The following is a 57,671-nucleotide window of genomic DNA, read 5'->3' as shown; positions in this document are numbered from 1 at the left end:
ATTCAATATGATGGTTGAAATCGTTGACAATCCATTAATGTTAGTATTCTACATCTTAGGTATCGTTTCAGCAGCATTCCACTTAGCGAACGGTTTATGGTCGTTCTTAGTAAGCTGGGGTATTACGCAATCTAACAAATCTCAACGAATCGCAACTTATGTTACATTGTTAATTTTCGTTGTATTAGCAATCGTTGGTGTTGCTGCTATCTTAGCATTCGTCTAATCCCTTAACTTGATCACTACTACATAGTTAAGATCCTAGATGGAATGGAATATGAGTAAAAGTTTTTAGCAATTAATGAGGAGTGAGAAATAATCATGGCAAAAAGTAAAGTTATCGTCGTTGGTGGCGGTCTTGCTGGCTTAATGGCTACGATTAAAGCAGCTGAAGTTGGTACTGAAGTTGAATTATTCTCGTTAGTTCCAGTTAAACGTTCACACTCTGTATGTGCACAAGGCGGAATTAACGGAGCAGTTAATACAAAAGGTGAAGGGGATTCTCCATGGATCCACTTTGACGATACAGTTTATGGTGGCGACTTCTTAGCGAACCAACCTCCAGTTAAAGGTATGTGTGATGCAGCACCTGGTATTATCCACTTAATGGACCGTATGGGTGTAATGTTCAACCGTACTCCAGAAGGTTTACTTGACTTCCGTCGTTTCGGTGGTACGTTAATGCACCGTACAGCATTCTCTGGTGCGACAACTGGTCAACAATTATTATATGCACTAGACGAGCAAGTTCGTGCACACGAAGTAGCTGGTTTAGTTACGAAGTATGAGCACTGGGAATTCCTTGGTGCGGTGCTTGATGACGAAGGCGTTTGCCGCGGTATCGTAGCACAAGATTTACGTTCTGAAGAAATTCGCTCATTCCGTTCTGATGCTGTAATTATGGCAACAGGTGGTCCTGGTATTATCTTCGGTAAAACAACAAACTCAGTAATCAATACTGGTTCTGCAGCATCGATTGTTTACCAACAAGGTGCAACATATTCAAACGGTGAAATGATTCAAATTCACCCAACAGCGATTCCTGGAGACGACAAAAACCGTCTAATGTCTGAATCTGCTCGTGGTGAAGGTGGACGTGTATGGACGTATAAAGACGGTAAGCCTTGGTACTTCCTAGAAGAGAAATATCCTGCTTACGGTAACTTAGTACCACGTGATATCGCAACACGTGAGATTTTTGACGTGTGCGTAAATCAAAAATTGGGTATTAATGGGGAAAACATGGTATACTTAGACTTATCCCATAAAGATCCTCATGAATTAGATATTAAATTAGGTGGTATTATCGAAATCTACGAGAAATTCGTAGGTGATGATCCACGTAAATTACCGATGAAAATCTTCCCGGCGGTACACTATTCAATGGGCGGATTATGGGTTGACTACGACCAAATGACTGAAATCCCTGGTTTATTCGCTGCAGGTGAATGTGACTACTCACAACACGGTGCAAACCGTTTAGGTGCGAACTCATTATTATCAGCGATTTACGGTGGTATGGTTGCAGGTCCAAATGCTGTTAAGTACATTAAAGGACTTAAAAAGCATGCGGAAGATTTACCTGAAGAAATCTACACGCGTCGCGTACAGGAAGAAACAGAGAAATGGGAAGCTATCCTAAAAATGGACGGTACAGAAAACGCTTACTTACTACACAAAGAGCTTGGTGAGTGGATGACTGACAACATGACTGTTGTACGTGTAAACGCAAAATTAGAAGAAACTTATGCGAAATTAACTGAGCTTCTAGAGCGTTGGGAAAACATCAACATTAACGACACGCAAAAATGGTCGAATCAAGGTGCTCACTTCACTCGTCAGTTAAAGAACATGCTATATTTAGCTAAAGTTATGACTAAGGGTGCATTATTACGTAACGAATCTCGTGGGGCTCACTTCAAACCTGAATTCCCTGAACGTGATGATGAAAACTTCTTAAAAACAACTATGGCGAAGTTCGATCCGGCAACGGGCGAACCAATTATTACTTATGCCGATGTAGACGTTTCGTTAATTCCACCACGTAAACGCGACTACTCAGCGTAGAAGGGGGAACTAAACAGTGGAAACAGTAAATACTGGTAGAACAGTTAAGTTAGAAATCGTTCGTCAAGACAATGAGAATGGTGCTACACGCGTTGAAAAGTTTGAAGTTCCTTACCGTCCTGGTATGAACGTTATCTCTGCTCTAATGCATATTCAAAAATATCCTGTTACTGCTGATGGTCAAAAAACGACTCCAGTATCATGGGATATGAACTGTCTGGAAGAAGTTTGTGGTGCATGTTCAATGGTAATCAATGGACGTCCGCAACAATCTTGTTCAGCATTAGTAGACAAGTTAACTCAGCCAATTCGTTTAGAGCCAATGAAAACTTTCCCGGTTATCCGTGACTTACAAGTAGACCGTGAGCGCATGTTTAACGCACTTAAGAAAGTTAAAGCATGGGTACCAATCGATGGTACTTATGATTTAGGCGAAGGTCCACGTATGCCAGAGCGCAAACGTCAATGGGCTTATGAATTATCAAAATGTATGACTTGTGGTGTTTGTATGGAAGCATGTCCAAACGTTTCTGAATCAGCATCATTCATCGGTCCATTTGCATTATCACAAGTACGTTTATTCAATACACACCCAACAGGTGCAATGAATAAAGACGAGCGTTTAAATGCAATCATGGGCGACGGTGGTCTTGCAAACTGTGGTAACTCTCAAAACTGTGTAGCTGCTTGTCCAAAAGGTATTCCTTTAACAACATCTATCGCAGCACTTAACCGTGAAACTACAGTTCAAATGTTCAAAAACTTCTTCGGTTCTGACCACATGGTTGACTAATCGAATGAATATAATTGACCCTCACCTTGGTGAGGGTCTTTTTGTTTTGGATCACTTTCAGATTTCTTACAAATTATGCTATAATGAATGAGTATTCATTATCAGGGGATGATGATGGAATTAAACAAAGGGGGTTTTTTCATGCGAGCTACATATATTCAGGATGCAACAGAATGGATGGCAGGGTTTTCATTTTCTACAAAGGTAAAGGTGCGGTTTTCGGAAACAGATATGTACGGGCATGTGAATAATACAAAAGTATTTGCCTATTTTGAATATGCACGCATCGAATATTTTAAAGCATTAGGATTTGATTTTGCTGCAGGATCGGAAACGGGAAATATGCTCGTTGTGGCAGATATTCAGTGTGACTATTTGAAAGAAGTTTTCTTCGATGAAGAATTGACAATTTTTGTTAAAACCGCATCAATCGGCACATCTTCCATGGATTTGCATTATTTGGTGAAAAATGAAAAAGATGAAGTATGCTATACAGGGCGCGGAACGCTTGTACAATTAAGCAGTAATACGGGGAAAGGTGTCCCTTTACTCGAAGAGCAAAAAAAATTATTGCTTGGGAAATAGTTAAATGCCCTCACCTGCTTTGTATTTTCGACATAATGTACAAAGAAGAGGATAGGAGGGTGTTGCAAAATGAATCGTCCGCAGCATCGTTCGCTGTTAACAAAAAGAGAACGCGAGATTTTTGAGCTATTAATAAAGGACTATTCAACGCGGGAAATATCAACTAAGCTAGGCATTAGTGAAAAAACCGTTCGTAATCATATTTCCAATACGATTCAAAAGCTGGGTGTATCAAGTCGTACGCAAGCGATTCTTGAGTTATTGAGACTACAGGAATTGTCGATTTACTGATTCGATGCTTGCTATTTTATAAAAAAAACTTCAAAATAGAACTATGAAACGCATCGAGGAGTGAATGGAGTAGATGAAAGATCAAAGCACACATAGCTCTGAATCTGTAGCAATCCTGGAAAAAGAACTGAGATATATTTCACACTTAATTAAACAAAAAGGTCGGGAAATTTTAAGCAATTATACGATTACACCTCCGCAATTTATTGCATTGCAATGGTTGCATGAATCAGGTGATATGACGATCGGTGACTTGTCGACGAAGATGTATTTAGCATTTTCGACAACGACAGATTTAGTGGACCGGATGGAGAAAAATGAATTGGTACAGCGTGTCCGTGACGAAAATGATCGACGTGTTGTACGGATTCATCTTTTACCTGAAGGCGAAAGAATTATCCAGGAAGTTATTTTAAAGCGTCAAAATTATTTGCGGGATATTACCCAGGAATTTAACGCAGAAGAGTTTGAACAATTATCAAGAACATTACAAAAACTACATTTATTAATGAAATAGGATAGAGGCGGTACAAGTGAATGCCCCAATTGGTGTTATCGATTCCGGAGTTGGCGGATTAACAGTAGCAAAGGCAATTATGGAGCTTTTGCCGAATGAAACAATTTATTATATAGGTGATACGGCGCGATGTCCTTACGGGCCACGCACAAAGCAAGAAGTCCGCAATTTTACATGGGAGATGGCAAAAGCACTCGAAAAGATGAATGTGAAGATGCTTGTCATTGCATGTAATACTGCGACTGCCGTTGCATTGGAAAGTCTGCAAAAACATATGCCATTTCCGGTTTTAGGAGTTATTAATGCAGGGGCACGAGCGGCCATAAAAAAGACAAAGCGCAATGAAGTTGTCGTATTAGCGACAGAAGGCACGATCAAAAGCGGCGCATATGAAGAAGCGGTGAAATCATTATCGACAAAAGCGAAAATAATTCCACTTGCCTGTCCGACATTTGTGCCACTTGTTGAAAGTGGCGAATACGAAGGCCAATTTTCGTATGACCTCGTTGCGAAAGGGTTAAAGCCGCTTGAAGATGAGCGATTTGATACAGTCATTTTAGGCTGTACACATTATCCTATATTACAAAAGCAAATTGAGGCAGCAGTAGGCTCACAAGTTCACGTCCTGTCATCTGCCGAAGAAACGGCTAAAGATGTCGAAGCGATTTTAAGTTATACAGGACAATTACGTACAGACGAAAAACCGCCGCAGCATATCCTGCATGCATCTGGATCCGTGCCGATTTTCCGTTCCATAGCAGAACGTTGGCTGGAAAAAGGTGAATTGGATATCCGTAAAATTACATTCCAAAAATAGTTGATAGCTCAAATTAGGCATTTTGTCTAATTTGAGCTTTTTCCTTCTATGTCTTGCTTTTCTGCTTTAGACCCTCCTTAAATTGTGATAAGATAAGTGCGCGAACAAATTGAGGAGGTCACGAATGACTAGACATGACTTACGAGCTGTGAATGAATTACGTCCAGTTCAAATTGATAATAATTATTTAATGCATCCGGAAGGCTCGGTATTAATAACAGTTGGTAATACAAAGGTGATTTGTAATGCAACGATTGAAGAGAAAGTACCTGGTTTTTTACGTGGACAAGGTAAAGGTTGGATTACGGCTGAATATTCCATGCTGCCACGCGCTACAGAGCAACGCACACGTCGTGAAAGCTCTGCAGGGAAGGTAAGTGGCCGCACGATGGAAATTCAACGCTTAATCGGCCGAGCATTACGTGCTGTCGTTGATTTAGAAGCGCTGGGTGAAAAAACAGTATGGATCGACTGTGATGTGATCCAGGCAGATGGCGGAACGCGTACTGCATCGATTACAGGAGCTTTTGTAGCGATGACACAGGCAATTGCGAAACTTGGTATTGACAAGCCGTTCGTAAAATTCCCAGTAACCGATTATTTAGCTGCAACGAGTGTCGGAAAACTAGAAAACATTGGCGCAGTCTTGGATTTAAACTATGTGGAAGATTCAGCAGCACAAGTCGATATGAACGTTATTATGACAGGTGCCGGCGAATTTGTGGAGTTGCAAGGTACAGGCGAAGAAGCGACATTCAGCCGTTCAGAACTGAATGAATTACTTGATTTGGGAGAAGCGGGAATTGCACAGCTAATCGAAATACAAAAAACAGCACTAGGCGACATCGCAAACTTGATCGGAAAGGCGGAAGCATAATGAAACAAGTAGTAATCGCAACAAAGAATAAAGGAAAAGCGAAAGACTTTGAAGCATTATTCGGACCATTCGGCTATGAAGTTGTCACAATGTTTGACGTTGCTCCTGATGTGGAAATTGAAGAGACAGGTACAACTTTTGAAGAAAATGCAATTTTAAAAGCGGAAACATTAGCGAACATGCTTGGCAAAATCGTGATTGCAGATGACAGCGGTTTAGCGATCGATGCATTAAACGGTGAACCTGGTGTGTATTCAGCACGTTATGCCGGCGATCATGACGATGAAGCGAATATGGTGAAAGTGCTGGAAAACATGAAGGACGTACCTGAAGACGAACGTACAGCGCGTTTTTGCTGTGCATTGGCAATTGCAGGTCCGAATATGGAAACAAAAACAGTATTCGGTACATGTGAAGGTGTAATTGCACATGAAAAGAAGGGGACAAACGGATTCGGCTATGACCCGATTTTCTATGTGCCTGCTTTGGAAAAACATATGGCGGAGCTGTCTGCCGAAGAAAAAGGTGCCATTTCACACCGAGGTAATGCCATTCGCAAACTGGCATTACAATTAGCGGAATTTCTGAAATAGCAATCTCGGGAATTGCTGGGAACTGTAAAAAAATGTTTAACTACGATTGAATTTTCGTTTCAATGCTGTCAAACTAAGTATAGAAATGTAAAGGATGTGGATACGAATGAAGCTATTGATTATGAGTGATACACATGGTGACGAGGAAATCATTGAACGTGTAAAGGGCTACCATCCAGATGCGCATAAAGTGATCCATTGTGGTGATAGTGAACTGCCGTATTCACATCCTGCTCTGCAGGGAGTGGAGCGTGTGAAAGGGAACTGTGATCATGACCATAACTATTTGGAGGAGATGCTGTTTCAGGTAAATGGAGATCGTGTGTATGTGACACACGGGCATTTATACGATGTGAAAAACTCTCCGATGAAACTGATTTACCGCGCAAAGGAAGTTGGCGCACAAATTGTATGTTTTGGCCATTCACATATCCTTGGTGCAGAATATATTGACGACATATTATTTATCAATCCGGGCAGCTTACTGAAGCCACGCCGGAACGAAGAAAAGTCATTTGTGACTCTGACAATAACTTCCACACATTTTACATTACAATGTTATGACGATAATAATAATTTGATCGATGAATTGTTTTATGAGCGTTAATTAATAATGTGAAGCCTTGAAGTAATGAGGGCTTCACTTTTTTAATACAAAATTTAGCGAATGGAAAATTATTTTAGTTAAATAATAATTTTGTTTAATTTGTTTGTTGACTTTAAATATAATATAACATATAATAAAAAATGTCTTTATTACCAATTGGTTTAAAGAAATTGTCTCAGTAGCTCAGCAGGATAGAGCAACGGCCTTTAAGTAAATAGGAGCCTTTATACGGAAAATGAACGTATAAAGTGGACGACACCGTATCGGTAAACCCTTAACAGATTATGCTGATGGCAATACCGAGGAAACGAGAACATTTGAATGGCTTTATGCAGGTAAAATGTTTGCTGCAAGAAATTGCGGGAGGTTCCGTAGAGACTAAACGTGTCGCACCTGAAATGGTGAAGTTATAGTCCAGACCAACAAATTATACGTCTGTATAAGTAGTGAAAACTATAGTGGTAAGCTAAGCCGTCGGTCGGGGGTTCGAATCCCTCCTGGGACGTATAAATACTGTCAAACTTGAATTAACAGGTTTGATGGTTTTTTTTTTTTGCAAAAAATCAATTAGTAATTTAAAATAAGAACAAATGTTCCTATTGGAGGTGGTTGCATGTACTTTCATCATACAAAGACAAAAGGAGATTTAGCGGTATTAAAAAGCCAATTAGATTTGTTTGAAAAAGGATATTTGGTGTTGCTGCCACAAACAGAGCATGCGCCTTTTGATATCGTTGCATATAAAGATCAACAATTTTGGCGAATACAAGTTAAGTACCGTAATATGAATGAAAACGGAACGATGTATGTAAAGTTTCAACAATGTTACTCGACTAAAAATGGTGTTCAAATCCAGGATGTCGATAAATCACAAATTGATCTTTACTGTATTTATTGTCCGGAGACAGACCTCTGCTATTATTTTAATCCAAAGCAATTCAATAGATCTGTCACAATTAGATTAAAGGAAACAAAAAATAAACAAAAAAAAGGTGTTTATTTTGCTGAGAGCTTTTTAGAAATACCTGAGATTTTGGAGTGAATACTCCCATGAAACAGGTCGACCAGTAATTCTGGCTGACCTTTTCATTTGAACGGATTATGATTAATATTACCGGCGATAGAATCCAACTTCGCATAAAGTCATTTCAATGCGATATTTTCAATATACAGGTCAACATCTTTCATCAATTGTTTAAATAAGATTCTATTTTTCTTTTTTATATTTATTCTTTTTCGTGCAGACTTTAAAGAGAATTCTTCATGAACAATACAGCTTCTGAGGTTCGCCAATAACTTAGTATTATTCTTGAAGGTTAAGTGATCTCCCAGTTTTCTTTCTAAATCAAGAATAATATTCATGTCGGACTTATTTTTATATTTATGCTTAAAATAAACTTTAAAAATGTCTTTTAGCAGTTGTTCAGTTAATGAATACAATTCGACTGTGAGCGTTGCATATTTTCGGTCCCTGCGGCGCCCGTAAAATTCTTCCAGTTCATAATCGCTCAAGAGGTCCACCCATTTAAAAGCACCTGATTTATTCGAAGTATTTTTTACAATTTGCTGAAATTCTTTTTCGATTAAACAAAGATCAGCGAATGCATGATCTTTTAATTTTTTAATTTCTTTCTTCTTACTCATCTCAAACACTTCCTTCCAATGATTTAATTTAACAAAAAGGGGGATGTCCATTCACTTATTGCCCCAGTACAGACAAGTCACCTCTTTTTTCTTACCCGAATTTTTCTATGAATCAACTTTTTTTTGACTTCTTCAGATACCGCAAAGGATTTCAGCGGTTGCACAATCTATCATGTAAAGACATTACAATGTTTTATTTAATGGAGAACATGGGAAAACACAATGCATAGGAGGGATAAAGATGAATTATAATTTATTTGGCAATTCAGATTTGAAAGTTTCTAAATATGCATTGGGTGCGGTAATGTTCAGTACAAATGGTCTTGAAGAAGCGGGTGCAGTGGACCAGACAACCGCGAATTATATGGTGGATTATGCACTGGATCAGGGCATAAACCATTTTGATACACCGAACATGTATGCAAAAGGTGATGCGGAAGTTATTTTTGGCAAAGCGATAAAAGATAAACGCCAGGATATGATCATCAGCAGTAAAACAGGATTCCAGCTAATTGATAAACCAACCGATACGGGTGCTTTAATCAACGTTGATTCATCGATAGATACCTTATTAAAAAGGCTTGGTACAGACTATATTGACTTATATTATGTACATTGCTGGGATGGCCAAGTAGACGTAAGTGAAACTGTTCAGGAGATGAATGAATTAATTAAAAAAGGGAAAATCCGGCATTGGGGAGTAGCCGACTACAATGGCTGGGCGCTTGCTAAGACACATACATGGGCAGTAGAAAATAATATGATACCGCCAATTGCGCAGCAAATCTATTACACACCAGAATCTCGTGAAGCAGAGTACGAAATTTTGCCGGCAGGTAAAGAATTGGGCATTGCCAATAGTATTAGATCTCCGCTTGGTGAAGGGCTGCTTACAGGTAAATTTACAAGAAACAAAATGTTCGAACCAGGTACAAGACAAGAGAACGGCTGGCCGGAAACATATATTAAAAATCCGGATTTGTTTTATAATCTAATTGATTTATTGCAAGACGTTGCGTCTAAACATAAAGCGACAGTACCGCAAGTTGTTCTCGCATGGCTGCGCGATCGACCAAATGTAGATTCAATTATCCTGTCTCCAAGAACGAAAGAACAATTACATCAAAATATTGCATCATATAATTTAAAATTAACAAACGACGATATTTCACAAATCAATAACCTGACAGCACTGGAACCTGTTTATCCATTATGGCACCGCGCTATGAATACATTGGATCGAGCTTCGAATGCGGAAAAGGTCTATTTGGATGAATACATTAAGTTGATGGATAGAAAAAACCAGACTGGCTTATAATTAACGGACTCCAAGTATAGTCCTGAAAAGTAATCTGATAATTCCAATAAAACTAGTTGACATTTAAACCAGTTTTATTTATGATTAATTCAAATATATGATTCAGCAAGCTCACTAGAGATACTAGAGGCTCCCTTATCTAATTGATAAGGGAGCCTTTTGTTTTAGCCGGGAGGAGGATTGACGAATTGAGAGTGAGTGGAAGATCATAAAAATTTTTATCAAATAAACATACTATTTTAATTGGAATAATATGAATGGAGGTTGAACAATGGAAAAAATCAAGTTTGAACAAGTCTCCAAAAACTTCTTAGTTCGTGATGAAAACAAAAAAGGGGCACAACGAGAGTTTACCGCTATTCAAGGCATTGACTTCTCGGTAAAAGAGGGTGAATTCCTTACTTTAGTTGGACCTAGTGGCTGTGGGAAATCTACATTACTCGATTTGCTGACAGGTTTAACGAATCCGACAAAAGGCAGAATTCTTATTGATGGTCGTGAAATTAGCGGACCAGGACTGGACCGTGGGATTGTCTTTCAACAGTATGCATTATTTCCATGGAAAACAGCACGCGGCAACATTGAATTTGGGTTAGAAGCGAAAGGTATTCCGAAAAAGGAGTGGCAAGAGAGAACCGATTATTATTTGGAGTTAGTAGGCTTGAAAAATTACTCTGATCGCTATCCGCATGAATTATCAGGGGGGATGAAGCAGCGTGTAGCTATTGCGCGGAGTTTAGCATTCAATCCGAATGTATTATTAATGGATGAACCGTTTGCCGCATTAGATGCACAAACTCGTGAAACATTACAAACGGAATTATTGCGCATTTGGAAGAAGACGGGTAAGACAATTATTTTTATTACACATGGAATTGATGAGGCAGTTTACTTAGGAGAACGGGTTGTTGTTCTTTCAGCCAATCCGGGAACTGTCAAAAAAATTATAGATATTCCACTGTACAATCGTTTAGCAGACGCAGATATTAAATCAAATCCTGCATTCGTAAAAGCAAGGCATGAGGTATGGAGCTTACTGCATGAGCCGGAATATCAAGGTGCACATATTTAAGAAGGGGAGGGTTTTAGATGGTAACAATAAATAAACCGACGCAACTCGAAGAACCGAGTAAACGACATAGGGCTTCCGGAAAATCATTTTCGTTCTTAGCAAAAGCCTTTAAGAAATCAATCGTACTTATTTTGTTTGTAATGGTATGGGAGCTGGCTCCACAATTAGGTTTAGTGGATAAGACGTTTTTACCGCCATTTACCGAGGTCATTCGAGCATGGTACGACTTACTTATAACAGGGGAAATATGGAGACATTTCGAAGCGAGTATTTTACGCTCACTTTTTGGCTTTGCTTTGGCATTAATTATAGCGATACCACTAGGTCTGCTAATAGGATGGTATCCGCTGGCGAGAGAATTATTCACACCAATCCTGGAATTATTCCGTAATACAGCGGCATTAGCGTTGTTACCGGTATTTATTTTATTGTTAGGAATCGGTGAAGTTTCCAAAATATCAATCGTGCTATATGCATGTACTTGGCCAGTGTTATTAAATACTATTTCTGCTGTAAAAAGTGTGGATCCGTTATTAATTAAATCAGCACGTTCAATGAATATTTCCTCATTTAAACTGTTTTATAAAGTTATTTTACCTGCATCGGTTCCGACAATTTTTACTGGTATTCGTATGGCGGGGACAGGTGCGATTTTAGTATTGATTGCTGCCGAGATGATTGGTGCAAAAGCGGGGCTTGGTTATTTTATTACGTATTCGCAATATAATTTCCTGATTGCGGAAATGTATGCGGGCATTATTACGATCGCATTATTAGGCTTATTGATTAACTATGGTCTTTCCGGTGCAGAGCGCTACTTCTCGCGTTGGAAACAGTGAGTATTTTATTTTTCATTAAAACCTACTAATTTTATTCGTTTTCTAATGTATATGCTCTTTAAAAAGGAAAAGGGGAATCGTAGCATGAAGAAGATTTGGTTGTTATTAGTCGTATTGAGTGCAAGTCTGGGCGCTTTAACAGCATGCTCAAGTAAAGATTCAAATAGCACGGCAAGCGCAAATGGTCAAGATCGGGTTATTCAATATCAAAGCACCCCGGGAAATGTAATATTTCCGGAATTAGCGGAGTCCCTCGGTTATCTGGGGAATTTAGAGCTGGAAAAAGTAAGTGATATGGTCGGCGGTCCAGAAAGTATTCAACTAACAGCAACAGGCGAAACCGATTTCGGTTCAGCATTTAACGGCGCCATTATTAAATCTTATGCACAAGGGGTGAAGATTAAATCGGTTGTAGGTTCTTACGGTAGTGATGAAAATACATTTATCGGCTATTACACATTGGACGAAAGTGGCATTAAAACAGCGAAGGATTTAATCGGCAAGAAAATTGGAATGAATACATTAGGAGCACACTCTGAATTTGCAGTGAAACAATTTTTGCGTGATGGCGGTTTAACAGAAGCCGAAATTCAGGGAGTTCAATTAGTTGTTGTACCAGGCGCAAGTGCAGAGCAGATATTACGGGCTGGTCAAATCGATGTTGTAGCACTTAGTGGTATCGGGAAAGAACGCGCTTTGGAAACGGGCGGCATTTATCCGGTATTTAAAGATACCGATTTATTTGGCCAATTTACAGCAGGCGAATTCTTTTTTACTGAAAAGTATATTGAAGAAAATCCGGCCACAATCAAAACATTTGTAGAAGGTGTATCAAAAGCAATCGAATGGGCTAGAACGACGCCCCGTGAAGAAGTCATTGCGAAATTTGAGGAAATTGTTTCTGCACGAGAAGGTAATGAAACAACGGAAAATTTAAAATACTGGAAAAGTACAGGGATTGCTGAAACAGGCGGTCACATTGCAGAAAAGGAATTTCAAATCTGGATCGACTGGTTATTGGAGAATGGTGATTTACAAAAAGGACAAGTGAAGTTAGAGAATCTGTTCACAAATGAATACAATCCATATGCCAAATAAAGCTTTTAACTAAATTCAACGAAAAAGGAGAATATTATAATGACAAAAAGACAATTAAGTTTAGGTGCGTTTATCAATCTTCCGGGTCACCATGTTGCAAGCTGGAGACATCCTGAAACCGAAGTGCGTAAAGTAACAGATTTAGCCTATTTAACAGAAATTGCGCAAATTGCGGAGCGCGGGAAGTTTGATAATTTATTTTTTGCTGATGTATTTGGACAGCCAATATTAGAAAATGCACACTCGGGATTGAAGCTTGATCCGGTCGTGATTATTTCTGCATTAGCGGCTGTCACGAAAAATATCGGTTTAACAGCAACGTTAACAACATCATACAATGAACCATTTCATGTAGCGCGTAAGTTTGCGGCAATTGATCATTTATCAAAAGGCCGTGCAGCCTGGAATGTTGTAACATCAGCCAATGAACGAGAAGCATTGCTGTTTGGACGTGATGCACACTATCAACACGCGGAACGTTATGAGCGTGCCGATGAATTTGTAGATGTAGTGAAGAAGCTATGGTTTTCGATAGACGAAGAGGCACTTGTTATTGATAAGGAAAGTAGTCGTTATTACAATTTAAACAAAGTGACTGAAATAAATCATGAGGGGAAATTTTTTAAACTGAAAGGAACACTCGATGCACCTTCCACACCACAAGGCCATCCGGTAATCATACAGGCGGGCTCTTCGGAGGCAGGAAAAGAGCTGGCAGCGAAAACAGCTGAAGTTATTTTCACTGCATGGCAAACACTGGAGGATGCTCAGGCGTTTTATAAAGATGTTAAGGGGCGTTTAGCAAAATATGGCCGTAATCCTGAAGATCTTAAAATATTGCCAGGAGCTTTCATTGTTGTAGCTGAAACAGAAGAGGAAGCCATTGCGAAACACCAGCAATTAAATAACTATATTACGCCAGAAGTAGGGTTGGCTTATTTATCCGGCTTTACGGGTGTAGATTTATCAAAGCACGACTTTGAAGGGCCAATTCCAGATTTTAATGGTCAGCAAATTGACGGCACGAACCCGAATATTCGAGCGAATATTGTAAAAGGTATTGTAGAAGCAAAAGATTTAAAGACTTTGAGGGAATTATACAACAATATTGCAGGGGCTCGCGGGCACCGCGAAATTGTGGGGACGCCAAGCCAAGTGGCCGATCAGTTACAGGAATGGTTTGAGAATGATGCAGCTGATGGCTTTAATATAATGGCACCAACTTTCCCGCAAGGATTCAATGACATTGTTGAACTCGTAATTCCAGAACTGCAGCGACGGGGACTATTTAAAACGGAGTATGCAGGTACGACATTACGTGAAAACCTTGGCTTAAAACGACCGGTTAATCCTAATATACAGCCTAAAATTCCCCAAGAAGTTCCGCTTTAATCTGCTTTTTCTGATTTACCAGGACAAAATAATTAAAAAGCACTTCAGATTTTGTATTACTAACAATCTGAAGTGCTTTATTTGTGAGTAACAGAAAATCCGAATGCACGATTGATATAATAATATTTACTATTAATTCACCAGTTCCATACGCTCTTTTGCACCATTAATAAGTCTCCTTGATTTGGATAAAAGGATTGCGCCATTCCATTAGCACACCATAATGATGCGATTCTTCATCCTCTAAATAATGGGGTACAACTTGTATCGGCATGCGACCACAGCGTAATAGAAACGAAATGACCTGATCGTGTATTTCACCAAGCACCACGGATTCAATATATGCTTCTGGTGTAAGCTGTTCGGCATAGTGATGATAATTCGGCATTCGGCTGCCACCAAGCAGACGCATGCGCTTTTGCTCAATGACAATTTCGTACATCGAAAGCATGAGCCATTTGCCAAGCCCTAAACTGCGATAAGCAGGACTTACACAAAGGTCGACAATATAAAGCGTATCGCCATTCGGATCATGAGTACGAATATAGCCATTATCCGTTATGTCCTCCCATGTATGTATGGGATTGTCTGGGTCAAAATCAACGAGCAAGGATGTCATGGAACCGACGAGCCGCCCATCCACCTCAATACAAAGTGTACCTTCAGGGAAATGTTTTACATGACTGATAAGCTGTTCTTCGCTCCACCATAGCTCTGAAGGGAATGGGGGAGGAAAGCACTCTTGTTGAATAAGGATAAGGGCATTAAAATCTGCAGGCGTGTAATTCCGGATTGTCGCAAGGATCGGCTTGTTGTCTCGAAACACATAAAACTGTTTATGATACATAGATAAAACTGCTTTCCCGATGATTGTAAAAATCCGTACGAAGTTCACGCCATGTAGTTACTGAGCCCTTATTGTGCACATCATAAAAATTTGCCGCATCTATATCCCCTGTAACCATCCTATCGTTATCTATTGAAAACAGCCGCGTTGAAAAAAACTGGGCAATAAAAGAAAAGTCCTCTTGAATTTAAGCGAAGCCCGCACGCAATGGTTTTCTTGCCGGGCAAAATCCTCAAATAATCGTATCGTATGAAGGTGAAATTGAACGGATAATACACGGAATTTCATATGGTCCTCCTTACTATTTTTAAGTAATATTCCCAATATATTACTAGCAATAATAGTACGTTTATTAGTTTATTTCAATGTGTATTTGGCCATGCATTGATAACACACGTATATAGTAAGTATTTTCACTTATACTAACGGGACAAAATCTCTATGTAGAAGAGATTTTAATAAAAGAAAATGATATAGGTAGTAATAAAATGACGAATCAAGGGTACTAAGTGATATATGTACATGCATTAAGGAAAGATGTATGGCATTTCAGAAAAGTTTTACCTCAGCTATCGTTGGAAAGGATGATATCAATGAATAAAAAGTGGAATAAGCAGTTTATTGGTGGCGAATGGAGAGAAGGAAACAGCGAAAGAGTATATGTAGACCAGAATCCTTACAATGAGGAGACGATTGCGGAAATTCGGTTGGCAAATGAAAAAGATATAGATGAGGCGTATCAAGCGGCCAAAGAAGCACAAAAAGAATGGGAACAGATCAATGCCTATCAAAGACAAGCAATCATTGAAAAAGCTGCCCAGATTGTAGAGCGGAAAAGAGAAGAAATCGTGCAGATTTTAGTGGAGGAAAATGGGGCTTCCCATACAAAAGCCAATATCGAAATTAGTGGTGCAATTGGCATTATGAAAGAGGCTGCTACGTTTCCTCTCCGGATGCACGGGAAAATCATGCCATCCATTATTCCCGGGAAAGAGAACCGAGTGTATCACAATCCGGCTGGGGTAGTGGGGATTATTAGTCCATTTAACTTCCCGTTCCATTTAACGATGCGTTCCCTTGCACCTGCTTTAGCAACGGGGAATGGAGTTGTACTTAAACCGGATCTGCAGACGATGATTTCAGGTGGACTTATTTTAGCTGAAATTTTTGAGGAGGCCGGCATTCCTAAAGGGTTGTTAAATGTTACAGTTTGTAGCTCATCTGAAATTAAAGATGCATTTATTGAGCATCCTATTCCTCAAATCATTTCTTTTACCGGTTCTACAGAGGTAGGGCGCCATATTGGAGAGGTATGCGGAAGAAACTTAAAACGTGTAGCTTTAGAACTTGGCGGAAACAATGTCATGCTCGTCTTGAAAGATGCTGATGTTCAAAGAGCAGCTGCTTCTGCCGCTTTCGGTAAATTTTTAAACAGCGGACAAATTTGTATGTCTCTGAATCGGATTGTTGTTGAACGCCCGGTATACGAGACGTTTATAAAAGCATTTGTGGATAGAGCATCCAAAATTAAATACGGGGATCCAAAAAATGATGATGTGGTTGTCGGTCCGCTTATTAATAATAAACAAATCGTCCGAATTCAACGATTAATTGACCAGAGTATTGAAAAAGGAGCAGAATACGCCCTTCAAGGGGAAGTGAAAGGTAATGTACTAGCTCCTACTATTTTAACGAATGTTACGAATGATATGCCGATAGCCCAGGAAGAAATATTCGGACCTGCTGTAGGTGTAATCGTTGTAGATAGTGAGGAAGAGGCAATTCGCGTTGCCAATGACAGTGACTATGGACTGAGCGGCGCCGTTCATGCCGGTACAACAGAACATGGTGTTGAAGTGGCTAAACAGATTATTACAGGAATGATTCATGTCAATGATCAGGGAGTCAATGATGAACCGATCGTTGCCTTCGGAGGAGAGAAAGCTTCAGGTTTAGGCCGATATGGCGGCGAATGGGCAATCCATGAATTTACAACGACAAAATGGATTTCTGTTCAGACAGACCCAAGGGAATACCCGTTTTAATATTTAAATCAATAAGATTAGACCTAATCGACATTTAAGATTAGGTCTTTTTATTTTAAGGGGATACATTCCGTTTTATTGAAGTGAGACTTTTGGTTTAGTTATTATTAGAGTTTTTAAATGAACCCAAGTTAATAGAAATGATTGAAATTAGGAATTGTGTTGCAGGGTATATAGGAATATTGTTAAGATAGCCTTATTGAAAAAACAGTAAATAAATTTCCGTTTTTATAGATAATAGGTACAAAGTGAATATATTTTGGTTAAAAGAGTAAAAAAACAAAAAAATGAGAAATTTAAATCATGGATATATAGAACTAATTACCAATCTCGTGTTATAATGATATGTGGAACATAAGGTCTATTGATTGGTAATTTAATTGTGAGGTAAAAAATGAAGAAAACTACATTTATACAAGAAGAAAAGAATTCAACAGTACTATTTTTATGGTTATTTTTTGTCGTATTTTTTGTATATGATATATTATACTACGATCTTTTTCCTAAGTTTGCTTGGTTGGATTTTGATACAGGTAGTTCCGGATGGTATGACTTTATGTTTATTAAGTATGGAATAATAATTGGACTTATCCCTATTTCCATTTACTTAATTAAAAAAGATAAAACAGAATTTGTTAAATATATTATATTTTTTGGTTATTTTTCTACTAATTTATTTTCAGATATAATGTATTATAAAGATAGTTCTCTTGCGTATACTAGCGGTAACTTAGTAGAAATTATATTTATCCTTTTCTCACCTATATTTGTAACTAAAAAATTTACATATTATGTATCGTTTGGTTTGATTATTAAATATACTTTGGTAGGACTTTTTATACAGGATCCCGTAGTTATGTTTCCGATAATTATTATGATTGTGTGTTCTACTATTGCTTTTATTCTATTACATCGAATTTTAAATTATATTAAAGCATTAAAGTATTCATATGACGAACAGTTGGAAGGTATTGTAAAAGGTGTTATTGCAACGTTAGAGTTGAAGGACCCGTATACACGGGGACATAGTGAAAGAGTTGCTGCTTATGCAATGAACATGGCTGAGGCTACAGGAAAATTTAAACCATCTGAATTAAATAATTATTATTATGCCTGTCTATTACATGATATTGGAAAAGTGAATATTCCGGATGCTATTTTAACCAAACCCGGGAAGTTAACGGATGAAGAATTTGATATTATTAAGACACACCCTGTTGTGGGCGCAGAAGCTATCCGGGATGTTGAAGGTATTGCAGATAATATAGATGTAATTACTCATCACCATGAAAGATGGGACGGTAAAGGGTATCCGGACGGGCTTGCTGGAGAAAATATTCCTTTTTTAGCTAGAGTTACTGCGGTAGCTGATGCTTTTGATGCAATGACTTCATCCAGATCGTATCGTCCTGCACTTGAATTTGAAGTAGCATATCAACGAATTCTCGAGGGACAAGGTAGCCAATTCGATCCTCAAATGGTAAAATTATTTAAACAGATTTACCCTGATTGGGTGAAAATTTCTAAAACATACAGTAAAGGTATGGGCTTGAAAGGGAGGGGAGAAAAATGAAAATTCGTAAACTAAATAAAATTAAGGTTACTTGCTTCTGGTGTTTCTTAATTCCGAAACCTTAAGTAAGTACATAGTAGGATGCTATAATTATAGCATCCTATTTTAATTTAAAGAGGAGGCTATATATTGAAGGTATCCTTACAATCCGTAATAACGTTATATCCGTTATCCATTCGGAAAGATAAAAAACATTATATCGTAGAAGAGCCGATTTCCGGTGAATTCTTTGAATTGCCTGAGATTGGTGTTGATGCTATCAAACGTTTGGAACAAGGTGAGGAGCTCGTTTCCATTGAACATGCATTAAAAAATTCATATCCAGATGAAGAAGTGGATATTGTTGATTTTGTTGAACAGCTGTTGGAGTTAGGACTTGTTCAAGAAGTGGATGGTGTGCTCGTTAAAAAAGAGCAGTCTAAATCCACATCACGTTCGGGCGGTTTCTTATGGATTCCGCAATCGGTGGGGCGTCTATTTTTTAATGGAGCAATGAACAAGATTTACTTGCTGCTGCTCATTGCAAACATCATCATTCTCATATTGAACCCGGAACTTTTTCCTCATTACAAAGATATATTCCTATTCGATTCTATGGTGCTGAATATCCTGATGTATTTATCAATTTCTTTAGTGCTGATTTTAATTCATGAGTTCGGACATATTCTTGCGATCCGAGCACATGATTTACCGGCTAAATTAAGTATTGGCAACCGACTCATATTTATAGTCTTTGAAACAGACCTCACTCAAGCCTGGAAGCTCGATCCCAAAAAAAGAAATATCCTGTACCTTGCCGGAATATCTTTTGAGCAGGTAATTCTATCCCTTTCATTCGGTATAATGCTACTTTTCCCAGGTGCGGGTATTACAGGAGTTCTTGGAATCATCGTGTTGGATATTTTCATTAAATTTATTTATCAATGCTGCTTCTATATGAAAACTGATGTTTATTATGTTGTGGAAAATATAACAGGCTGTTATAACTTGATGGAAAACGGCAGAATCTATTTGAATTCCTTATTTAAAAAACATCGGAAAGATGGAGAAAATCATAAAGAAATATTCCAAAATGAATGGAATTTGATTCGCCTGTATAGTGTGTTCTACATAGTTGGAGTTGTTTTAACGTTAATTTTGGCAGTAATGTATTTTGTGCCACAGCTTTATTATACGTATATGACGATCTATATGAATCTTCTCGGAGCAGGTGACCGTGCCGCGTTTTGGGATGCCATTGTATTTTTGGTAATGACTATGTTCATGCTTTTCCTGCTTGTTTTTGTAGCAAGAAAACAGAAGGATGAAAACTGAGAGAAAGCGCTGAATTTGTATAAACCAAGTTCAGTGCTTTTTCATTAGTTTTCCGAAAATTTTAAATTATTTTAAAAACCTACTTGACGAATAAGAATTAAATCGGTACGATACTGTTAATACTTTTAAAGTTAAGTAGTTTACTAGGGATTGAAGGAGTGAACTACCACTTTAAAATTTAATTTAATAAAGTGCTGATTAGACAACTAAAGGCGCTAAAAATACGTTTCTCTCACCAAACACATTGGAGGAGGCTGTATTTTTAGTGCCTTTTCTTTTTAACCTTTGTTAAAAGGTTGTCTTGGAAGGAGGAATGGAATTTAAACAAAGCAAGCAATTGATAACTATTGAATGGTAATTTATTAAAACATAAAATACACGGTTAACTTGAAAAAATAATGAAAAGGGAGCGGTATATATGGGAAATCCAACAATTCATCCGACAGGGGCAACAGTTTACAATCCTGAAAAGGCGGCAAGCGGTTATACAATTTTTCAGGCAGCAAATGAAGGGGCATTACTGATTGATATGAACGGGAAAGAAGTTCATTTATGGAAAGGGCTACGCGGCTTCCCGAACAAAGTATTTCCAGGTGGTTTTGTACTTGGGCACACGTTTAATCGTGATCCACAGTATGGTTTCCAAGATGAGGGCGATTTAGTGCAAATTGATTTTGAAGGTAATGTTGTATGGAAATTTGATAAGCATCAGTTTATTGAAGATCCGGGTCATGAGGCAAGATGGGTTGCACGTGCACACCACGACTATCAGCGTACTGGCAGCCCTGTAGGTTATCCGGCACCAGGTCAGGAGCCGCAAACAACAGGTGGAAATACATTGATTTTAGTTCACCGTGATGTAGCGAACGAAAAAATCTCCAAACACCCATTATTGGATGATGCATTTATTGAGGTCGATTGGGAAGGCAATATCGTATGGGAATGGAACGCACATGAGCATTTCGATGAGCTTAACTTTAGTGAGGAAGCAAAAAAGGCGATTTATGAAGAACCGAATCGACGTTTCTTCGGTAATCATTCAGGCGACTGGCTTCACATTAATTCCATTTCATTAGTTGGTCCGAATCGCCATTATGATAATGGTGATGAGCGTTTCCATCCGGACAATATTATATGGGATGCGCGTGAGGCAAATATTATCGCGATTACAAGCAAAGAAACAGGGAAAATCGTATGGCAGATTGGACCGGATTATGACACACCGGAGACAAAACATTTAGGATGGATTATCGGACAGCATCATGCACATATCATCCCAAAAGGTTTGCCGGGTGAGGGCAATGTTTTAGTATTTGACAACGGAGGCTGGGGAGGATACGGCGCACCGAATCCAAACTCGGTTGACGGTAATAAAGTAGCCATCCGCGATCATTCCCGCATTTTGGAAATCGATCCGGTTACACTTGAAATTGTATGGCAATATACTGGGCTTGAAGCGAAGTTTTCGGTACCAACGGATTCCTATAAATTCTACAGTCCTTATATAAGTTCGGCACAGCGTTTGGAAAATGGCAATACGCTAATTACAGAAGGCTCGAATGGACGTATTTTTGAAGTAACGGCAGACCATGAAATTGTATGGGAATATATTTCTGCCTACAAAAATGAACGAGGATCGAATATGGTTTACCGTGCATATCGTGTTCCGTACAATTGGGTACCTCAATTGGAAACGCCGGTTGAAGTGGAGATTAAGCCGATTGATGTAAAAGATTTCCGCGTGCCGAATGCGGCAGAAGGCGGTGCACATTCGGTTGCTGAAATTAAAGAAGCTTTTTCTTATGGAGAAGGAGCGCTCTGCGTTGCACGTTATGATGAGACAGTGGCAAAGAAAATTACAACTTAATTCCGAGTAAAAAAATAAAAATAGTTTGTTAATGGAAAGAGTGAAAATATGAAATTAAAAGGACCGATACATTTACTGCTCTTATTTGTAATGGCGCTTATGTTGGCGGCGTGCGGTAATGATGCCAATTCAGCCAATGCTGGAGGCAAGACAATTCGGGCAGCGATTGATACAGCAGCAGGGGGCTCATTCCAAATTCGTGCCGCTGCTACGAACAGTTATTTTGCAGATAAAGACTTGAACGTACAGCTTTCCAATTTTGCCTATGGAATCGATACTGTGAACGCGGTTTTGACAAAGCAGGCAGATACAGGGTTGGCGGCGGATTATGCATTACTGAACTCACTTGGTAAAGGTGATTTCGTCGTCGTTTCTTCATTGACAGGGAGCGATGAGAACTTTAACTCTGTCAGTCTGTCGGAAATTTTGGCAGTAAAGGGCATAGAAGTACCGGCGGATATTAAAGGTAAAAAAATCGGTGTTGCAAAAGGAACGGTATCTGAATACCAATGGGCTAAATATTTAGAGCACTACAGTATTAGCGAGGACGACATTAAATATGTACCATACAGTACACCTGATGAAGCTATCGTCGGAATGAAAAAAGGGGATATCGATGTCGTTATTGGAACGGGTGCTTTAATAGAGAAATTCAAGAATATTGATGGTGTGCATGAAATCGACCGATTGAGTACTGTACCTGATTTAAGTGTATCGAGCTATTTAATTGTGGACCGTAAATTTGCAGAAGCAAATTCAGAAGAAATCGGGGAGTTCCTTGAAGGCATTGAACAAGGAGTTGAATATGTAAAGGGGAATCCGGAAGGTACTGCTGACATCGGCTATAAAGAGTTGAAAATCGCAAAAGAAGATATAATGCTTGATTTAAAACGAGTGAACTATACGCTCGGTTTTACGAAGGAAGATTATACACATTTATCCAACATGAAAGAGTATTTGCTGGAGCGCGGTATTTTGGATGAAGATTTTGATTTGGATGAAAAGCTGTATCTAGATCCGGCGAAGCAAGTATTGAAAGACAAGGTAACTTACTAACTAAGGGGGAAAAGGCAATGCTGAATACGATAACAGAAGAAGCAATTGTAATTAAAAATGGTGCCAAAACGTTTCAAACAGATATTGAAAATCCGACATATGTATTAAAAAATGTAGATTTATCGATTAAGAAGGGCGAGTTTTATGTTCTTCTCGGACCAAGTGGCTGCGGTAAATCGACATTGCTGAATATTATTGCAGGATTTTTGGATATGTCAGTTGGCGAATTGCTAATTGTGACTTCTCGTGAAGAAAACCGAGATGGACGTGGTTTCGTTTTTCAGTCAGCGGATTCAGTATTGTTCCCTTGGTTAACAGTTGAGGAGAATATTTCATTTGGCTTAAAAATGAAGAAGGTGCCTGCAGAAGAACGAAAAAAGGTAGCCAATACTTTCATAAAGCTAACGGGTTTACTTGGCCATGCGAAAAAGTTTCCTGATAATCTGTCGGGCGGGATGAAGCAGCGTGTACAGCTTGCCCGTGTTTTGGCAAATGAGCCGGAAATCTTATTAATGGATGAGCCGTTTGGGGCACTTGATGCGATGACACGACGAACAATGCAAAATGAGCTCATTCGAATTTGGAAAGAAACAAATAAAACCGTTATCTTTGTGACACATGACATTCAGGAAGCGATTCTTTTAGGTCAGAAGATTGGTATTATGTCTGTCGGTCCGAATTCACGAATCGAAACGACTTATGATGTAAATCTGCCTTATCCTCGAGATATAACAAGTGTCGATTTCAACAACCATTATAAGCAAGTTCAGACACATTTTGAGGACTTCACGATTTAATAAAACTTTTGTTTAGAATTAAGGGAGGCAGCTTATGACGACGATTGAACTAAAAAAAGGACAGCAAGTGGCACCTGTCGTAAAGGTAAAAAAGAAAAGCCGAATCGGTAAATTGATTTTACAGTCCGGTATTATCGGCTGGTTATTTATTCTGCTCGTATGGCAAATTGCTTCAATGTTTTCTGAACCGATGTTTTTGCCAAGCCCATATTTAACTTTAATCGGGGCAATTGAAATTGCCAGTGATGGGACGTTGTTTCTCTATATGGGATACAGTTTTTTACGGGTGCTGGCAGGATGGACACTCGGACTCTTAATTGCTGTACCATTTGGCTTGCTTATAGGAACGAACAAGTTTGTGCGGGCACTATTTGAACCGGTTATTAACTTTGTACGTTTCATCCCGCCGCTTGCATTCATTACACTATTTATGCTGTGGTTTGGGATTGGCGAACCGTCAAAAGTATTTTTAATTGTTTATGCAACATTTTTTGTAATTACGATTAATACATTAACAGGGGTCCTATCTATTTCGAATGATAAATTATTATCTGCTAAAAGTATGGGGGCTTCGAAATTCCAAACGCTTATTTATGTCGTTATTCCGGCAACAATCCCGTACATCTTCACAGGTGCAAAGCTTGCAATGGGTTCATCGTTCATGGCGATTGTCGGTGCGGAAATGGTCGCTGCAAATGAAGGGATCGGTTTTATGATCTGGAATGCACGACTGTACTTTAAAACAGACTGGATTTTTGTAGGGCTTGTCGTTCTTGGGTTAATGGGCTTTATTATGGATCGGATTTTCGCATATGCAGGACGCAAGCTGCTTGGTCGCTATAAAGTTGTGTAACATAAAAATGGGCTAAACGAATTTGTTTAGCTTATTTTTATGAAAGACTTTAAGAGTAATTTTCAAATAATTGTTTTGTACTATTAATCTAATTATTCATATTTTTTTACTTGGTTTTATTGATTTGTAGAAAATTTCCATGTATTATATGTTTTACTGTAAGAATATTTGGACTTTTGTTTTTATAAAGGAGAGTAAGTTAATGGGTAAAGTATATATTGTAGGGGCAGGGCCTGGTGATGTCGATTTAATCACCGTAAAAGGCTTGCGTTGTATACAAGAAGCAGACGTAATTTTATATGATCGATTAATTAACAATGAATTGCTTTCTTATGCAAAGCGCGGGGCACAGTTAATATTTTGCGGGAAATTGCCGAACCGCCATGCAATGATTCAGGAAAATATCAACCTTTCATTGGTTCATCATGCACTGCAAGGTAAAACGGTGACCCGATTAAAAGGCGGCGATCCATTCGTTTTTGGCCGTGGTGCTGAAGAAGCGGAAGTGTTAGCGGAAAATGGCATACCGTTTGAAATCGTGCCGGGAATTACATCAGGCATTGCGGCTCCGGCCTATGCAGGTATACCAGTAACGCATCGGGAATTAGGCTCCAGTTTTGCGATTGTCACAGGACATATGCGTGAAGGGAAAAACGATTCCATCCAATGGGAGAGTTTGGCAAAGGGTATTGATACACTTGCCATCTATATGGGGGTAGGCAATTTGCCATATATTTGCCGACAACTTTTAACGTATGGCCGTGATGCATCGACACCAGTTGCATTAGTACATATGGGAACTTTTGAACAACAGCAGACGATTACAGGCACACTTGGGACGATCGTTGATATTGCCAGAGCAAACGATGTCAAAAATCCAAGCATCATTATCGTGGGTGAAGTCGTAGCATTACGTGAAAAGATAGCATGGTATGAGCAAACGGTACAACAGGATACAAGATTGAAGGAAAAAATCGTGTAAAGCAGGTGACTGTGATGAAGGCAATTTTGTATGTTGGGCACGGCACACGTTTGAAAAAAGGGGTGGAAGAAGCGGTTCGTTTTCTTGAAAAAACAAAGTCTTATGTAGAAGTCGAAATTCAGGAAACCGCCTTCTTGGAGCTGGTCGAGCCGAATATTGTTGAAGGCATTGCAAATTGTGTCAATCAGGGTGCAACACATATATCGGTTGTTCCGATTTTATTATTAACGGCCCAGCATGCCAATGAAGATATACCTGCCGAAATAAAGATCGCACAAGAACGCTTTCCTCATGTGAATTTTACAATCGGGCGCACTTTTGGAATTCACCCGGCTTTAATTGAGACAGTCTATGAAAGAATCGTCGAACAGCAGGTGCCGATTAATGCAGATGCAGAAGTTTTACTGATTGGCAGAGGAAGCAGCGACAATGCCGTTGTAAGAGATATGGCGATTATCAGTGAACAGCTGAAGGCAACTTACGGCTTCAGGGAAGTGAAATCTTGTTTTTTATATGGTGCAGGTCCTTCTTTTGATCAGACATTAGTTGAGCTGAAATCCAAGCAGATAAAGCAAGTTTTTATTGTACCTTATTTATTGTTTTCAGGACTTTTAAGTGTAGGAATCGAAAAGAAAATACGGGCGCTTGACCTTGATCCATCTTCCGTAATTTTATGTAAACATTTAGGTTATAACGAAAAAGTGCGGAATGTTTTGCTGGAAAGAGTACAAGAGGTCATCTGAAACTAGGAGGCATTTAATTATGACGAAATCAAATGATATTACCCAAACGCTTGAAAAAATTAAAGATACAGTTGCATCAGTTAAATATGGAACAGTGACTTTAGTTATTCAGGACGGTCATGTTGTACAAATTGAAAAAAACGAAAAAATAAGATTGAAATAAATCAAGATTCGCGAGGTGAAAGTTTTGACGTTAAATCTGCATAATAGCCCATTTTCCGAGGCACAGACAAAATTAATCAATGAGCTTTATCCAACATTAACGGACTATCAAAGAGTTTGGTTAAACGGTTATTTAAGCGCAATTCAAACAATTGGCGATTCCGGTCAGCCGCTTGAAGTAACGGTTACAGAACAAGGGCAAACCGTTGCAGTACTGGAGGCAGTCAATCAGGAGGCAACCATTTTATACGGCTCACAAACAGGCAACGCACAACGAGTTGCAAGTAAATTGAAAACGGCTTTAGAGTCACAGGGGGTAGAGATCGCTCTTTCTGCAATGTCCGATTTCAAGGTGAATAGTCTGAAAAAACAGAAAAATATTTTCATTATTACTAGTACACATGGTGAAGGCGATCCGCCGGATAATGCCATCTCCTTCCATAGCTTCCTATATGGCAAACGTGCGCCGAAACTGGAGGATGTTTCTTTCTCAGTTTTATCGCTAGGCGACAGCTCGTATGAATTTTTCTGTAAAACAGGAATTGATTTTGATGAACAATTAGAAAAATTGGGAGGAAAGCGGCTAGTACCCCGCTTTGATTGTGATTTGGATTATGACGATCTTGCATCAGTGTGGATCGGAAGTGTCGTAGAAGCGCTGGCACAAAATACGCCGAACAAACTGCCGGAATTACAAAAGTCTTCGGTTGCAGCAAGTACATCTGAAGAATCCATATACGACAAAAATAATCCCTTTTATGCGGAAGTACTGGAAAGCATCAATTTAAATGGCCGCGGATCAAATAAGCAAACGCAGCATTTGGAGCTTTCATTGGAGGGGTCCGGTTTGACTTATGAACCGGGTGACAGCGTCGGCATTCTTCCGGAAAACGACGCAAACTTGGTAACCGCATTACTATTATCGCTTGGCTTTGAAGGATCGGAAATAGTGTCTGTGAAAGACCAGTCTAAAACTTTAAGTGAAGCACTCACTTCCCATTTTGAAATTACGGTACTGACAAAACCATTACTGCAAAAGCTCGCTGCCTTTTCAACAAATGAAGGGCTTAAAAAGTTGCTGGAAGATGATGTGAAGCTGAAACAATATATTTATGGTCGCGACTTGCTGGATGTTGTGCAAACATTTGGTCCTTTCAACTGGACTGCCCAGCAATTTGTTGATCAGCTCCGTAAAAATCCAGTACGTCTCTATTCGATTGCGAGCAGCCAAAAGGCGAATGAAGAGGAAGTGCATTTAACAATCGGTAAAGTTTTCTATGAAGTAGATGAACGTGAGCGTATAGGAGTTGTATCAGGGCAAGTGGCAGAGCGAATTGAAATTGGGGATAAGGTTCCGGTTTATATTCATAAAAACCCGAATTTCCGTCTGCCTGAAGACACAGCAACCCCTATTATTATGATTGGTGCCGGTACAGGCATTGCGCCGTATCGTTCTTTTTTGGAAGAACGTGCTGAGGAAGGAATCGAAAGCAATGCATGGCTGTTTTTCGGTGACCAGCATTTTGTTACAGATTTCCTGTATCAGACTGAATTGCAGCGCTGGCTTAGAGATGGGACATTGACGAATTTATCTGTAGCCTTTTCGCGCGATATGGAGCAGAAAGTTTATGTACAGCATCGACTGCTTGAAAATGCTGCAGAAGTCTATAGATGGATCAACGATGGTGCGGTTATCTATGTATGTGGTGATGAGAAATATATGGCACATGATGTGGATCAAACATTGCGCCGAATTGTTGCGGAACAAGGCGGTAAAACGGATGAAGAAGTTTCACTGTACTTTAATGAGCTTAAAAGCAAAAAACGTTATCAGCGAGACGTTTATTAAATCAGATAATGACCGTTAATTTTAACAGAGATAGGAGATAGGCATATGAGTCAGAAAATTGTACTTCCCCCACAGCCGGGGAAACCGAATGATGTCGAACGTATTAAAGACGAAAGTAATTATTTACGGGGAACTTTAGAAAAAACAATGCAGTATCCAATTAGTTCAGGAATTCCGGATGATGATAATCGTCTCATGAAATTTCATGGCAGCTATTTGCAGGATGACCGGGATCTGCGTACAGAACGTGAACGGCAAAAACTGGAACCAGCCTACCAATTTATGGTCCGCGTCCGAACTCCGGGAGGTGCGGCAACACCGGAACAGTGGCTTGTAATGGATGAGATGGCCGAAAAGTACGGGAATGGGTCCCTGAAATTAACGACTCGTCAGGCATTCCAGGTGCATGGCATTTTAAAATGGAATGTCAAAAAATATATGCAGGAAATTCATGAAGTACTGCTTGACTGTATCGCTGCATGCGGTGACGTAAACCGGAATGTGATGTGTAATGTTAACCCGAATCAATCCGCATTTCATGAAGAAGTATATAATTGGTCGGCGAAGTTAAGTGAACATTTACTGCCACGTACTCGTGCATACCATGAACTATGGCTCGATGGGGAAAAAGTTTACGACGGGACACAGGATACAGAAATAGAACCGGTTTACGGTGCCCTGTATTTACCGCGTAAATTTAAAATTGGTATTGCCGTTCCACCGAGCAATGATATAGATGTATTTTCTCAGGATATTGGTTTTATTGCCATTGTCGAAAATGATGAGCTATTGGGCTTTAATGTCGCGGTAGGCGGCGGGATGGGTATGACACATGGTGATAAAGAAACATACCCGCAATTAGGACGATTAATCGGTTATATTCCGAAAGAACGTCTGCTTGAAACAGCGGAGAAAATTTTAACGATCCAACGCGACTACGGAAATCGGGCGGAACGTAAAAAAGCCCGCTTTAAATATACGGTCGATGCAAAAGGTTTGGATTTTATTAAAGAAGAGCTGCATCAGCGATTAGGGTGGAAGCTCGATGAAGCAAGACCATACACATTCAATCGTACAGGAGATGAGTACGGCTGGATAAAAGGCAAAAATGGAAAGTGGCATTATACATTATTCATTCAAAACGGGCGAATTAAAGATTTTGAGGATTATCAGTTAAAAACAGGTTTGCGTGAAATTGCGAAAGTGCATACAGGGGTTTTCCGTTTAACACCAAACCAGAATCTATTAATCGCGGATGTCACACCACAGAAAAAATCGGTCATTGATAAGCTGTTAAAAGCCTACAACATTACGGATGGTGCACATTACTCGGCACTGCGCCGGAATTCCATTGCCTGTGTATCATTACCGACATGCGGCTTGGCAATGGCAGAGGCGGAGCGTTACTTGCCTTCATTGATTACAAAAATTGATGAAATACTGGCGGAAAACGGACTGCGTGAAACCGAGATCGGAATCCGCATGTCAGGATGCCCGAACGGCTGTTCACGTGCAGCAATGGGGGAAATCGGCTTTATCGGAAAAGGACCCGGAAAATATAATTTATACTTGGGCGGCGATTTTAAAGGACAGCGCCTAAACAAAATCTACAAAGAAAATATTGGTGAAGAAGAAATTTTGAATATCCTTGCTCCCATATTTTCCGAGTATGCAAAAGAACGTATCGAAGGTGAACATTTCGGTGATTTTACGATTCGTAAAGGTTATGTAGAAGCCGTAACGGATGGTCGACAATTTCATGAGTTAAGCGAAGTGCGAAGCTGACGATGTTTCCGATGATGGTCAACATACGAGACAAAAAAGTGGTTGTAATAGGGGGCGGAAAAATAGCTGCTAAGCGGATCGAGACGTTATTACGCTTCCAACCGAATATTACAGTCATAAGTCCAATGCTTGAAGAACGTTTGCATGCTCTTGTTGAAAATGGTGTGATCGAGCATAAAGCAAAATCGTTTCAAACTTGTGATGTGCAGGGCGCACTTCTCGTCATTGCCGCAACAAATAATACAGCGGTAAATCAACTGGTTAAAGAAAGCTGCCACACGAATCAACTCCTTAATATTATCGATGATCCTGCAAATAGTTCGTTTCACTTTCCGGCAATGTATGAGAAAAATGAAATTACGATCGCGGTGACGACAAGCGGTATCAGCCCGATGCTCGCCAAAAATCTGCGGGACGATTTTGCAGCTATTATTGAAGGAATTGACCCTGAATATCTATTGTTTTTAAAGGAAGTCCGTCAACTGGTAAAAGCGGGTCAATTTACAAAGGAACAAAAGCGATTTCTGCTTGCGGAGTGTTTGGAAGATTATTATCAGATCGACGCACATATGCGAACAATGTTTTTAGAAAAACTGGATGCGGCAAAGAACGGCATTTGAACTGGATATCGCATAAGATAGGAAAATGAGTTAAAGGAAAGGTGGAAGGTCTTGCATCACCCACAAATGATGTTTCAACCAGTCCCTAGCACACGGGAAATGACTGTTACAGGGAATGGTGAAATCGTTGCTCAGCCTGATTATGCGCAAGTACAAATCGAAGTTCGGACACAAGGGGAAAACGTCAGCATGATTCAGCGGGAGAATGCGGTTATTATGAATCGTGTAATAGATTCACTGATCGCTTTAAAGATTCCAAAAGAATCGATTCAAACGTCTCTTTACAATATCTTTCCAAACTATGATTTCACAGATGGAAGGCAGGTACTAAGGGGCTATGAGGTACAGAATGCTATAACAGTGAAAATAGCCGATATCGGTCAAGTAGGTACGGTAATTGATACGGCAATTCAAAATGGAGCAAACCATGTATCCGCTATCGAGTTTAAAATAATGGATACAGATGTTTACTACCGGCAGGCACTGCAGTTTGCTCTGATCGATGCCGTGGGGAAAGCAACAGCTATGGCTAAAACGATGGGTGTCACATTACACACATTGCCGGTGGAAATAATCGAGGAACAAACGATTGCTCCGATTCCGTACAAGACGATGCAGTTAAGCAGCCAGCGGGCAGTGACTCCGATAGAACCTGGAACAATGTCAGTAAGTGCATCTGTTCGCGTAAAGTTTAGTTATTGAAAATAATATTACATTCTATAATACTTTAACCGCCTAGAAAAATAGCGGTTAAGGTATTTTTTATTGCGTCGTTTTTCAGACTGAATTCTCTTCTTTTTATATTCAAGCATGTTTTCTACCTGCCTGTACATAAAGTATCTATGATAAATAGAAATATAAAGAAGGTGCGAATTGAAAAAGAGTATTCAAATTGCAGGGGCATTTGTCAGTTTAGTTGTCGGTGCAGGTTTTGCTTCGGGACAGGAGATTATGCAGTACTTTACAAGCTTTGGGTTAATGAGTGTGTTTGGATGTATTGCAGCAACGATTATTTTTACGATGTTGGGGATGACGCTTGCGCAGATTGGTTCGGATTTGCAGACGACTTCCCATAAGGAAGGGATTCATTTTATCGGGGGCCGCTTTTTTGGTCCGGTACTGGACCAGATGATTTCCTTTGTGCTGTTCGGCATTGCGGTTGTTATGCTGGCTGGAGCGGGCTCTACATTCAATCAGATGTACAGTATGGATGCATCGGTCGGCAGCTTATTAATGGCGCTGCTCGTCGTAGTAACACTGATGCTTAATGCGGAGAGCATCATTAAAATGCTGGCGGCGCTCATGCCTTATTTACTTGGTATCATTTTTATCCTATTAATTTATTCATTGTTTACGATGAATTATCCGGTAAGTGAACTTAATGCAATCGCAAAAAGTCAGCCTTCCGCAACGCCTCACTGGTTTTCTGGTGCTGTCATATACGTTTCGTACAATATTGCGGGAGGTGCGGCAATGCTTATTGTAATGGGGGGGACAGCTCCAAATAGAAGGGTTGCAAGAAGAGGCGGTGCTTTAGGGGGCATTATTCTTGGTTTGCTAATATTGCTCATTAATATTGCCTTATTTGTCAAAATGGATATTGTGGCAGGCGTGGAAATGCCGACACTGGAACTGGCAAAACAAATTCATCCTGCTGTAGGAATCATCATGTCCTTCGTGCTGCTGGCAATGATTTACAGTACTGCTGTAGGAACCCTGTATATACTGGCTGTCCGAATTGTAAAACCAGATCGTTTTGCATTTAAGGTCACTGTCAATCTGCTATGCATCGTTGGCTTTGCGATTAGTTTAGTCGGCTTTACAACGTTGATCAGTAAGTTGTATGTCGTAATGGGGTATTTAGGAATTGGGCTAATATTGTGTATTTTAATTTCAGCATTATTTAAGTCGAGTAATCAGAAGGTAAGTTGAAACTTCCCTAAGAGCCGCAAGATTGCCAGATAGACCTTAAGTTAATTTTTGAGGCTCTAATATCAAGATGTCGAAGTGAGTTCTGAATTTGCCATTAAATAATTCCTGGTTAAGAACTTACTTTGATTTCCTTGGAAAAATAAAGGACATAGGTTATAAATTTTTTCAAAATGATGATACATAAATGAGATTGTTTACTTATGTAAAATTTAATACTTAGTATAAACTCCCTCTTTTGTCGAATCCGTATTGACCTGAATAATTAAGGTTATATAGTATGGAGATGAAATGGAGGTTTTCACGCATGCTAAAAAAACTATCCGAAAAAGATTTCTCAGTATTACGGGGACCTCTGGAGTCTGGTAGACAAAGTCCGAATTCAATAGCATCGGTGCTTGTTTTAGGCATTTTCCTGCAAGCACTGTGTTTCTATCTGACTTATAATATTGCAGGTAAATACACAGTCTATCCAAATTTCGAAAGCATTAAAACAATCCATATGTGGTTTACAGGGATCCTTATTTTATTGTCTCTTCTATTCGCTATTCCTGTCGTTTTTAGAAAGATGGAGAAGCTTCAGTACTTCCTGTCGATTATCATGACACAAAATTTTTCCGTATTTTTCTTCCTGTCCCCGTTATTTCTTTTAGGGGAACAGGACAGTGCAACAGTTGCATCTCTTTTAAACTTAACTTGGATTACACTTTCAATCGCAGGTGTATTGTTTTTCGCTACGTGGATCCGCTTTTATTTACTTCTAAAAAAAGGTCATTACCGTGCAGGGTCAAGAAACGAGGAAATGCGTGGGAAATTTGAAACGAAATCGTATATTCCAATTGCTATCATCGGCAGTGCGGCATTTGTTTTTCTTATCCAATTTGTTGTGAAAATCGGTTCGTCCGATTTGTATGAAACCATCACGCTTGTCTTTTTGCCTTTTGGCATATTTTATACACTCATTTTCGTATTGCCGGAGCAGCTTGTCATACTATATTGCAAAATAAGATTTAAAAGCTTCAATTTTGATATAAACGGTTATCTGAACACGGAAAGAGCAGTCAAAAATATTAGAAAAGTAAAACAAAGTTAGGGGGACTGAATAATATGGAGATTCGCGGTTTGCATTTCAATAATTTAATTACACTTCACTATCATCCAGTTTTGGCAAGTTCACGAGAGGTGAAAAAGATTGGAAAATCAAATTGATATATTAAGTAAAGAATATGTTATGGAACATGGGACTAACTTTGACGAAGAGTTATGGTTTACATCTTACAGTGATGAAGTTTTAGATAATCCTGAGGATGAGAATGGGAAACCTTTTACCGGTTTAGCTTATGAATTATATGATAATGGTAACTTGATATACTATACAAATTATGTAAAAGGTTTTATAGAGGGGGAGTTAATAGAGTTTTATAAAAATGGCAATTTAAAAGCAGTGAAAAATTTAATTCATGGACAAAGTAATGGTACCGAAAGAATCTGGTATGAAAGTGGAGAATTAAAATTTGAAGGAGAATATAAATTTGGTATAGCTCTTCATTATATAGAATGGGATACTGAAGGTCGTACCATAAAACAAAAACTTTCTCCTACAGAAACAGATTTAAAATTGATTGAATCTTTTTTTAAAAGTGATACTCAATGAAAAAGGTAGAGTAGTACTGGATTTTGAAACAAACAGTGAGTTTCTTCTATCCGGTTAATAATCACCCGCCGCATTCATATACTTTCCTATTGAAGATTTTATTGAGGGAGGGGCTTTGTGGAGATTTTCGTAAGACCGGGTGATTCCTTTTGGTATTACAGCCAGGTTTTTAATGTTCCTTTTCAGCTGATACTTGACTCAAACCGGAATTTGAATGCCCAGGCACTGATGCCAAACCAACCCGTTCAGATTCCCGGTTATGTGACAAGTCCATATACGGTTCAACGTGGAGATACGATTTGGTCGATAGCACAAAGAATCAATATGCCGATGGATGCGCTTTTTCTGCTTAATCCGGTACTCAGTCCATACGTGCTTCAAGTCGGTCTAAGGCTGCTGCTGCCTGTCCGGGTAACATGGAGAGTTGTGAACGGTGAACAGGATTACGATTATAGGACGATGGTGCAGGATATTCGGTCATTGCAGGCAATCTATCCGTTTATTTTTAATGACCCGATTGGCAATTCCGTATTAGAGAAAGAAATTCCGGGGCTCACGATTGGGAACGGGCAGAAACGTGTACATTTTAATGCTTCTTTTCATGCCAATGAGTGGATTACGACACCGGTAGTGATGACATTTTTTAATGACTACCTCCTGTCGCTTACGAACAATGGTGCAATACGAGGGATTTATACATTGCCATTATATAATCAGACGAATTTAAATATTGTACCTATGGTAAATCCGGACGGAGTGGATTTAGTGCTGAACGGACCTCCGGAGGATGAAAGTATCCGCAATAAGCTTATCGATTGGAATAGCGGCAGTACAGATTTCTCTGGGTGGAAGGCGAATATTAATGGGGTTGATCTGAATGACCAGTTCCCTGCTGAATGGGAACGGGAAAGAGAGAGAAACCCGAAAACACCTGGCCCGCGGGACTATGGTGGGGAAAGTCCTCTATCCGAACCGGAATCCATCGCAATGGCGGAACTGACTATTGAACGGGATTTCGCGCGCGTGCTGGCCTTCCATACACAAGGGAAAGTTATCTATTGGGGATTCATGGGATTGGAACCACCGGAAACAGAAACGCTTGTCAATGAATTTGCGAGGGTAAGCGGATATGAGCCGGTGCAGACAATTGAAAGCTATGCGGGGTATAAAGACTGGTTTATTCAGGATTGGCGCCGTCCCGGTTTTACAGTCGAACTGGGACTAGGAACAAATCCATTGCCAATCAGCCAATTTGGGGAAATTTATGAAGAAGCTTTAGGAATTTTTTTAAGTGCACTCTATATGTAAAGAAAGCCCCCCGTTACGTCCATAGATGTAACGGGGGGACTTTTATGAATCCTTCAAACTTTCATCAATTTCCAGGATGCTTTGCTTTAGTTCATCTAGTTTGGATATATTTTGCTCGACAATATCCAAATGCTCCTGTCTTTGCAATGCATTGGCAAGCGCATTTTCGGTACGCTCCATTGAATTGAATGCATGTTCAACGGCAAACTCTTCCGGGTGGGACATTGCCTGTTTTACTGCACGTTCTGTTCGTTCAACGGAGTTGGATAATAAAGTAATCGGGTGATTTTGTTTCCAGCTAGGTGTACCTGAACGTTTCTTAGCCATTGTTCCTCATCCTTTCCAAAGAAAATTGACTGATTCACACTTTTAGTATTGGTGGATGCAGTGAATCCATACGCGGAAGAAATTCGAAATTGTCAGGATTGGCATCATCAATTATTATCTTTGTAGGGAATAACTGTAGCGAAAACAGCCATACTAATATTGATTCACTTTTAAACATAGGGAGGCGGAACGAATGGATAAGAAGGGTTTCACAGATCCAAAATCTAAGAAGATCCACCATAACTGGACGAGCGATAAGCATCAAAAATCTCAAATCAAAGGGGAAACAGAGGTAACTTTGAACAACCAGATTTTGAGAATTAATGCGAAAGCGAGACAGTTCTAACCTTTGTCTTGAAGTAAATCAGGCCTTCATTACAGTACATACTGTGATGAAGGCCATTTTCATATCAATATTTTTTTCGTTTTCCTTTTTGAGCTTGCTGATGAAGCTCCGTTAGCTCGTTTGCAATTTCTTCCTTTACATTGTTGGGTGCAATTTTCATGTTTTTCGGTGTTTGCGGTAATGATTGTTTATTTGTTCCTTTACTCTTACTATCATCTCTGCCCATTAGTATGCTCCTTTCAATTTGAATTCCTACTTAATATGGCTTTCCGACAATTTTTCATTACAAAAATCGAGTCAGCTTCAAAAAAGCATAAAACATCCTAAGCTGAGCACATTAAGGCAGTAGGAGGTGATGAAATATGAGCAAAAACAGCAAAGAGACGATGAATACGCGAACACATAATCCTTTTTCAACGTATAAAGAATTACACCGGAATACAACAAGTCACAATCGGAATCCGGAAGATAATACAGCGGAATTTTCGGAAGAATTCGATTCGAAATTAAAAAATAAAAACAATAAAACAAATCATGATAAAAACCAGCAGTCAAATAAAAATAAATAGTTGTTAAAGTAAGAAAAACCTTGTCACATAATTTGTGCAAGGCTTTTCTTATATATGTGGGCAGTAAATACAGTTAGCCCTGATAAACACTGTCACATGTACCACCTATCGGTTCATAGAAGCAATGCTGTTTAAATTGCCCTGTAAATGGCTGATTGTACCAAGTCGGAGGACAAGGACCATATGGGTTGAAATACCATAGTGCATACTTTGCTGGATGTTGTCTCCAATAGTCCAGCACCTGTTTTGCTAATTTCCGTTCTGTTTCTCTGGCCCTTTGATAAAACATGTTCCCTTTTTGTACCGCCTCAAAAGAATAGTTATTGCCCTGTACTTGGAAAATAACCTGCTCAATCGTTCTCACATCATTAAAATCCAGGCATGTGGCAATAGCTCGGTTCACAATTACATTTCCTACGTACAACATCCCTTGTTTTCCTTCGCCTTCCGCCTCGGCCCGCATCATTCGAGCGATTAAGTCGATATCGGCATCCCGGTATTTTACTCTTGGCATTTTTTCACCTCACAACTATAGTATGAAACAGTTAACGCGGTTGCGCATATGAATAAATGAAATCGTTTAAAAATTGTTTTTTTGTCATTACTTCTGTATTTCCAACCTATCTTTCCGCATTAACACGGGATATAGTTCATAAATTAGTACATAGAAAAAGGAGGACGGACAATTCAAATTCATGTTGTACAACCGGGAGAATCATTGTGGGCAATCGCACAGGCTTATGGAACAACAGTTCAAAGTATAGTGGAAGCCAACCAAATTCCGGAGCCCGCTCGGTTAGTGATCGGGCAAGCATTGGTCGTTCCACTGAAAGGGCAATATTATATTGTCCAGCCAGGGGATAGCTTATGGTCTATTGGTCAACGTTTTCAGGTGAATTATTTAACGCTCGCACAAGCAAACGGGCTGAGTCCGGATGCACTGCTCATGATCGGCACCTCATTGTATATACCGGAACCATCCAAAAGGTCTGCAGAAATTTTGGCATATGTAGAACCAAGAGGTAATGAAATAAATGAAGTGCTGCTGGATCAAGTTCGTGAGGCAAACCCTTACTTAACGTACTTAGCTGTATTCAGTTATGAGGTGAGTCGGGATGGTTCAATAAAAGGACCGACTATTAATCCTTTGCCCGAGATTGCTGAACAAGAGAAAACAAGTATAGCAATGGCGATTACTAATCTCGAAGATTATCAGTTTAGCGCTGAGCTTGCACGGGATATTTTCCAGAGTGTCGCGGTCCAAAATTTGCTGCTGGACAATATCATAGCAGAAGCAAAGCGTATCGGAAATATTTCGGATATCCATTTTGATTTTGAGCGTATTTCAGGGGATCAGCGGGAGGCGTATAACAATTTTCTTCGAAGAGCTGTCGAACGCATGCATGCGGAAGGATATACGGTTTCTACCGCATTGGCGCCCAAAACGAGAGCGGATCAGCCAGGGGAATGGTTTATGGGGCATGATTATAAGGCACATGGCGAAATAGTGGATTTTGTTATGCTGATGACATATGAATGGGGATATTCTGCTGGTCCACCAATGGCCGTTTCTCCGCTGCCGCAAGTCGAGCAAGTAGTACAGTATGCATTAACAGAAATTCCGGCGAATAAAATTTTACTGGGACAAAATTTGTATGGCTACGATTGGACCTTACCTTTTGTTCAAGGTGGAGACTACGCAGAAGCAATAAGCCCTCAACGTGCAATTGAAGTGGCAAAACGCTACAATGCGGCTATCCAATTTGACTATACAGCACAGGCCCCATACTTTAATTACTATGATGAGCAAGGCCGTTCACATATTGTCTGGTTTGAGGACGCGCGTTCCATTCAGGCGAAATTCGATTTAGTAAAGCGCTTGAATTTACGTGGTGTCGGCTATTGGAAATTAGGATTGCCATTCCCGCAAAACTGGCAGCTTATCGGGGCTAATTTTAATGTTGTGAAGAAATAGCAAAATAGACGGTCAGATGAAATGAAAAACAATTCATCTGACTTTTTTGATTGTCATCCATTTAAGAAGGAGATTTGGCTGATACTGAGTAGCAGTTATAATTTCATAATTTTTTGAATTCACTTGCCCGATTTGAATTAATTTGTTACACTCGGGATAATTAAATGCATTTGCGGGGGGACACAGAAGTGTTGAGAAGGTTAAAACCTGACCCTTAGAACCTGGCCGTTAATACGGACGTAGGGAGCAAAGTACACTCTATACATATGTACTTACTTTGGCTCCGCGTATCTTTTACGTGGAGTCTTTCTTTTGCAAATATACACGCATTTGATTTGCGGGGGGACACAATAGTGTTGAGAAGGTTAAAACCTGACCCTTGGAACCTGGCCGTTAATACGGACGTAGGGAGCAATGAAAAGTGGTACTTACACTTTTTGGGGACGTCTCTCTATATTGAGGCGTCTTTTTTGTGCTTCCGCCAACAATAAGGAGGAGTAACAATGGGATTTTGTGAAAAGGTAAGGAAAGAAACGGATTTTTATTGGGAGGCCAGCTTCTATCACCCTTTTGTACAAGGGATTGCTGATGGGAGTTTACCGTTGGAAAAGTTTAAGTTTTATATGCTGCAGGATGCTTATTATTTGAAGCATTATACGAAAGTTCTTGCACTTGCAGCTGCAAAAGCGACAACGGATGACGATGTTCAATATTTTCTGCAAACTGCAAAATTTATTCATGATGCAGAGCTGGAGTTACACCGTACAACGTTTAAAGAATTAGGTGTGACATCGGATGATTTGGAACTATTCGAACCGGCCCCAGCAGCCTATAACTATGTAAGCCATATGTATAATGCTGTGCATAATGGAGATGTAGCGGAAGCTTTTGCGGCGATTTTACCTTGCCCATGGCTGTATCAGGAAATTGGGCAAAGGCTAAAAGATGCAAGCCCCAATATCCCCCTTTATGAACAGTGGATTGCGTTGTACGCATCCGAGGAAATGGTTCAAAATATTGAAATACAAAAAAAGATGCTGGATCGATATGCGAAAGAACAACCGGCAAAGCTGAAGGTGTTGCAGGAACATTTTAAGAAAAGCTGCTATTACGAATGGATGTTCTGGGAGATGCCTTGGACAAAGCAAAGCTGGGAACAAGGAGTGTATGTCAATGAGCCTGCAAGCAATTCATAAAAATCAACCGTTAGTTCATTGCATTACAAACTATGTCGTCGCAAATTTTACAGCAAATGGTCTGCTGGCGGTGGGGGCTTCACCAGTAATGGCGGACGCGATAGAAGAAGCGGGAGAAATGGCTGCCCAGTCAAATGCATTACTAATAAATATGGGAACTTTGAACGAACGGACGGTAGCATCGATGAAGCAAGCCGGACTGAGTGCAAATAAACATCAAACTCCGGTCGTTCTGGATCCGGTAGGGGTAGGGGCGACGAAATTCCGAGCTGAAACAGCCCAGCAACTGCTCGACCTTCTAAAAATTGATGTGATCCGCTGCAATATTGGAGAACTGGCGGCTCTTGCGGGAGCAGATTGGGCATCAAAAGGGGTTGATAGCGGCAATGGGGATATCGATGTTGCAGCGACTGCCAAACAGTTGGCTAATAAATATCAATCTATTGTAATTGTTACAGGAGAACAAGATGTTATTACGGATGGGGAAAGAATCGGATTTGTAACGGGCGGTCATGAAAAAGTGACTAGAATGACAGGGAGCGGCTGCTTGCTGAGTGCCTTTTGCGCTGGGGTGCTTGCAAACAGTAAAGAACCGTTTAATGACTTACAAACCCTGCTGAATGAATATAAACAGGCAAGTGCCAATTCTGTAGCAGCTATGGGAACTTTCCACACAAATTTCTTGAATGAACTAGAAAATTTAGCGGAAGGAGGACGACGATGATTACATGTACAATTGCAGGCTCGGATAGCGGTGGCGGTGCAGGCATCCAGGCAGATTTAAAAACGTTTCAGGAACTGCGTGTATTTGGCACATCGGTCATTACTGCACTGACAGCACAAAATACCGAAGGAGTGCATGGGATTTTTCCGACAACGGCCGATTTCGTCCAAGCTCAATTAAAAGCAGTACTTCATGATTTTGACATAAAAGCAATTAAAACTGGGATGCTGTTTAGTGCCGAAATTATCGAAGCAATTGTCGCGCTTCTAATAGATACAGAAATTCCGCTAATTGTTGATCCGGTAATGATTGCAAAAGGAGGTGCCAGTTTACTGGAACAGGAGGCAACAACGGCCCTTAAGGAAAAATTATTGCCGCTTGCAACTGTTTGTACACCGAACATTCCGGAAGCGGAAATCCTGACTGGATATCCAATTAAAACGGAAGATGATATAACGTTAGCGGCGCATCATCTATTAAGTCTGGGACTGGAATGTGTTGTTATAAAGGGTGGTCACTTAAATGGTAAGCATGCGACAGATACGGTTTTCATTCGTGGGGAGCAACCATTTAAAATGAAAACCGAGCGAGTGGATACGAAACATACTCATGGAACAGGATGTACATTTTCTGCAGCAATCACGGCGGAAATGGCAAAAGGAAGGTCGATAGAAGGAGCCATTATAGAAGCAAAAAAATATGTGCAGCTGGCTATTCGTCATCCGCTCAATATTGGTCACGGATTTGGCCCGACAAATCATTTTGCCTATCATGAACAGCGAGGGTTGTGCAATGTCCATGTCTTTTGATTTAAATAAATATTTTATTATGGGAACAATCAATTGTAAACGCGACCCGCTGCTTGTTTTGGAAGACGCGCTACAGGCAGGAATTACGATATTTCAGCTGAGGGAAAAAGGCAAAAATGCTTTAAAGGGTGATGAATATATTCAATTTGCCAGTCAATGCCAAAAGCTGTGCAAAATATACAACGTACCATTCATTATCAATGATGATGTCGAACTTGCATTAACATTGGATGCAGATGGGATACATGTAGGACAGGAAGATATCGAAGTGGAGAAGTTCAGATCTATTGCGAAAAATAAAATCGTCGGGGTATCGGTTCATACAATGGAACAACTGGAACTGGCCATGGCAAATGGCGCAGATTATGCGGGGATTGGTCCAATTTATCAAACTACATCAAAAGATGATGCAAGAGCACCGGTAGGGCTGAAGTTATTGGAAGAAGCAAAATCTCAGTATCCAAAATTTCCGATTGTAGCAATCGGCGGAATCTCCACTGAAAACAGCTTCACTGTAAGACAGACCGGAGTAAATGGAGTAGCTGTTATTTCGGCAATCAGTCAGAGTAATAATGTGAATGAAACTGTAAATAGGCTTTAAGTTAAAATTTGTAATAAAAGTACTATTTTAATAGAAATAGCTTGTATCAAAATACTCTTTTCCACTATTCTGTCAATTTAGTATGATAGTTCTGTTATACACTACAGAATATGGGAGTGAAAGAAATGTTGAAAAAACTATCTGCTTCAGCCTTAACGCTAACACTTTTAGCAAGTGGCATGTCAGCAGTTTCAGCGGCACCAGCATCTACGAATGAAGATATGACGCGTGGAGAGTTTGTGAAGGCCGTAATTGATGCATTGGGAGTGGAGGTCGGCACTGGACAGACTGTCAAATTCCAGGATGTACCTGATTCACTCAAACCGTATATTGAAAAAGCGGTGGAATTAAAGTTGATTAAAGGGAAAACTCCAACGAAATTTGCACCGAATGAAAAACTGACACGCACACATGCTTTCCTTATTGCAGCAAGAGGATTACAGGATGGGAAAACATATTCTGAAAAGGTATTGGATCAGTTTAAAGATGCAAATAAAATTGGACAAGGCAATCGCCAGGAAATGGCCAAAGCAGTAGCAACAGGATTACTGACAGGCTATGAAGACGGCACGATTCGCCCGAACGATTTTGTAACAAAAGCACAGATGCAAAAAATTCTTCAGCGCTTTTTGGAAGAATACAGCCCTGTAAAAGCAAATACGACGGTTTCTTTGAGGATTTTAGGTACGACAGATATTCACACAAATATTTTAAACTATGATTATTACAAAGATACGCCAACGAACAGTTTAGGTTTGGCAAAAACTGCTCTGCTAATCGAAAAAGCACGTGAGGAAAACCCAAATACAGTACTGTTTGACAATGGAGATGCAATTCAAGGAACGCCACTTGGCTCATATATCCAGTCCGTAGCGAAATTAAAAGACGGCGAAGTTCACCCGTCGATTGCTGCTATGATCGCGCTTGATTATGATGCAGCGACATTCGGTAACCACGAGTTTAACTACGGTTTGGAATTTCTCGATGAAGTAACAGATGATGCCCCATTCCCGTATGTTAATGCCAATGTGCGCAATGCAGCGACAAAGGAATTAATGTATGAGCCATATGTCATGATTGAAAAAGATGTTGTTGATTCAAACGGTGAAAAAACGAAGATTAATATTGGGGTGACAGGTATTGTACCACCTCAAATTTTGAAATGGGACAAAGCAAATTTAGAAGGAAAAGTAACCGTCGATGATTCGGTAGAAGCTGTTAAAACAGTCGTTCCGAAAATGAAAGAAGCAGGAGCGGATGTTGTCGTAGTACTTTCACACTCAGGTATGGGAGATGCTACACATGAAAAAGGCGAAGAGGATGTATCGTATTTGCTGTCGACAATTGAGGATGTCGATGCAATCATTACAGGTCATGCTCATGGCGTATTCCCTGGTAAAGTGGATAGCTCTATAACTAATGTAGATATTGAAAAAGGTACAATGAACGGCAAGCCGATTGTTATGGCAGGTAAATTCGGTAGTCATTTAGGGGTCATTGATTTGGAGCTCGAGAAAAAAGATGATGCCTGGGATGTCACAACAGGTACTGGCGCGGTACGTGAAATCGCAAAAGATAATGACACTGTCAGCACTGAGATTGTCGAAAGTGTAAAAGAAGCGCATGATGGAACAATTAAGTACGTACGTCAGGCAGTAGGGACAACGACTGCTAACATTCACAGTTATTTCTCGCAAGTACAGGATAATCCTTCTATTCAAATTGTCACGGACGCACAATCAATTTATGTGAAAGAAAAGCTGAAAGGTACAGCGTATGAAAATCTTCCAGTACTATCTGCGGGTGCACCATTCAAAGCAGGAACAAGAAGTGATCCTGAATACTATACATTTGTACCAAAAGGCGAACTTGCAATTAAAAATGTAGCAGATTTATATTTATATGATAATACACTTGCTATCGTGAAAGTAACAGGTGCGGATGTGAAAGAATGGCTTGAGATGTCTGCCGGTCAATTCAATCAAATTGATGCAGCAAAATCAGATGAACAGCAATTAATCAATGCTGAATACCGTTCGTACAATTATGATGTTATTGACGGTGTGACATATGAAATTGATGTAACAAAACCGGCGAAATATGATGAGGACGGAAATGTTGTAAACGAACAAGCATCACGTATCGTCAATCTGCAATATAACGGCCAGCCAATTGATGAGACACAGGAATTCATCGTAGCGACGAATAACTATCGTGCAAGCGGTACATTCCCGGGTGTCCGTAATGCGACAGCGGTTGAAATTTATCCGGATGAAAACCGTCAGGCAATTATCGATTATATTTTAGCCGAAAAGACGATCGATCCGACAGCAGATGGTAACTGGAAATTCGCTCCAATTCCGGATAGCGTAAATGTTGTATTTGAATCTTCTAAAAAAGCAGTTGATGTTTTAGATGAAAACAGTGCTATTAAGTATATTGGAGACGGTACAGACGGTTTTGGCAAGTATGGTTTAATAACAAAATAATGATAAAAATGCCTGCAGGCGAAGAATTCATTTCTTCTGTCTGCAGGTTTTTTGTGTTTTGGATAATACCAGTCACGAGTATGAACGACGGACTTTAGAGTTACTTTTTTGGATGAATCTGTTTGACATAGTAACAACTCGTTGTTAGTATTAGGTTGTTACTTTTTTAGATATAAATTTCAATTTAGGGGATGAGAAGATGAGCAAAATAAAAACAGTAGGTATTACTTTAGGGGTGTCTTCTGCACTTCTACTCGCCGCTTGCGGAGATGATACGGAAAATAATGAAAATTCAACAGGCGCATCGTCTTCCAGTATTGGGGAACAGGTGAATTATACCGTTGTTGGGGTTGAACCGGGTGCAGGTCTGACTGGTCTTTCCCATCAAGTATTGGAGCAATATGAAAATCTGGAAGGCTGGACATTACAGGAAAGTTCAACTGCCGGAATGCTGAGTACATTGGATAAGGCAATCCGGAATGAAGAACCTGTAATCGTGACAGGCTGGACACCGCACTGGAAATTCTCGGCTTATGATTTGAAAATACTTGAAGATCCTAAAGGTATTTTAGGCGGCGCTGAAAACATTCAAACACTTGCCAGAAAAGGTTTGGAACAAGACCTGCCTGATGTATATACAGTACTTGACCGCTTTTATTGGGAACCGGAAGATATGGAAAAAGTCATGTATGATGCACAAGAAGATGGAGACTTTGAGGTAGCGGCAGCCGATTGGGTTGAAAATAATCAAGACAAAGTAAGTGAATGGACAAAAGATATAGCACAAGGAAATGGCGAGAAAGTAAAAATCATTTCTACACCGTGGGATTCTGAATTTGCATCAAGCAGTGTAATAAAAGTTGTGCTGGAACAATTAGGGTACGAACCTGAAGTCACACCGGTTGACCCGGCTATTATGTTCCAGTCAATCGCAACAGGTGAAGGAGACGTAACAGTTGCACCATGGTTACCGACAACTCACAAAGCCTTTTATGACAAACATAAAGACGATATTGTTGATTTAGGTGAAAATCTTGAAGGCACGCAAAATGGATTTGTTGTACCGGCATATGTAGACATTGATTCGATTGAAGATTTAAAACCAAAAGAATAGATAAGGTTTGCCCCGTAAATTTTCATTACGGGGCTTTATTAATGAGTACCTCCAGTTTGACATGAGTAACAACTTGTAGTTAAATTGAAGTTGTCGCTTTAGAGGGTAGATAAATTCAGATTTTAGGGGATGAAATATTTTGAAACGATTTAAAACTTTAGGTTTAACTGTAGGGATATCTGCCGCATTATTATTAGCGGCATGTGGGGATGATACAGGAAGCAGTGATAATACAACTGAAAAAGAAGCCAGTATCGGTGAAGAGGTCGGCTATACAATAGTTGGTATTGAACCTGGTGCTGGAATAACAGGTCTAACGTATGACGCATTAGAACAATATGAAAATCTAGAGGGATGGACATTACAGGAAAGTTCAACGGCCGGTATGATCGGTAGTTTGGATCAAGCAATTCGCAATGAAGAACCGATTATTGTGACAGGATGGAAGCCCCATTGGAAATTTTCAGCTTACGATTTAAAAATACTAGAGGATCCTAAAGGGGCTTTAGGAGGGGAAGAGTATACAAATACTCTTGTAAGAAAAGGATTAGAGAAAGATTTGCCTGATTTGTATACGATTCTTGATCGATTTCATTGGGAACCGGAAGATGTAGAACAAGTAATGCTTGAAGCATCAAATAGTGATTTTGATTCGGCTGCAGCGGAGTGGATTCAAAATAACGAAAATAAAGTAAATGAATGGACTGAAGGTATTACAAAAGGGGACGGGGAAGAATTAAAGTTAATTACTACTACATGGGATTCTGAATTAGCATCAAGTAGTGTCATGAAACAAGTGATTAATGAGTTAGGATATGAAGTAAATGTAATTCCTGTTGATCCAGCTATTATGTTCCAGGCAATTGCTACCGGTGAGGGAGACGCCTCTCTTTCTGCGGCACTTCCAACAACACATGATGCATTTTATAAAAAGCATAAGGAAGATATAGTAGATTTAGGAGAGAACTTAAAAGGTACACAAAATGGTTTTGTTGTACCAGCTTATATGGATATTGATTCAATTGAGGATTTGGATCCGAAGAATTAATATATGATTGATATGAAAAAAGCTATATGCTGTAGTGAAAAACTCCTGCATATAGCTTTTTCTTATCTAATAGAACGCTGTGGCTCGAGGCTTGGTTTTCCGAATAAATAACCCTGGAAAAGCTCATAGCCGATTTGTTTCAGCCATTCAAAGTCTTCCTCGGTTTCAATACCTTCAGCAAGCGGTGTTGCGCCAATTTCAAGTGCTGTCTTTAAAAACTGTTTAGCGGTAAGTTGTTTTTCAAGATCATTTTTTACACCTTGTACATACTTCATATCAAGCTTCATATAATGCGGTTTCATATCAGCGAGCATTTCCAGTGTGTTATACCCTTCTCCTACATCATCCAAAGCATATTGAAAGCCTTTTTCGTTATAGTAATTCAAGATCGATTTTAAATGCTCAATATCATCGACCTGCTCCGATTCGACAACTTCAAAAACAAATTGATTCGGGTCAATTTGCAGAAGCTTAGCAAGCTTTACCGTTGACTGCAGACAATATTCCGGAGAATAAATCGATGTAGGTATGAAATTGATAAATGTCTTTTTCTTAAGCACAGCAGCGTATTTTACGGCAGCCATTCGACATAAACGGTCCAATGCATACAAGCGGCCACGACTTTTTGCTGCTGTAAAAATTTCGTTAGGGAATATAAGCGTTCCATCTTCACGGGTAAAGCGTGAAAGCACTTCATAAGCATAAATTTCTTTTTTATTATTTACGATAGGCTGTGAATAGCTGGCAATTGCATTTCTATGTATGACATCATCAATCCATTGCATTTCCAAAACTGTTTCAATATCAGCTATAGTTTTCCAATCCATCTCATCAATTCTAAAATAAATCTGTTCAGGCTCCATATAATCCCTGCTGAAGTCAAGAAACTCCCTTACACCAGATTCTTGTATTGTTACATACTGTTCCTTTTTTGTAATCGTTAAATTCCGACGGTTAAAGTGATCGACAATCATATCCATCATAGCTAGATTGTTTTTACCTTCTAATAAAATATCAAACTGTAATTCAGATACGACACAGTTTTTACAGGACATGAGTATCCCCTCACTTCTAAATTTTAACTTTACTGTATACCATCAAGTACAAATATACTATAAAAAATAATAATAAATCCTTTTCACTTATTAAAAATGTACAGTTTTTGGACATAGGATCCGTAATGGTATATACGTACAGGCACATATTAAAATGCAGAAACAGTTGATTGTGCCCATTAATAAAGATATAACGCTTTTTGCTTTTTGAACCGCTTTTTATAATGAAGTGTAATTATAAAATGATTGGGAATAGTAAGGTAGGTGAGAATAAATTAACAAATAAGGAGACACAGTGAAATGAAAATTACAGCAGCTGTAACTGAAGCACAAGGAAAAGATTTTGTCTTGCAGGAAGTGGAACTTGCATCTCCAAAAGCAAATGAAGTATTGATTAAAATTGTAGCAACTGGTGTTTGTCATACAGATGCGGTAGCGCGTGATTTGGCAATTGCTCCACTTCCGGCAGTTCTTGGTCATGAAGGATCAGGGATTGTGGAAGAAGTGGGTGAAGGCGTAACAAGTTTAGAAAAGGGTGACCATGTTGTTTTATCATTTGCACATTGCGGTTCATGTCCAAACTGTTTGACGGGCCACCCGACAGTATGTGATACGTTTAATCCTCTCAACTTTGGAGGTGTCCAGGATGACTATACAACACGTCTTTCAAAAGATGGTACCGAGTTAGCAACATTCTTCGGCCAGTCCTCATTCGGAACATACGCAATTGCTCATGAGCGAAATGTTGTAAAAGTAGATAAAGATGTCGACCTAGCATTGCTTGGCCCACTTGGCTGTGGGATTCAGACAGGTGCCGGAACTGTATTAAATAGACTCCGCCCACAATTCGGTTCTACAATTGTCATTTACGGATGCGGTGCTGTTGGTTTATCTGCACTGATGGCAGCAAAAATAGTCGGCTGCAAACAAATAATCGCAGTTGATGTCCATGACTCCCGGCTGGAATTTGCTAAGGAACTCGGGGCGACACATGTATTAAATGGACGGAATGTGGATGTTGTTGCAGAAGTGAAAAAGATTACAAACGGCGGTTCAAACTATGCAGTTGAAACGACAGGTGTGCCGCCAGTTGTGAAACAATCCCTAAATGCATTACGCCCACTAGGTACTTGTGCGATAGTAGGTGTAACACCTGAGATGGCAATTGATGTCCATAACGACATTATGGCAGAAGGGAAAACAATGATGGGGGTTATCGAAGGAGATTCGGTACCACGTGTATTTATTCCGGAGTTGGTCAACTATTACAAAGATGGTAAATTCCCTTTTGATCGCCTCGTAAAGTTTTATGAATTTGAACAAATTAATGAAGCATTTGAAGACTCTAAAAAAGGAACTACGATTAAACCTATTTTAAAAATCGCGAAATAAATTGATCAAAGCCGAGAACACAGGAATTCTCGGCTTTTTGAATATATTGCGGTCATTCTAAATAATCATATTTACGTGCTTCATCTGCATACTCCTTGGAAATTTGCCCTTGAAGATAGTCTTCTTTTGATACATGCAATATTTCCAGTGCGGAATACGTATCTTCATCATCTTTGTCTTTATATAAATCGTTGTAGTGATCAAAATCCCCTTCAAAATCTGCCGGTGTATCGGAATTCCCGTACTGTGCGACGATTTGGAAGGAGTCTTCGTTATCTTGAAGCTCATCATCCTTTTCCCTATTTGAAAAGGAGTTGTCTACAGCCGGGTGGAGCAGTTGTTCTTCAACCGGACGATCTGTTGCAGGAGTTTTTGCATCACTATGCTCAATACAAAAAGCAGTATACGGAATTGCTTGCAGCCGATCATATGGGATTTCTGTTTGGCATTTTGCACAAACTCCATATGTACCATCATTCATCCGATCAAAAGCTGCCTCGATTTGGCCCAATAAATCATCACTGTGTACTTTTAACGCCATATCTTTTTCACGGTCATATAATTCGGTTGCCAAATCCGCGGGATGATTATCAATAGTGGAAAGTTCATCAGTAGAATCCCTTAAACTCGCATGTGCAATTAGCTCATTTTCATTTGAATTGACATCACCAATTAATTCTCTTTTTTGTTCGATGAGCAGTCGTTTTAATTTAGTAAGCTGTTTTTCACTAAGCATCGTTATCAAATCCTTTCAATAGTAGTATGGGCGAAATACGATGAATTATTTCAAAACATCGTGAACTGCTTTCGTATAGTTTCTTTTTAAATTAGAAATACTACTGTATAAAGCAAAATTTTATGCACACATAAAAATATCCATCCTATAGGAGGACTCGAAGTTGCTAAATACTGAAAATACACTATCCATCTTTGCACTCGGCGGCATTAATGAAATCGGAAAAAATATGTACGTCATCGAGTATGGGCAGGAATTAATCATTGTTGACTGTGGTGGGAAATTTGCGGATCAAAGCTTATTGGGTGTTGATTTGATTATCCCGGATTTAAGTTATTTGGAGGAAAATAAACATAAAATCAAAGCATTGGTTGTAACACATGGACATGAGGATCATATTGGCGGTATCCCGTATTTGCTGAGAAAAATTAATATACCGATATATGCTTCTAGATTTACACTCGGGTTAATTGAATTGAAATTAAAGGAGCATAAATTGCTCCGTGATTCAGAATTAAATGAGATTAATGCAGATTCACAAATTAGTTTCGATCAATTATCTATCACATTCTTTAAGACAAGTCACAGCATTCCTGACTGTTTAGGGATTGTTTTTCATACTCCGGAAGGGAAAGTCATCCATACAGGTGACTTTAAATTTGATTTTACACCTGTCAATGATCAAACATCGGATATTCACAAAATGGCAGCACTCGGATCAGAAGGGGTGCTTGCGCTTATTTCCGAAAGTACAAACGCTGAACGACCTGGTTTTACACCATCGGAGCAAGTAATTGGACGTCATTTGGATGAGGCGTTTCAACAGGCGACCGGAAAAATCTTCATTTCTACCTTTGCATCCAATGTGAATCGTATTCATCAAATCGTCGAAGCGGCAAAAAAGACAAACCGGAAAATTGTTCTTTTAGGTCGCAGTATGGTGAATGTTACATCTGTTGCGATGCGGCTGGGCTATTTGGATATTCCGGGCTGGATGCTTATCGAACCAAGAGAATTGAAGGAGTTACCGCCGGAACGGGCAGTAATATTATGTACAGGAAGCCAAGGGGAGCCATTAGCAGCGCTTTCAAGACTCTCGACCGGCCGCAATCGTGATGTCAAAGTTGTGCAAGGCGATACGGTTATTTTCGCAGCTTCTCCCATACCGGGAAATGAAAAAGATGTTTCGAAAATAGTGGATAATCTGTTTCAGCTTGGCGCAAAAGTTGTTTACGGAAATTCAAGCATTACTGGTATGCACGTTTCTGGACATGGTTATCAGGAAGATCTAAAAATGATGCTGACACTCATGAAGCCCAAATATTTTATTCCGATTCATGGTGAATACCGTATGCTTCATATTCACCGTTCATTGGCGGAAGCGGTTGGAGTTGAAAAAGGGCATACATTTATCCTGAAAAATGGTGAGATTGTTGATATTAAAGGCGGGGAAGCACGGCAAACACGCGCTATTCCGGCGGGGGATACGTATGTGGACGGTACGGGAAGTGATGAAGTCGGTGAAATCGTACTGCGAGACCGGAAGCAGCTATCCGAAGACGGGATGCTTGTTATTGTTGTGACAATCAGTAAATTCGATGGTTCCATTATTTCAGGGCCGGACAGTATTTCACGCGGGTTCGTCTATGCAAGGGATTCAGAAGCATTAATAAATGATATAAACGAAATTGCTCAGGCAGCTGTAGAAAACTTCAATGAAGCCAATCCTTTTGCTATGAAAAAGGCGATTAAACACGCGGTAGATCAATATATCTTTACATTAAAAATGAAAAAACCAATGATTTTACCGATTATTATTGAAATATAAAATTAAAAAAGAACAACGATCTTGAAAGGCAATATTCACTTTCAAAATCGTTGTTTTGTTACGTATTATTAATTGTTTGCCGACTAAAATTAAACAGGCTGAAGCTCTGTTTGTTCCAGCAGCGTTTTGTAAGCAGCCAAATCTTCTTCATAATTTCTAATATAAGTGGAAAGACTATGTTTCTTTATCATTTCAAATGAATTATGATCGATATATTGTAATTTTTGATTCAGGATTTCTGCATTTGCCCAGGCAGTTTCTTCAAAAGCGATGTTCATTTGATGTTCTTCAATAATCATACCTAGTAAATCGGGGTTTTGAAAAATTTCTTCGGTAGAATATTGATCCCGCATATTAAAATAATCGAGGGTTCTCGTTAAAGAAGCATCTAGGGCAGGACGGTCAATCGCATGACCTAGTTCATGAAGTGTAATGGTTTTTACATATTGATCAAATGGAATGCTTGATAGTTCATCAGCAGCTTCCACTAAACGGTTTGCATCAAAACTAACAACATTTGTTATAAAATTATAGCTCATATTTACTCCGGTATGATCCTCTTCCAATATTGTATTGAGGCCGGTAGCTTTTATAGTGGAATTAATTAATTCAAATAAAGATTCGTTTGTAGATTGTTGCATGTATGCGCTCATTTCCTTTTCTATATATAAAATAAATAAGAAAACACAATAAAACGCTCGCTTTGAATATAGCGAGCATAAAATAATATATAATTCTCATATAATATTTTCAAGTAATTTGTTTGGATATGTATACTGATTGAGATAAATTTTGGATAAACGAGTAAAAGCATACAAAAAAAGATGTCTGCCATTCTTCTAAATGGCAGACATCTTTTATTAACGTAAATGATATTTACATATTCAATTAACCTGTCTTCAAGGTTATTCAACTAATTAAGAGTTATTTTTGTTATTTTTATTGTTGGAATTGTTGCTGTTATTATTTCTGCGGCTTGCTTCTCCGCCTTTACGGCCAGCCTCTTCACGGCTCATTTTGCCGCTGTTGTTATTGTTGTTATTACCGTTTTGGTTGTTTCCGCTGCTCGCTTCTCCACCTTTACGGCCGATTTCTTCATAAAATTCTCTACCATGGTTATTAGATGTAGCTTCTCCGCCTTTACGACCCGCTTCTTGAACCGTCATTGATCCGTCATTCTGATTCTGATTACGTTTGTTGTTATTAGCCATGTCTTACATCCTCCTAGTGAAAATTTTTAGCTTATTGCTAAGCTTACTAGTTAAATTCCCATCTCACTTTATAATAAACATTAATTATATTTCATTTATATTACAAAAAAATGATATAAAATTATCAGGAATGAATAATGGAGTTCTTTATTGAGAAGAAAGTATTCATATGACATAGATATGTGAAGCAATGTATGCAAAAATCATTTCTATTATTTTGATTATTTTAATAATTCCGGCTGTTTAGTATGATAAAATAGCTATTGTGCACAATTTTCAGTTAATTTGAAAATTTGTGATACAACAGTTTCAGAATTTGTTATTGTTATACTACAACAAAAGAGAGATACATAGGGGGAGAATGTAATGAATGCAATTACACTAGTAATTGGGGCAATATGTATTTTAGTAATTGCCTATCGTTTTTACGGAATTTTCTTTACAAAAAAAGTATTGAAGATTAATGAAGATACGCCAACACCTGCAAACGAAAAAAATGACGGACAAGACTATGTACCGACAAATCGTTGGGTAGCTTTCGGGCATCACTTTGCAGCAATTGCAGCTGCCGGACCGTTAGTTGGACCAATCTTAGCTGCGCAATTTGGTTATTTACCGGGTTATCTTTGGTTATTAATTGGTGCCGTTATCGGGGGTGCAGTACATGATGCTGTTGTATTATTTGCTTCGATGACAAAAGGCGGGAAGTCATTATCGGAAGTTATGCGTGAAGAGCTTGGGCCTGTCGCAGGTTTTTGTACAGGATTAGCGATGCTTTTCATTATTACAATTACAATGGCCGGTTTATCGATGGTTATTTTAGGAGCTTTAGCAGAAAACCCTTGGGGAACATTTGCAGTTGCCGCAACGATACCGATTGCAATGCTCATGGGTCTGATTAATAAGTTTACAGGGAACTTGAAGATTTCAACAATACTTGGGGTCATTCTCCTTGTTGGTGCCGTTTTCTACGGACCGTCTATTCAAGGTACTTGGTTGGGTGATGTATTAACATTGGATCGTGAAACATTATCGATTCTATTGCCGATTTACGCATTCTTTGCTGCTGCTTTACCAGTCTGGTTCTTACTGGCACCGCGTGATTATTTAAGCAGTTTCATGAAAATTGGGGTATTTGTTGCTTTAATTATTGGTGTGTTCATTATTAATCCGACAATTCAATTCCCTGCATTTATTCCTGAATTCCTTGGAGGCGGTCCAATCGTTGCTGGTCCAGTATGGCCATTCGTTTCGATTACAATCGCTTGTGGAGCTATTTCCGGTTTCCATGCTTTTGTAGGGTCAGGTACTACACCGAAAATGTTAAATCGTTGGGATGATATTCGCGTAGTTGGTTTTGGTGCAATGCTCGTAGAATGTGTCGTTGGGGTAATGGCACTGATCGCCGCTACGGTATTACATCCGGCAGATTACTTTGCGATTAACTCATCACCTGAAGCATTCGCGAAATTAGGCATGACGGTAGTTGATTTACCAGTATTGTCAGAAGCGATTGGTATGGATTTGGAGGGACGTACTGGTGGTGCTGTAACACTTGCAGTTGGTATGGCATCCATATTTGCAGGTGTAGAATGGTTTAGTCATCTAACCGCTTACTTCTATCAATTTGTTATTATGTTTGAAGCGGTCTTTATTTTAACTGCCATTGACGCAGGTACACGTACAGCACGTTATTTAATTCAAGACTTTTTAGGAAATGTTTACAAGCCGCTGAAAAAGACGGATTGGCTACCAGGAGCAATTGGAGCAAGTGCATTGGCCTGTATCATGTGGGGGTACTTATTGAATTCCGGCGATATTGCCTCTGTCTGGGCATTATTCGGTGTATCCAACCAGCTGATGGCCTCCATTGGTCTAGTATGTGGTGTAACATTCGTATTGAAAGTAGCGGATAAACGGATTTATGCTTTAACTTGCTTTATTCCGTTAGTATATTTATACATTACGGTAAATGTAGCAGGATTCTGGATGGTGAAAAATGTTTACTGGAACGATATGGCTGGTGGATACAATATTCTAAACGGTATATTATCGATTATAATGCTGACATTAGGATTGATCATTGTAATTACATCATTCATTAAATGGCGTGAACTTTGGGCACATCCTCGCTTCACAAAACAAGCAACTGCTAATTAAAACACAATGAGCGGAAAATTAGAGTAATCTCTAAATTTTCCGCTCTTTTTGTGTTGGATATAAATAGTTGAGAAAGTCGTCCCTGAAAACAGCATTTAAAATACAAGGCTGCTTTTGTCTTTTTTCCAGCAGCAAATGTTCTTCAGGAAATTGCTGTTCGATATTTAAAGAGATGAACGGGAGTTTTTCCTGTGCTTTTTGGGAACGCAAATTGACAGTACGTGCACCGGCAAATACTACCTCAAGATGCAGGTATTCAAATGCTATTTTCAGAAGTTCGATTTTAGAAGCCAGATTATAGCCTTGGCCCCAATAATCGACACCGATCCAGCTTCCGATATGACACTGTTTATTGGACTGATCGATAAACATCAGAGTCGTAATTCCGATCAATTGATCCTCTTCATTTAATATAATACGGGAAATTGTTCTCCCTTCAGATTCCTCCATTAATGTATTGATAATAAAGTTTTCCGTATCTTCCACAGATTGAGTTGGAAGTCCGAGTGCATTCTTCACCTCGGGTGCCTGGGATAACCGGTGAATTTCTTTAGCATAGCTAAGCGCTTGTGGAATTAATGTTACTTTTTTCATTCATTTGGCCCTCACTTTCCGATAAAACGTACCAAACCTAATTATAGTAGATTGCTCCATTTTACATTATATTCAAAAAATATCCGATTATTTTTTAGAAAATAAAAATTTATTAAAAAATAAGGTTGTTTTATTTAAGTAAGTATAATAATATAACTCATATAATATAAAACCAAGTTGAATAATCGGTATTGGGGTGAAAAATAATTGGCGACACCTAAGATTGAAATTAATGAAGTTTCAAAGTCGTATGGAGAAAAAGGTCCGACAGTACTGAAAGATGTTACCTTTAATATAAAACACGGCGAATTGATTGCCATTTTGGGGAAAAGCGGTTGTGGCAAAAGTACATTGCTAAATTGTATCGGTGGCTTTGAAACAATTAATCAAGGACAGATCCTGCTTGATGGGACGGCTGTTACAAAACCTAGTAAACGCTGTATTATGCTTATGCAAAATTATGGACTGCTGCCGTGGCGCTCAGTTCGGAAAAATGTGGAGCTCGGTATTGAAAATTCGGAGTTATCGACTGCTGACATTACAAAAAGAGCGGCCCATTATTTACAGATGGTCGGATTGGAAGACCGTGCAAATGCATTGCCTAGCGAGCTGTCGGGCGGTATGCAGCAACGTGTTGCAATAGCTCGTGCACTGGCGATTCAACCGGAAGTCATTTTAATGGATGAACCGTTTGGAGCGCTTGATACATTTACACGCTATTATTTACAGGATGAATTGAAACAAATTCAGCAACGCGAGAAAATGACGATTGTATTAGTAACCCATGATATCGATGAAGCGATTTATTTAGCAGATCGTATTCTCATCATGAAGCCAAATCCTGGTGAAATCCATAAAGAAGTTGTGCTGAAGTTGCCTAAGGAACGCAATCGTGCAGATACGGATTTTCAGCATTACCGTGAAATTATATTCAATGAATTCCAATTTACTCATGATAAAGCAACGATCGAATTTAATATTTAGGAGGATAGCAGATGAAAAAAGTAGTGTTAATCATGACAATGCTTTTCATGACATTGTTAACTGCCTGTGGGACGAACGAAACAGGCAGTTCTGCAGGTGATGGGAAAAAGCCAACGATTAAAATCGGTTATTTACCGATTACGCACGCAGTTCCGCTATATATGCAGAATGATGAAAAGTATGAAGATTATAATTTAGAGCTCGTGAAATTCGGGTCTTGGCCTGAGCTGATGGATGCACTAAATACTGGTGCAATTGATGGGGCATCTGTATTGATCCAATTAGCGATGAATGCAAAGGAAAAAGGCATTGATTTAAAAGCAGTGGCGCTTGGTCACCGTGATGGTAATGTATTAATCGGTAGTAAAGATATAAATTCCGTAGAAGAACTGAAAGGGAAATCTTTTGCGATCCCAAGCAGGTTTTCAACACACAATATTTTGTTGTATGAAATGCTGAAAAAACATGGCATTGCTTATGATGAAGTAGATGTGATCGAATTGCCGCCAGCGGAAATGCCTGCAGCTTTAGCGGAAGGGCGTATTGCTGGTTATGTAGTCGCTGAGCCATTTGGCGCGATATCCGTAGCGTTGGAAAACGGGAAAGTGCTTTATCAGTC

59 protein-coding genes and 2 riboswitches (2 of these 61 running past the window's edge) are annotated in these 57,671 nt (G+C 39.4%); of the genes, 49 read left to right on the top strand and 10 right to left on the bottom strand.

Going from position 1 to position 57,671, the window contains the following annotated elements:
* The 11 genes from MKX73_RS00845 to MKX73_RS00795 all read left to right on the top strand — a co-directional run.
* Positions 1-226, top strand: the final stretch of a protein-coding gene (locus MKX73_RS00845) for a succinate dehydrogenase cytochrome b558 subunit (RefSeq protein ID WP_340715903.1). 389 nt of this gene lie to the left of the window's left edge; 226 of the gene's 615 nt are visible here — the last part of the coding sequence; its start codon lies off the left edge, out of view; its stop codon occupies positions 224-226.
* A gap of 95 nt (positions 227-321) precedes the next feature.
* On the top strand, positions 322-2,067 hold the full coding sequence (gene sdhA, locus MKX73_RS00840) for a succinate dehydrogenase flavoprotein subunit (RefSeq protein WP_340715902.1): 1,746 nt from the start codon (positions 322-324) through the stop codon (positions 2,065-2,067).
* A 16-nt stretch (positions 2,068-2,083) separates the two neighbouring features.
* The gene (gene sdhB / locus MKX73_RS00835; protein ID WP_008405039.1) at positions 2,084-2,860 is read left to right on the top strand and encodes a succinate dehydrogenase iron-sulfur subunit; all 777 of its coding nucleotides are present in this window, start codon (positions 2,084-2,086) and stop codon (positions 2,858-2,860) included.
* Between the two features lie 141 nt (positions 2,861-3,001).
* Positions 3,002-3,445, top strand: coding sequence for an acyl-CoA thioesterase (locus tag MKX73_RS00830; protein WP_340715901.1), 444 nt, complete (start codon positions 3,002-3,004; stop codon positions 3,443-3,445).
* Between the two features lie 69 nt (positions 3,446-3,514).
* A complete protein-coding gene (locus MKX73_RS00825) occupies positions 3,515-3,736 on the top strand; it encodes a helix-turn-helix domain-containing protein (RefSeq protein WP_008405041.1) in 222 nt (73 codons plus the stop codon).
* Between the two features lie 73 nt (positions 3,737-3,809).
* On the top strand, positions 3,810-4,253 hold the full coding sequence (locus MKX73_RS00820) for a MarR family winged helix-turn-helix transcriptional regulator (protein ID WP_340715900.1): 444 nt from the start codon (positions 3,810-3,812) through the stop codon (positions 4,251-4,253).
* A gap of 16 nt (positions 4,254-4,269) precedes the next feature.
* Positions 4,270-5,070 carry a glutamate racemase gene (gene racE / locus MKX73_RS00815; RefSeq protein WP_340715899.1) on the top strand — a complete coding sequence of 267 codons (801 nt, stop codon included), beginning with the start codon at positions 4,270-4,272 and terminating at the stop codon, positions 5,068-5,070.
* Between the two features lie 124 nt (positions 5,071-5,194).
* On the top strand, positions 5,195-5,947 hold the full coding sequence (gene rph, locus MKX73_RS00810) for a ribonuclease PH (protein ID WP_340715898.1): 753 nt from the start codon (positions 5,195-5,197) through the stop codon (positions 5,945-5,947).
* The gene (locus MKX73_RS00805) at positions 5,947-6,540 is read left to right on the top strand and encodes an XTP/dITP diphosphatase (RefSeq protein WP_340715897.1); all 594 of its coding nucleotides are present in this window, start codon (positions 5,947-5,949) and stop codon (positions 6,538-6,540) included. The genes rph and MKX73_RS00805 overlap by 1 nt, the downstream gene beginning before the upstream one ends.
* A 106-nt stretch (positions 6,541-6,646) precedes the next feature.
* Positions 6,647-7,147, top strand: coding sequence for a metallophosphoesterase family protein (locus tag MKX73_RS00800; RefSeq protein WP_340715896.1), 501 nt, complete (start codon positions 6,647-6,649; stop codon positions 7,145-7,147).
* 613 nt (positions 7,148-7,760) lie between these two features.
* On the top strand, positions 7,761-8,189 hold the full coding sequence (locus MKX73_RS00795; protein WP_340715895.1) for a group I intron-associated PD-(D/E)XK endonuclease: 429 nt from the start codon (positions 7,761-7,763) through the stop codon (positions 8,187-8,189).
* Positions 8,190-8,290: 101 nt separating this feature from the next.
* Here MKX73_RS00795 and MKX73_RS00790 read toward each other — a convergent pair whose 3' ends face one another.
* Positions 8,291-8,791 (bottom strand): nucleoside-diphosphate sugar epimerase, encoded by a 501-nt coding sequence (locus MKX73_RS00790; RefSeq protein ID WP_340715894.1) that lies wholly within the window; start codon positions 8,789-8,791, stop codon positions 8,291-8,293.
* Positions 8,792-9,032: 241 nt separating this feature from the next.
* On the opposite strand from MKX73_RS00790, the gene MKX73_RS00785 reads away from it, so the two are divergent.
* From MKX73_RS00785 to MKX73_RS00765, 5 genes are all read left to right on the top strand, one after another.
* A complete protein-coding gene (locus MKX73_RS00785; RefSeq protein ID WP_340715893.1) occupies positions 9,033-10,109 on the top strand; it encodes an aldo/keto reductase in 1,077 nt (358 codons plus the stop codon).
* 271 nt (positions 10,110-10,380) lie between these two features.
* Positions 10,381-11,181 carry an ABC transporter ATP-binding protein gene (locus MKX73_RS00780; protein WP_340715892.1) on the top strand — a complete coding sequence of 267 codons (801 nt, stop codon included), beginning with the start codon at positions 10,381-10,383 and terminating at the stop codon, positions 11,179-11,181.
* A gap of 17 nt (positions 11,182-11,198) precedes the next feature.
* Positions 11,199-12,020, top strand: a complete 822-nt coding sequence (locus MKX73_RS00775) for an ABC transporter permease (protein WP_340715891.1) — start codon at positions 11,199-11,201, stop codon at positions 12,018-12,020.
* Positions 12,021-12,104: 84 nt separating this feature from the next.
* Positions 12,105-13,118 carry an ABC transporter substrate-binding protein gene (locus MKX73_RS00770; protein ID WP_340715890.1) on the top strand — a complete coding sequence of 338 codons (1,014 nt, stop codon included), beginning with the start codon at positions 12,105-12,107 and terminating at the stop codon, positions 13,116-13,118.
* A gap of 39 nt (positions 13,119-13,157) precedes the next feature.
* Positions 13,158-14,510, top strand: a complete 1,353-nt coding sequence (locus tag MKX73_RS00765; RefSeq protein WP_340715889.1) for an LLM class flavin-dependent oxidoreductase — start codon at positions 13,158-13,160, stop codon at positions 14,508-14,510.
* A 166-nt stretch (positions 14,511-14,676) separates the two neighbouring features.
* On the opposite strand, the gene MKX73_RS00760 is transcribed toward MKX73_RS00765, so the two are convergent.
* Positions 14,677-15,357, bottom strand: coding sequence for a GNAT family N-acetyltransferase (locus tag MKX73_RS00760; RefSeq protein WP_340715888.1), 681 nt, complete (start codon positions 15,355-15,357; stop codon positions 14,677-14,679).
* Positions 15,358-15,950: 593 nt separating this feature from the next.
* On the opposite strand from MKX73_RS00760, the gene MKX73_RS00755 reads away from it, so the two are divergent.
* The 18 genes from MKX73_RS00755 to MKX73_RS00670 all read left to right on the top strand — a co-directional run bounded on the left by MKX73_RS00755 (position 15,951) and on the right by MKX73_RS00670 (position 35,894).
* Positions 15,951-17,402 carry an aldehyde dehydrogenase family protein gene (locus MKX73_RS00755; RefSeq protein WP_340715887.1) on the top strand — a complete coding sequence of 484 codons (1,452 nt, stop codon included), beginning with the start codon at positions 15,951-15,953 and terminating at the stop codon, positions 17,400-17,402.
* A gap of 394 nt (positions 17,403-17,796) precedes the next feature.
* Positions 17,797-18,975 carry an HD-GYP domain-containing protein gene (locus tag MKX73_RS00750; protein ID WP_340715886.1) on the top strand — a complete coding sequence of 393 codons (1,179 nt, stop codon included), beginning with the start codon at positions 17,797-17,799 and terminating at the stop codon, positions 18,973-18,975.
* Between the two features lie 129 nt (positions 18,976-19,104).
* Positions 19,105-20,289 carry a PqqD family protein gene (locus tag MKX73_RS00745; protein WP_340715885.1) on the top strand — a complete coding sequence of 395 codons (1,185 nt, stop codon included), beginning with the start codon at positions 19,105-19,107 and terminating at the stop codon, positions 20,287-20,289.
* 418 nt (positions 20,290-20,707) lie between these two features.
* A complete protein-coding gene (locus MKX73_RS00740; protein WP_340715884.1) occupies positions 20,708-22,156 on the top strand; it encodes an aryl-sulfate sulfotransferase in 1,449 nt (482 codons plus the stop codon).
* A gap of 48 nt (positions 22,157-22,204) precedes the next feature.
* Positions 22,205-23,212 carry an ABC transporter substrate-binding protein gene (locus MKX73_RS00735; RefSeq protein ID WP_340715883.1) on the top strand — a complete coding sequence of 336 codons (1,008 nt, stop codon included), beginning with the start codon at positions 22,205-22,207 and terminating at the stop codon, positions 23,210-23,212.
* Between the two features lie 17 nt (positions 23,213-23,229).
* A complete protein-coding gene (locus MKX73_RS00730) occupies positions 23,230-24,009 on the top strand; it encodes an ABC transporter ATP-binding protein (protein ID WP_340715882.1) in 780 nt (259 codons plus the stop codon).
* 34 nt (positions 24,010-24,043) lie between these two features.
* Positions 24,044-24,862: an ABC transporter permease gene (locus MKX73_RS00725; protein ID WP_340715881.1), complete on the top strand. Its 819-nt coding sequence runs from the start codon at positions 24,044-24,046 to the stop codon at positions 24,860-24,862.
* Positions 24,863-25,064: 202 nt separating this feature from the next.
* Positions 25,065-25,844 (top strand): uroporphyrinogen-III C-methyltransferase, encoded by a 780-nt coding sequence (gene cobA, locus MKX73_RS00720; RefSeq protein ID WP_340715880.1) that lies wholly within the window; start codon positions 25,065-25,067, stop codon positions 25,842-25,844.
* Positions 25,845-25,858: 14 nt separating this feature from the next.
* Positions 25,859-26,587, top strand: a complete 729-nt coding sequence (locus MKX73_RS00715; protein WP_340715879.1) for a sirohydrochlorin chelatase — start codon at positions 25,859-25,861, stop codon at positions 26,585-26,587.
* Between the two features lie 19 nt (positions 26,588-26,606).
* Positions 26,607-26,750: a YezD family protein gene (locus MKX73_RS00710; protein ID WP_079528197.1), complete on the top strand. Its 144-nt coding sequence runs from the start codon at positions 26,607-26,609 to the stop codon at positions 26,748-26,750.
* A 24-nt stretch (positions 26,751-26,774) separates the two neighbouring features.
* A complete protein-coding gene (locus MKX73_RS00705; RefSeq protein WP_340715878.1) occupies positions 26,775-28,598 on the top strand; it encodes an assimilatory sulfite reductase (NADPH) flavoprotein subunit in 1,824 nt (607 codons plus the stop codon).
* A 45-nt stretch (positions 28,599-28,643) separates the two neighbouring features.
* Entirely contained in the window at positions 28,644-30,383 is a 1,740-nt protein-coding gene (cysI, locus tag MKX73_RS00700; RefSeq protein ID WP_340715877.1) for an assimilatory sulfite reductase (NADPH) hemoprotein subunit, read from the top strand.
* Between the two features lie 2 nt (positions 30,384-30,385).
* Complete coding sequence (locus MKX73_RS00695; protein WP_340715876.1) at positions 30,386-31,003, top strand: NAD(P)-dependent oxidoreductase; 618 nt, start codon at positions 30,386-30,388, stop codon at positions 31,001-31,003.
* A gap of 51 nt (positions 31,004-31,054) precedes the next feature.
* Entirely contained in the window at positions 31,055-31,705 is a 651-nt protein-coding gene (locus MKX73_RS00690; protein WP_340715875.1) for an SIMPL domain-containing protein, read from the top strand.
* Positions 31,706-31,876: 171 nt separating this feature from the next.
* Entirely contained in the window at positions 31,877-32,935 is a 1,059-nt protein-coding gene (locus MKX73_RS00685; protein WP_340715874.1) for a YkvI family membrane protein, read from the top strand.
* 304 nt (positions 32,936-33,239) lie between these two features.
* Positions 33,240-34,025 (top strand): ABC transporter ATPase, encoded by a 786-nt coding sequence (locus MKX73_RS00680; RefSeq protein ID WP_340715873.1) that lies wholly within the window; start codon positions 33,240-33,242, stop codon positions 34,023-34,025.
* A 99-nt stretch (positions 34,026-34,124) separates the two neighbouring features.
* On the top strand, positions 34,125-34,586 hold the full coding sequence (locus MKX73_RS00675) for a toxin-antitoxin system YwqK family antitoxin (RefSeq protein ID WP_340715872.1): 462 nt from the start codon (positions 34,125-34,127) through the stop codon (positions 34,584-34,586).
* 117 nt (positions 34,587-34,703) lie between these two features.
* Positions 34,704-35,894, top strand: a complete 1,191-nt coding sequence (locus tag MKX73_RS00670) for a M14 family metallopeptidase (protein ID WP_340715871.1) — start codon at positions 34,704-34,706, stop codon at positions 35,892-35,894.
* 42 nt (positions 35,895-35,936) lie between these two features.
* Here MKX73_RS00670 and MKX73_RS00665 read toward each other — a convergent pair whose 3' ends face one another.
* Complete coding sequence (locus MKX73_RS00665) at positions 35,937-36,221, bottom strand: hypothetical protein (protein WP_340715870.1); 285 nt, start codon at positions 36,219-36,221, stop codon at positions 35,937-35,939.
* A gap of 193 nt (positions 36,222-36,414) precedes the next feature.
* On the opposite strand from MKX73_RS00665, the gene MKX73_RS00660 reads away from it, so the two are divergent.
* Positions 36,415-36,567, top strand: a complete 153-nt coding sequence (locus MKX73_RS00660) for a YpzG family protein (protein WP_079528172.1) — start codon at positions 36,415-36,417, stop codon at positions 36,565-36,567.
* Positions 36,568-36,631: 64 nt separating this feature from the next.
* Here the strand turns inward: MKX73_RS00660 and MKX73_RS00655 are convergent, their stop codons facing one another.
* On the bottom strand, positions 36,632-36,793 hold the full coding sequence (locus MKX73_RS00655) for a hypothetical protein (protein WP_340715869.1): 162 nt from the start codon (positions 36,791-36,793) through the stop codon (positions 36,632-36,634).
* A gap of 136 nt (positions 36,794-36,929) precedes the next feature.
* On the opposite strand from MKX73_RS00655, the gene MKX73_RS00650 reads away from it, so the two are divergent.
* A complete protein-coding gene (locus MKX73_RS00650; RefSeq protein ID WP_339172296.1) occupies positions 36,930-37,136 on the top strand; it encodes a hypothetical protein in 207 nt (68 codons plus the stop codon).
* Between the two features lie 73 nt (positions 37,137-37,209).
* Here MKX73_RS00650 and MKX73_RS00645 read toward each other — a convergent pair whose 3' ends face one another.
* On the bottom strand, positions 37,210-37,650 hold the full coding sequence (locus MKX73_RS00645; protein WP_340715868.1) for a cell wall hydrolase: 441 nt from the start codon (positions 37,648-37,650) through the stop codon (positions 37,210-37,212).
* Positions 37,651-37,854: 204 nt separating this feature from the next.
* Between MKX73_RS00645 and MKX73_RS00640 the strand changes: the two genes are divergently transcribed.
* From MKX73_RS00640 to MKX73_RS00605, 8 genes are all read left to right on the top strand, one after another.
* A complete protein-coding gene (locus tag MKX73_RS00640; RefSeq protein WP_445783299.1) occupies positions 37,855-39,111 on the top strand; it encodes a LysM peptidoglycan-binding domain-containing protein in 1,257 nt (418 codons plus the stop codon).
* A gap of 164 nt (positions 39,112-39,275) precedes the next feature.
* Positions 39,276-39,374, top strand: a riboswitch (TPP riboswitch).
* A gap of 66 nt (positions 39,375-39,440) precedes the next feature.
* Positions 39,441-39,539: riboswitch (TPP riboswitch) on the top strand.
* A gap of 75 nt (positions 39,540-39,614) precedes the next feature.
* A complete protein-coding gene (gene tenA, locus MKX73_RS00635; protein WP_340715867.1) occupies positions 39,615-40,307 on the top strand; it encodes a thiaminase II in 693 nt (230 codons plus the stop codon).
* The gene (gene thiM, locus MKX73_RS00630; protein ID WP_340715866.1) at positions 40,285-41,031 is read left to right on the top strand and encodes a hydroxyethylthiazole kinase; all 747 of its coding nucleotides are present in this window, start codon (positions 40,285-40,287) and stop codon (positions 41,029-41,031) included. The genes tenA and thiM overlap by 23 nt, the downstream gene beginning before the upstream one ends.
* Entirely contained in the window at positions 41,028-41,840 is an 813-nt protein-coding gene (thiD, locus tag MKX73_RS00625) for a bifunctional hydroxymethylpyrimidine kinase/phosphomethylpyrimidine kinase (protein ID WP_340715865.1), read from the top strand. Before thiM ends, thiD begins: the two co-directional genes overlap by 4 nt.
* Complete coding sequence (thiE, locus tag MKX73_RS00620) at positions 41,824-42,441, top strand: thiamine phosphate synthase (RefSeq protein WP_340715864.1); 618 nt, start codon at positions 41,824-41,826, stop codon at positions 42,439-42,441. The genes thiD and thiE overlap by 17 nt, the downstream gene beginning before the upstream one ends.
* 125 nt (positions 42,442-42,566) lie before the next feature.
* Positions 42,567-44,930, top strand: coding sequence for a bifunctional 2',3'-cyclic-nucleotide 2'-phosphodiesterase/3'-nucleotidase (locus MKX73_RS00615; protein WP_340715863.1), 2,364 nt, complete (start codon positions 42,567-42,569; stop codon positions 44,928-44,930).
* Between the two features lie 199 nt (positions 44,931-45,129).
* A complete protein-coding gene (locus tag MKX73_RS00610) occupies positions 45,130-46,044 on the top strand; it encodes a glycine betaine ABC transporter substrate-binding protein (protein WP_340715862.1) in 915 nt (304 codons plus the stop codon).
* A gap of 139 nt (positions 46,045-46,183) precedes the next feature.
* Positions 46,184-47,092 (top strand): glycine betaine ABC transporter substrate-binding protein, encoded by a 909-nt coding sequence (locus MKX73_RS00605; protein ID WP_340715861.1) that lies wholly within the window; start codon positions 46,184-46,186, stop codon positions 47,090-47,092.
* Positions 47,093-47,154: 62 nt separating this feature from the next.
* Here MKX73_RS00605 and MKX73_RS00600 read toward each other — a convergent pair whose 3' ends face one another.
* Complete coding sequence (locus tag MKX73_RS00600) at positions 47,155-48,147, bottom strand: EAL domain-containing protein (protein ID WP_340715860.1); 993 nt, start codon at positions 48,145-48,147, stop codon at positions 47,155-47,157.
* A gap of 300 nt (positions 48,148-48,447) precedes the next feature.
* Here MKX73_RS00600 and MKX73_RS00595 point away from each other — a divergent pair, with 300 nt between their 5' ends.
* Positions 48,448-49,539 carry an NAD(P)-dependent alcohol dehydrogenase gene (locus MKX73_RS00595; protein WP_340715859.1) on the top strand — a complete coding sequence of 364 codons (1,092 nt, stop codon included), beginning with the start codon at positions 48,448-48,450 and terminating at the stop codon, positions 49,537-49,539.
* A 52-nt stretch (positions 49,540-49,591) separates the two neighbouring features.
* Here MKX73_RS00595 and MKX73_RS00590 read toward each other — a convergent pair whose 3' ends face one another.
* Positions 49,592-50,275, bottom strand: coding sequence for a TraR/DksA C4-type zinc finger protein (locus MKX73_RS00590; RefSeq protein WP_340715858.1), 684 nt, complete (start codon positions 50,273-50,275; stop codon positions 49,592-49,594).
* Positions 50,276-50,438: 163 nt separating this feature from the next.
* Here MKX73_RS00590 and MKX73_RS00585 point away from each other — a divergent pair, with 163 nt between their 5' ends.
* A complete protein-coding gene (locus MKX73_RS00585) occupies positions 50,439-52,103 on the top strand; it encodes a ribonuclease J (RefSeq protein ID WP_340715857.1) in 1,665 nt (554 codons plus the stop codon).
* Between the two features lie 89 nt (positions 52,104-52,192).
* Here the strand turns inward: MKX73_RS00585 and MKX73_RS00580 are convergent, their stop codons facing one another.
* Complete coding sequence (locus MKX73_RS00580) at positions 52,193-52,744, bottom strand: integrase (protein WP_340715856.1); 552 nt, start codon at positions 52,742-52,744, stop codon at positions 52,193-52,195.
* A 276-nt stretch (positions 52,745-53,020) separates the two neighbouring features.
* Complete coding sequence (locus MKX73_RS00575; protein ID WP_340715855.1) at positions 53,021-53,314, bottom strand: KGG domain-containing protein; 294 nt, start codon at positions 53,312-53,314, stop codon at positions 53,021-53,023.
* 366 nt (positions 53,315-53,680) lie between these two features.
* Between MKX73_RS00575 and MKX73_RS00570 the strand changes: the two genes are divergently transcribed.
* Positions 53,681-55,474 carry a carbon starvation CstA family protein gene (locus MKX73_RS00570; RefSeq protein WP_340715854.1) on the top strand — a complete coding sequence of 598 codons (1,794 nt, stop codon included), beginning with the start codon at positions 53,681-53,683 and terminating at the stop codon, positions 55,472-55,474.
* A gap of 30 nt (positions 55,475-55,504) precedes the next feature.
* Here the strand turns inward: MKX73_RS00570 and MKX73_RS00565 are convergent, their stop codons facing one another.
* Positions 55,505-56,068: a GNAT family N-acetyltransferase gene (locus MKX73_RS00565; RefSeq protein WP_340715853.1), complete on the bottom strand. Its 564-nt coding sequence runs from the start codon at positions 56,066-56,068 to the stop codon at positions 55,505-55,507.
* Positions 56,069-56,275: 207 nt separating this feature from the next.
* Here MKX73_RS00565 and MKX73_RS00560 point away from each other — a divergent pair, with 207 nt between their 5' ends.
* Positions 56,276-57,052 carry an ABC transporter ATP-binding protein gene (locus tag MKX73_RS00560; RefSeq protein ID WP_340715852.1) on the top strand — a complete coding sequence of 259 codons (777 nt, stop codon included), beginning with the start codon at positions 56,276-56,278 and terminating at the stop codon, positions 57,050-57,052.
* An 11-nt stretch (positions 57,053-57,063) separates the two neighbouring features.
* Positions 57,064-57,671 carry the 5' portion of an ABC transporter substrate-binding protein gene (locus MKX73_RS00555; RefSeq protein WP_340715851.1) on the top strand. Its footprint extends 334 nt past the window's final position, so 608 of the gene's 942 nt are visible here — the first part of the coding sequence; its start codon is at positions 57,064-57,066; its stop codon lies off the right edge, out of view.

It is taken from the genome of Solibacillus sp. FSL W7-1436 (genome assembly GCF_038007305.1).
Classification (GTDB): domain Bacteria; phylum Bacillota; class Bacilli; order Bacillales_A; family Planococcaceae; genus Solibacillus.
Note: the sequence above shows the minus strand (reverse complement) of the source record. Positions and strands in the feature narration are given on the sequence as shown.

Bases quoted from the DNA above. Each gene is read 5' to 3' on its own strand.
- sdhA (WP_340715902.1), top strand. From the start codon at position 322: ATGGCAAAAAGTAAAGTTATCGTCGTTGGTGGCGGTCTTGCTGGCTTA.
- MKX73_RS00830 (WP_340715901.1), top strand. From the start codon at position 3,002: ATGCGAGCTACATATATTCAGGATGCAACAGAATGGATGGCAGGGTTT.
- MKX73_RS00825 (WP_008405041.1), top strand. From the start codon at position 3,515: ATGAATCGTCCGCAGCATCGTTCGCTGTTAACAAAAAGAGAACGCGAG.
- MKX73_RS00820 (WP_340715900.1), top strand. From the start codon at position 3,810: ATGAAAGATCAAAGCACACATAGCTCTGAATCTGTAGCAATCCTGGAA.
- rph (WP_340715898.1), top strand. From the start codon at position 5,195: ATGACTAGACATGACTTACGAGCTGTGAATGAATTACGTCCAGTTCAA.
- MKX73_RS00805 (WP_340715897.1), top strand. From the start codon at position 5,947: ATGAAACAAGTAGTAATCGCAACAAAGAATAAAGGAAAAGCGAAAGAC.
- MKX73_RS00800 (WP_340715896.1), top strand. From the start codon at position 6,647: ATGAAGCTATTGATTATGAGTGATACACATGGTGACGAGGAAATCATT.
- MKX73_RS00795 (WP_340715895.1), top strand. From the start codon at position 7,761: ATGTACTTTCATCATACAAAGACAAAAGGAGATTTAGCGGTATTAAAA.
- MKX73_RS00790 (WP_340715894.1), bottom strand. From the start codon at position 8,791: ATGAGTAAGAAGAAAGAAATTAAAAAATTAAAAGATCATGCATTCGCT.
- MKX73_RS00785 (WP_340715893.1), top strand. From the start codon at position 9,033: ATGAATTATAATTTATTTGGCAATTCAGATTTGAAAGTTTCTAAATAT.
- MKX73_RS00780 (WP_340715892.1), top strand. From the start codon at position 10,381: ATGGAAAAAATCAAGTTTGAACAAGTCTCCAAAAACTTCTTAGTTCGT.
- MKX73_RS00775 (WP_340715891.1), top strand. From the start codon at position 11,199: ATGGTAACAATAAATAAACCGACGCAACTCGAAGAACCGAGTAAACGA.
- MKX73_RS00770 (WP_340715890.1), top strand. From the start codon at position 12,105: ATGAAGAAGATTTGGTTGTTATTAGTCGTATTGAGTGCAAGTCTGGGC.
- MKX73_RS00765 (WP_340715889.1), top strand. From the start codon at position 13,158: ATGACAAAAAGACAATTAAGTTTAGGTGCGTTTATCAATCTTCCGGGT.
- MKX73_RS00760 (WP_340715888.1), bottom strand. From the start codon at position 15,357: ATGTATCATAAACAGTTTTATGTGTTTCGAGACAACAAGCCGATCCTT.
- MKX73_RS00755 (WP_340715887.1), top strand. From the start codon at position 15,951: ATGAATAAAAAGTGGAATAAGCAGTTTATTGGTGGCGAATGGAGAGAA.
- MKX73_RS00750 (WP_340715886.1), top strand. From the start codon at position 17,797: ATGAAGAAAACTACATTTATACAAGAAGAAAAGAATTCAACAGTACTA.
- MKX73_RS00740 (WP_340715884.1), top strand. From the start codon at position 20,708: ATGGGAAATCCAACAATTCATCCGACAGGGGCAACAGTTTACAATCCT.
- MKX73_RS00735 (WP_340715883.1), top strand. From the start codon at position 22,205: ATGAAATTAAAAGGACCGATACATTTACTGCTCTTATTTGTAATGGCG.
- MKX73_RS00730 (WP_340715882.1), top strand. From the start codon at position 23,230: ATGCTGAATACGATAACAGAAGAAGCAATTGTAATTAAAAATGGTGCC.
- MKX73_RS00725 (WP_340715881.1), top strand. From the start codon at position 24,044: ATGACGACGATTGAACTAAAAAAAGGACAGCAAGTGGCACCTGTCGTA.
- cobA (WP_340715880.1), top strand. From the start codon at position 25,065: ATGGGTAAAGTATATATTGTAGGGGCAGGGCCTGGTGATGTCGATTTA.
- MKX73_RS00715 (WP_340715879.1), top strand. From the start codon at position 25,859: ATGAAGGCAATTTTGTATGTTGGGCACGGCACACGTTTGAAAAAAGGG.
- MKX73_RS00710 (WP_079528197.1), top strand. From the start codon at position 26,607: ATGACGAAATCAAATGATATTACCCAAACGCTTGAAAAAATTAAAGAT.
- cysI (WP_340715877.1), top strand. From the start codon at position 28,644: ATGAGTCAGAAAATTGTACTTCCCCCACAGCCGGGGAAACCGAATGAT.
- MKX73_RS00695 (WP_340715876.1), top strand. From the start codon at position 30,386: ATGTTTCCGATGATGGTCAACATACGAGACAAAAAAGTGGTTGTAATA.
- MKX73_RS00680 (WP_340715873.1), top strand. From the start codon at position 33,240: ATGCTAAAAAAACTATCCGAAAAAGATTTCTCAGTATTACGGGGACCT.
- MKX73_RS00665 (WP_340715870.1), bottom strand. From the start codon at position 36,221: ATGGCTAAGAAACGTTCAGGTACACCTAGCTGGAAACAAAATCACCCG.
- MKX73_RS00660 (WP_079528172.1), top strand. From the start codon at position 36,415: ATGGATAAGAAGGGTTTCACAGATCCAAAATCTAAGAAGATCCACCAT.
- MKX73_RS00655 (WP_340715869.1), bottom strand. From the start codon at position 36,793: ATGGGCAGAGATGATAGTAAGAGTAAAGGAACAAATAAACAATCATTA.
- MKX73_RS00650 (WP_339172296.1), top strand. From the start codon at position 36,930: ATGAGCAAAAACAGCAAAGAGACGATGAATACGCGAACACATAATCCT.
- MKX73_RS00645 (WP_340715868.1), bottom strand. From the start codon at position 37,650: ATGCCAAGAGTAAAATACCGGGATGCCGATATCGACTTAATCGCTCGA.
- tenA (WP_340715867.1), top strand. From the start codon at position 39,615: ATGGGATTTTGTGAAAAGGTAAGGAAAGAAACGGATTTTTATTGGGAG.
- thiM (WP_340715866.1), top strand. From the start codon at position 40,285: ATGAGCCTGCAAGCAATTCATAAAAATCAACCGTTAGTTCATTGCATT.
- thiD (WP_340715865.1), top strand. From the start codon at position 41,028: ATGATTACATGTACAATTGCAGGCTCGGATAGCGGTGGCGGTGCAGGC.
- thiE (WP_340715864.1), top strand. From the start codon at position 41,824: ATGTCCATGTCTTTTGATTTAAATAAATATTTTATTATGGGAACAATC.
- MKX73_RS00615 (WP_340715863.1), top strand. From the start codon at position 42,567: ATGTTGAAAAAACTATCTGCTTCAGCCTTAACGCTAACACTTTTAGCA.
- MKX73_RS00610 (WP_340715862.1), top strand. From the start codon at position 45,130: ATGAGCAAAATAAAAACAGTAGGTATTACTTTAGGGGTGTCTTCTGCA.
- MKX73_RS00600 (WP_340715860.1), bottom strand. From the start codon at position 48,147: ATGTCCTGTAAAAACTGTGTCGTATCTGAATTACAGTTTGATATTTTA.
- MKX73_RS00595 (WP_340715859.1), top strand. From the start codon at position 48,448: ATGAAAATTACAGCAGCTGTAACTGAAGCACAAGGAAAAGATTTTGTC.
- MKX73_RS00590 (WP_340715858.1), bottom strand. From the start codon at position 50,275: ATGCTTAGTGAAAAACAGCTTACTAAATTAAAACGACTGCTCATCGAA.
- MKX73_RS00580 (WP_340715856.1), bottom strand. From the start codon at position 52,744: ATGCAACAATCTACAAACGAATCTTTATTTGAATTAATTAATTCCACT.
- MKX73_RS00575 (WP_340715855.1), bottom strand. From the start codon at position 53,314: ATGGCTAATAACAACAAACGTAATCAGAATCAGAATGACGGATCAATG.
- MKX73_RS00570 (WP_340715854.1), top strand. From the start codon at position 53,681: ATGAATGCAATTACACTAGTAATTGGGGCAATATGTATTTTAGTAATT.
- MKX73_RS00565 (WP_340715853.1), bottom strand. From the start codon at position 56,068: ATGAAAAAAGTAACATTAATTCCACAAGCGCTTAGCTATGCTAAAGAA.